A 54209-nucleotide genomic window follows, 5' to 3' on the forward strand; every position below is an offset into this window, starting at 1 on the left:
GGCAATATCTGTAGTTAAGCTGATATCTGGGGGCTGCTTCGCAGCCCATCGCGACACAAGGCCGCTCCTACAAGGGGCCGCGGCAGTCTGGGCTAGCGCCGGGCCTTGACCGGCACCGGCTGGGCCACCAGCACGATGCCGGAAAAGCCCAACACCAGGAAGCAGAACATCTGCCAGCGCTCGCCCACGGAAATACCGTAGCGCAAGGTGTAATACCCCACGCAGGCACCGAAGCCGAGCAACAGCATCTGGCCCCGGAACTGCCGCCACCAGGCCGTCAGGCCGTCCACCCTCGCCAGCACTGCCAGCTGGGTCAACAAACCAAGCAACGCCACGCCGATCAACCAGCGGTCGATCTGCCCGGCGATATCCTGCACCAGCAGCGGCGCCAGGCCACTGACCTTGAGCGCAGGCACCAGCCCCACGTGAAACACCCACAAGCCACCGACCCAGAAAACCTGGGCCAGCTGCCAGAGGATCCCCTCGAGGGATGGCGCCCGCAGGCGCCGGTCAGATGTGTTTGACTTCGACAATCTCGTACTCGACCGTACCGCTTGGCGTCTTCACCACCACGGTGTCACCTTCTTCCTTGCCAATGATGGCACGGGCGATCGGTGCTCCGCTCGAAAGCTTGCCCTGTTTCACGTCAGCTTCATCTTCGCCGACGATCTGGTAGGTCACTTCCTCATCGGTTTCGGTGTTGGCCAGCACCACGGTGGTGCCGAAAATCACCTTGCCGGTGTGGGCGATGGTGGTGACGTCGATCACCACCGAGTTCTGCAGACGGCCTTCGATATCGCGGATACGCGCCTCGACCATGCCCTGCTCCTCACGGGCGGCATGGTATTCGGCGTTTTCCTTGAGGTCACCCAGCTCACGCGCTTCACCGATCGCCTGGCTCAGGCGTGGGCGCTCGGTCTTGCTCAGGAACAGGTGCTCCTCTTCCAGGGCGCGGGCGCCCTGGACGGTCATCGGGTACTTGGTAATGCTCATGCTTTGAGTCCTGCATGCAGATCTTGCAAGCGACGAACGGTCTTTTCAGGACCAAACTTCAGCGCTTCGCAGATGGCTTCACCGGCCGCAATGGTAGTGGTGCAGTAAATCTTGTGCTGCAGCGCATTGCGACGAATCGAGTAGGAATCAGCGATCGACTGGCGGCCTTCGGTGGTGTTGATGATCAGCGACACTTCGTCGTTCTTGATCATGTCGACCACGTGTGGGCGACCTTCGGTCACTTTGTTCACACGGCGCACTTTCAGGCCAGCCGCTTCGATAACCTTGGCGGTGCCGGCAGTAGCAACCACTTCGAAGCCCAAGGCGATCAGGTCGCGAGCAACGCCAGCCACTTGTGGCTTGTCATCGTCACGCACGCTGATGAACGCGGTACCGCCGGTCGGCAGCACTTCGCTGGCACCCATCTGGGCCTTGGCGAAGGCTTCACCGAAGCTGTCACCGACACCCATGACCTCACCGGTCGATTTCATCTCAGGGCCGAGGATCGGGTCAACCCCTGGGAACTTGGCGAACGGGAAGACGGCTTCCTTGACGCTGTAGAAGTTCGGGATGATTTCCTGGGTGAAGCCCAGCTCTTTCAGAGTTTTGCCAGCCATGACGCGGGCCGCGATCATTGCCAGGGAAGTGCCGATGCACTTGGACACGAACGGCACGGTACGCGAAGCACGCGGGTTGACTTCGATCACGTAGATCTTGTCGCCTTGCAGGGCCAGCTGCACGTTCATCAGGCCGACCACGCCCAGCTCCAGGGCCATTTTCTTGACCTGAACGCGGACTTCGTCCTGCACTTCCTTGCTCAGCGAGTAAGGTGGCAGCGAGCACGCCGAGTCACCGGAGTGAACGCCGGCCTGCTCAATGTGCTGCATGATGGCGCCGATGACCACGTCGGTACCGTCGCACACCGCATCCACGTCCATTTCGATGGCGCAGTTGAGGAAGTGGTCGAGCAGCACCGGGCTGTCGTTGGAAACCTGTACCGCTTCACGCAGGTAGCGCTTGAGCTCGTCCAGCTCGTAGACGATTTCCATGGCACGGCCGCCCAGTACATAGGACGGGCGCACGACCAGCGGGTAACCGATGCCGCCAGCAGCGCGGATGGCTTCTTCTTCGCTGCGCACAGTAGCGTTTGGCGGCTGCAGCAGGTTCAGGCGCTGAACCATCTGCTGGAAGCGCTCACGGTCTTCGGCACGGTCGATGGCGTCCGGGCTGGTACCGATGATCGGTACGCCGGCCTCTTCCAGGGCGCGAGCCAGTTTCAGCGGGGTCTGGCCGCCGTAGTGCACGATGACGCCTTTCGGCTTCTCGACGCGGCACACTTCCAGCACGTCTTCCAGGGTCAGCGGCTCGAAGTACAGGCGGTCGGAGGTGTCGTAGTCGGTGGAGACGGTTTCCGGGTTGCAGTTGACCATGATGGTCTCGTAACCGTCTTCACGCAGTGCCAGGGCGGCGTGTACGCAGCAGTAGTCGAACTCAATACCTTGGCCGATACGGTTCGGGCCACCACCCAGGATCATGATCTTGTCGCGGGTGGACGGGTTGGCCTCGCACTCTTCCTCGTAGGTGGAGTACAGGTAGGCAGTGTCGGTGGCGAACTCGGCAGCGCAGGTGTCGACGCGCTTGTACACCGGGAACACTTCCAGCTTGTGGCGGTGACGGCGCAGGTTCTTGTCGGTGATGCCCAGCAGCTTGGCCAGGCGCTGGTCCGAGAAGCCCTTGCGCTTGAGGCGCAGCATGTAGTCCTTGTCGATCGCCGACAGGGCCAGGGTCTTGACCTTCTCTTCTTCCTTGATCAGGTCTTCCATCTGCACCAGGAACCACATGTCGATGCCGGTCAGATTGAAGATTTCTTCGCAGGTCATGCCCGAACGCATGGCGTCGGCGACGTACCAGATACGCTCGGCGCCCGGTACGGTCAGCTCACGCTTGAGGATGCTGGCGGCTTCCGGGCTGGCCAGGTCGACTTTCGGGTCGAGGCCGCAGGCACCCACTTCCAGGCCGCGCAGGGCCTTCTGCAGGGATTCCTGGAAGGTACGGCCGATGGCCATGACTTCACCCACGGATTTCATCTGGGTGGTCAGGCGGGCGTCGGCTTTCGGGAATTTCTCGAAGGCGAAGCGCGGCAGCTTGGTAACCACGTAGTCGATCGACGGCTCGAAGGACGCCGGGGTGCGGCCGCCGGTGATGTCGTTCTGCAGTTCGTCGAGGGTGTAACCAATGGCCAGCTTGGCGGCGATCTTGGCGATCGGGAAGCCGGTAGCCTTGGAAGCCAGGGCAGACGAACGCGAAACGCGCGGGTTCATCTCGATCACGACCATGCGACCGGTGTTCGGGCAGATACCGAACTGCACGTTGGAACCGCCGGTTTCCACACCGATTTCACGCAGCACCGCCAGCGAGGCGTTGCGCATGATCTGGTATTCCTTGTCGGTCAGGGTCTGCGCCGGAGCAACGGTGATCGAGTCACCAGTGTGCACGCCCATCGGGTCGAAGTTTTCGATCGAGCAGACGATGATGCAGTTGTCCTTTTTGTCGCGGACCACTTCCATCTCGTACTCTTTCCAGCCGATCAGCGATTCGTCGATCAGCAGCTCTTTGGTCGGCGACAGGTCCAGACCACGGGTGCAGATTTCTTCGAATTCTTCACGGTTGTAGGCAATACCGCCGCCAGTGCCGCCCATGGTGAAGGACGGGCGAATGATGCATGGGAAGCCGAGCTTCTCGAGGACCGCGTTGGCCTCCTCCATGCTGTGGGCGATACCGGAGCGTGGGCACTCCAGGCCGATGTCTTTCATGGCCTTGTCGAAGCGCGAACGGTCTTCGGCCTTGTCGATGGTGTCGGCGTTGGCACCGATCATCTCTACGCCGAACTTTTCCAGAACGCCGTGGCGCTCCAGGTCCAGTGCGCAGTTCAGTGCAGTTTGGCCACCCATGGTCGGCAGGACAGCGTCCGGGCGCTCTTTTTCGATGATCTTGGCCACCGACTGCCACTTGATCGGCTCGATGTAGGTGGCGTCGGCCATGGCCGGGTCGGTCATGATGGTGGCTGGGTTGGAGTTCACCAGGATGACGCGGAAACCTTCCTCGCGCAGGGCTTTACAGGCCTGGGCGCCGGAGTAGTCGAATTCGCAGGCCTGGCCGATCACGATCGGGCCAGCGCCGAGAATCAGGATGCTTTTGATGTCTGTACGTTTTGGCATGGTTGTCACTCAAATCCGGGGTCAGTCGGCAAGCCGCTTTGAACAATCTGGGTCAGGCGCTGCCGGGCGCGGCATGTGCCGGCCCGGGGCCTTGAAGCAGGATGCTCAGCGGCGCTTGGCCATGGCATCGGTGAAACGATCGAACAGTGGCGCGACGTCGGTCGGGCCTGGGCTCGCTTCAGGGTGGCCCTGGAAGCTGAACGCGCACTTGTCGGTACGCTCGATACCCTGCAGGGTGCCGTCGAACAGCGACTTGTGGATGGCGCGGACGTTGCCCGGCAGGGTGGCTTCGTCAACGGCAAAGCCGTGGTTCTGGCTGGTGATCATGACCACGCCGGTGTCCAGGTCCTGGACTGGGTGGTTGGCACCGTGGTGGCCGTGGCCCATTTTCACGGTCTTGGCGCCGGAAGCCAGGGCCAGCAGTTGGTGGCCGAGGCAGATGCCGAATACCGGAATCTCGGTTTCGAGGATTTCCTTGATCGCCTGGATGGCGTAGTCGCAAGGCTCGGGGTCACCAGGGCCGTTGGACAGGAACACGCCGTCCGGGTTGAGTGCCAGCACTTCGCTGGCCGGGGTCTGGGCCGGCACCACGGTCACGCGGCAGCCACGGGCTACCAGCATGCGCAGGATGTTCAGCTTGACGCCGTAGTCGAAGGCAACCACGTGGTACGGCAGGTCGGCGGCTTCGATGGTCGGGTGGCTGTCGGTTTTCAGCTCCCACACGCTGGAACGCCACTCGTAGCGTTCCTTGGTGGAAACGACCTTGGCCAGGTCCATGCCCTTCAGGCCCGGGAAACCGCGGGCAGCAGCGATGGCGGCTTCTTCGCTGATGTTGTCACCGGCGAGGATGCAACCGTTCTGGGCGCCCTTTTCACGCAGGATACGGGTCAGGCGACGGGTGTCGATGCCGGCGATGGCAACGACGTTGTTGGCCTTGAGGTACTCAGGCAGCGACTGGGTGTTACGCCAGTTGCTGGCCAGCAGCGGCAGGTCACGGATGACCAGGCCAGCGGACCAGACACGGTTCGACTCGGCATCTTCCGGGGTGGTACCGGTGTTGCCGATGTGCGGGTAGGTCAGGGTAACGATTTGCTGCGCGTAGGAAGGGTCTGTAAGGATTTCCTGGTAGCCGGTCATAGCGGTGTTGAATACCACCTCACCAACGGTCTGACCGTCGGCACCGATAGCTTCACCGCGGAAAATACTGCCGTCGGCAAGGGCGAGTATGGCTGGCTTTGTCAAGAAGACCTCCCGTAAATCAAGCATGAAAGGGCGATCGCAGGTTGCAAAAAAGCGGAGTGACGTATGGACACGTCACCCCGCTTTCATGTGCTGAATTCAATTCGCTGCGCGCTTTTAGTGGACACACTAAAGCTGTAGCTTACAGAAAAGTGCCTTTTCGGTCTACCGCAGATGTGTCTCTAAAACACATCAATGCGACAGACTGACATCTGCGCTGGCTTCCTCGCGGGCTCGCCCGCCCCCACAGGAGCCTCACATGCCCCGAGACCGGTGCGATACCTGTGGGAGCGGGCAAGCCCGCGAAGAAGCCAACACCGCTCTCACGGCTTAACGCAGTTCGAGCACATCCTGCATGTCGTACAGACCAGGCTCACGCCCATCCAGCCACAGCGCCGCACGCACGGCGCCCTTGGCGAAGGTCATGCGGCTGGAGGCCTTGTGAGTGATTTCCAGGCGCTCGCCTTCAGCAGCGAACAATACGGTGTGATCGCCCACCACATCACCGGCACGCACAGTTGCGAACCCGATGGTCTTGCGATCTCGCGCACCGGTTTGCCCTTCGCGGCCATACACGGCCACTTCCTGGAGGTCTCGGCCCAGCGCATTGGCAACCACTTCACCCATGCGCAGCGCAGTACCCGACGGCGCATCGACCTTGTGCCGGTGGTGCGCTTCGATGATCTCGATATCGACATCATCGCCCAACACCCGCGCAGCCATGTCCAGCAGCTTGAGGCTCAGGTTGACGCCAACACTGAAGTTGGCGGCAAACACGATTGGAATGTCCTTGCCCGCCTCGGCCAGTAACTGCTTTTCCTCGACGGTGAAACCGGTGGTGCCGATAACCATTGCCTTGCCGTGCTTGCGACAAAACGCCAGGTTCTTGAGGGTCACGGACGGGTGGGTAAAGTCGATCAACACATCGAACTCGTCAGCCACCTTGGCCAAGTCGTCGGACAGCAGCACGCCAATACGACCCAGGGCCGCCAGCTCACCTGCATCCGCACCGACCAGCGAGCTGTCCGGGCGATCGACCGCCGCCGTCAGCCCGGCACCCGGCTGTTGCTGCACAGCTTCGATAAGGGTCTTGCCCATCCGCCCTGCCGCGCCCATCACTGCAATACGTCGCATAGCCTTTTCCTTGTCAGAGATCGCCGAAGAAGCGCTTCACGCCATCGAACCAGCCACTGGCCTTGGGCGAGTGGGAGCTGTCGCCTTCCAGCGAACTGCGCAGCTCTTCGAGTAACTCGCGCTGGCGGCGGCTGAGGTTGACCGGGGTTTCCACCGCCACACGGCACAGCAGGTCACCCGCACCACCACCACGCACCGGCGCCACACCTTTGCCACGCAAGCGGAACTGCTTGCCGGTCTGGGTGCCTTCCGGAATTTTCAGCTTCACGCGACCATCAAGGGTCGGCACTTCCAGCTCGCCACCCAGGGCGGCATCGGTGTAGCTGATTGGTACTTCGCAGGACAGGTGCTTGCCATCGCGCTGGAAGATCTCGTGCTCACGCACATTGATCACCACGTACAGGTCGCCAGTCGGGCCACCATGGGTCCCGGCTTCGCCCTCGCCCGACAGGCGGATGCGGTCGCCGGTATCGACACCGGCCGGCACCTTGACCGACAGCGTCTTGTATTCTTCGACACGGCCTTCGCCATGGCAGGAGTTGCAAGGGTCGGTGATGATCTTGCCCTGGCCATGGCAGCGTGGGCAGGTCTGCTGCACCGAGAAGAAGCCTTGCTGCATGCGCACCTGGCCGATACCACCGCAGGTCGGGCAGGTCGACGGGGTAGAACCCTTCTTGGCGCCAGAGCCGTCGCAAGGCTGGCAGTTGACCAGGGTGGGCACGCGGATGCTGACCGTGGTGCCACGCACCGCTTCTTCCAGGTTCAGTTCCAGGGTGTAGCGCAAATCACTGCCACGCTGGGCACCGCCACGTCCGCCGCCGCGGCCACCACCAAAGAAGTCACTGAACACATCACCGAAGATGTCGGAGAAGTTGGCGCCGCCGAAGCCAGCACCACCGCCACCCATGCTCGGATCGACGCCGGCATGACCATACTGGTCGAACGCCGCGCGCTTGCTCGCGTCAGACAGCACTTCGTAGGCCTCGTTGGCCTCCTTGAACTTGTCTTCCGACTCTTTGTCGCCAGGGTTGCGGTCCGGGTGGAACTTCATCGCCAGGCGGCGGTAAGCCTTTTTGAGGTCTGCTTCGCTGGCGCCGCGCTCGACACCCAGTACCTCATAATAATCACGCTTGGACATAGGTCATTTGCACCTTGTTGGGCGTCTGGCATCTGCGCCACGCCATCAACACCTGCCTTTTGCCCACCAAGGGTCGCTGACAGATGCTGTAAAAATTCTCGAATTCCAGATACGCCAACGCGGGAGCAAGCCCCCGCGCGGCGACATCCTACCAGCTCACCGCCAAACGGCGGTGAACTGGCCGACAACATGCAGGGATTACTGCTTGTTGTTGTCTTTCACTTCTTCGAACTCGGCGTCAACCACGTCATCGTGCTTGGCTTCCGGCTCGGCCTGCTGCGCGCCACCCTGAGGCTGTTCGGCCGACTGCTCGGCGTACATCTTCTGGGCAACCGGGGCAGAGACCTTGGACAGCTCTTCGACCTTGGCGTCGATCGCGGCCTTGTCGTCGCCTTTGACAGCGGCTTCCAAAGCAACAACGGCGGCCTCGATGGCGGTTTTTTCTTCGGCGGTAACCTTGTCACCTGCGTCAACGACCATCTTGCGAGTCGAGTGAACCAGCGCGTCACCCTGGTTACGGGCAGCAGCCAGCTCTTCGAACTTGCGGTCTTCCTCGGCGTTGGCCTCGGCGTCACGCACCATGCGCTCGATTTCTTCGTCCGACAGGCCGGAGTTGGCCTTGATCACGATCGACTGCGACTTGCCAGTGGCCTTGTCTTTGGCGCTGACGTGCAGGATGCCGTTGGCGTCGATGTCGAAGGTTACTTCGATCTGTGGCACACCACGTGGCGCTGGCGGAATGTCAGCCAGGTCGAACTTGCCCAGCGACTTGTTCTGTGCAGCCTGCTTACGCTCACCCTGCAGCACGTGAATGGTCACGGCGCCCTGGTTGTCGTCGGCAGTCGAGAACACCTGCGACTTCTTGGTCGGGATGGTGGTGTTCTTTTCGATCAGCGCGGTCATCACGCCACCCATGGTTTCGATACCCAGGGTCAGCGGGCTGACGTCCAGCAGCAGTACGTCTTTGACATCACCGGCCAGAACGGCACCCTGGATAGCAGCACCCATGGCCACGGCTTCGTCCGGGTTGACGTCCTTGCGCGCTTCTTTACCGAAGAAGTCGGCAACGGTTTTCTGAACCAGCGGCATACGGGTCTGGCCACCGACCAGGATCACGTCGTCGATCTTGCTGGCGTCGATGCCGGCATCTTTCAGGGCGATGCGGCAAGGCTCGATGGTGCGCTGCACCAGCTCTTCAACCAGCGACTCCAGCTTGGCGCGGGAGATTTTCACGTTCAGGTGCTTAGGACCGGTAGCGTCTGCAGTGATGTACGGCAGGTTGACATCGGTCGACTGAGCGGACGACAGCTCGATCTTGGCTTTTTCAGCGGCTTCTTTCAGACGCTGCATGGCCAGAGGATCGCCCTTCAGGTTCATGCCGGTTTCTTTCTTGAACTCTTCGACCAGGTAGTCGATCAGCAGCATGTCGAAGTCTTCGCCACCCAGGAAGGTGTCGCCGTTGGTAGCCAGTACTTCGAACTGGTGCTCGCCGTCGACTTCGGCAATTTCGATGACCGACACGTCAAAGGTACCGCCACCCAGGTCATAAACGATGACAGTGTGGTCGCCCTTGGCCTTGTCCATGCCGTAGGCCAGCGCAGCAGCGGTCGGTTCGTTGATGATGCGTTTTACGTCCAGGCCAGCGATGCGACCGGCGTCCTTGGTAGCCTGGCGCTGGCTGTCGTTGAAGTACGCCGGTACGGTGATGACCGCTTCGGTAACCGGCTCGCCGAGGTAGTCTTCGGCGGTTTTCTTCATTTTTTTCAGGACTTCGGCGCTGATTTGCGGCGGAGCCATTTTCTGGCCGTTGACTTCGACCCAGGCGTCACCGTTGTCGGCCTTGGCGATCTTGTACGGAACCAGCTGGATGTCTTTCTGTACGACCTGCTCTTCGAAGCGGCGGCCGATCAGGCGCTTCACCGCGAACAGGGTGTTGTGCGGGTTGGTGACGGCCTGGCGCTTGGCCGACTGGCCAACCAGGATTTCGCCGTCGTTGGCGTAGGCCACGATCGAAGGGGTAGTACGCGCACCTTCGGCGTTTTCGATGACCTTGACGTTACCGTTTTCCAGAATGGAGACGCACGAGTTGGTGGTCCCCAGGTCGATACCGATGATTTTGCCCATGTTAACTCTCCCGAAACTTGAATTTGGTAGCAGCGACTACTTTGGCCAACTGCGGTAATACTTGAAGGCTTGACACCTAGATGGGGGTGCCCCGACGGATTTCAAGCCTTTTCATTAATCGAGGGTTGCGCCGCACTCGGCGCCTTGCTGACCACCACCATGGCGGGGCGCAGCAGACGGCCGTTCAGCAGGTAACCCTTCTGGAATACGTTCAGCACGCTGTTCGGTTCTACCTCAGCGTTCTCCTGCATGGCCATGGCCTGGTGGTGCTCAGGGTTGAACGGCTGGCCGTGCGGGTCGACGGCTTCAAGGTTGTAGCGCTTGAGGGTGTCCTGGAACATCTTCAGGGTCAGCTCTACGCCTTCGCGGATCTGCTTGACGTGCTGGTCTTCGGCGCTGGAGTGCGCCAGGGCCAGTTCCAGGCTGTCGATCACCGGCAGCAGGTCGCTGGAGAACTTCTCCAGGGCGAACTTGTGGGCTTTCTCGACATCCTGCTCGGCACGACGGCGCACGTTCTGCACGTCGGCAACGGCGCGCAGCGCCTGGTCCTTGGCAGCGGCCAGCTGTTCCTCGAGTTCCAGAACACGGGCGTCAGCAGCATTGCCTGCACCGGCTTCTTCAACGTTAAGGTCTTTTTCGTTCAGCTGTTCGTCAGCCATGGGGTCTCTCCTGCGCAATTTTGTGGACTGCGAGCCAGGCTCGCCTTGGATGTCGGCTATATGGGGCCGGAAAAACCAGCTTCAAGGGGCAAGGTGGTTTTCCAGACTGCAACAGAATCTGCCAAGGGGCATTGGCAGGCCTGAAAAAAGTACTGTATAAATAACCAGACATGACTTTCGGGAGCCGCCCCATGCTGGTGCACCTGTCCATTCACAACTACGCCATCGTCGAGCACCTCGACCTCGAAATCGCCCGCGGCATGTCCGTCATCACTGGTGAGACCGGTGCCGGCAAATCGATCATGCTCGACGCCCTCGGCCTGGCCCTGGGCGACCGGGCTGACAGTGGCGTGGTGCGTCCAGGCACCGACAAGGCAGACATCCTTGCCACCTTCGACCTGGTGGACATCCCCGAAGCGCATGCCTGGCTGGCCGAACGCGACCTGGACAACGATGGCCTGTGCCTCCTGCGCCGGGTGATCACCGCCGAAGGCCGCAGCCGCGGCTACATCAACGGCACGCCCTGCCCGCTTGGCGACCTCAAGGCGCTGGGCGAACTGCTGATCGATATCCACAGCCAGCACGAGCACCAGTCGCTACTCAAGACCGACACCCACCGCCGCCTGCTCGACGAATATGCCGGCGCCGTCGACCTGGCTCGCCAGGTACAGCTTGCAGCCAAACGCTGGAACCAGACCCGCCTGGAGCTGGAGCGCCTGTCCAACTCCGGCGACGAGCAGCGCGCCCGCCACCAATTGCTCAGCTATCAGCTGGAAGAACTGGACAACCTCGGCCTGGGCGAACACGAGCTGGAGCAGCTGGAACAGGAACACAAGAACCTGACCAGTGCCGAAGCGCTGTTCGGCATCTGCCGCCAGGTCATCGACCAGTGCAGCGAGAGCGATTCGGGCAATGTGCTCAGCGCCCTCACGTCCAGCCTCAACCGGCTGGGCGCCGCCACCAACTCACCCAAGGCCCTGGGCGAAGCGGCCAACCTGATCGCCAGCGCACAGATCCAGGTCGAAGAAGCCATGGGCGAGCTCAACCGCTTCCTCGACAATTTCGACGCCGACCCGATGCGCCTGCAGGCGCTGGAAGAACGCCTCGACACTATCTATACGCTGGCACGCAAACACCGCGTGCACCCGACCGAACTGCCCCACCTGCAGCAGCAGTTGATGGAAGAGCTGGAAGGCCTGAACGCTAGCGACGAATCGATCGAGAGGCTGGGCGAAGAGCTTGCCGCCTTCGCCCTGCACTATAAAGAAAAAGCCCGTGAACTCAGCGCCCTGCGCCAGCAAGCGGCGCATCAACTGGCGAGCGCTGTAGAGCAGGAAATCCAGCGCCTGGGCATGCCTGGCGGGCGCTTCTGCATCGAACTGACGCCCAACCAGGGCGCAGACCTGTCGCCGCATGGCCTGGAGCAGATCGAACTGCTGGTCAGCGCCAACCCTGGCCAACCGCTCAAGGGCCTAGCGAAGGTGGCTTCGGGCGGCGAACTGTCGCGAATCAGCCTGGCGATCCAGGTGATTACCGCACAGACCTCGCGCATCCCCACCCTGGTGTTCGACGAAGTCGACGTGGGCATCGGCGGGCCTACTGCCGAAATCGTCGGCCAACTGCTGCGCCGCCTGGGCGAGCGCGGCCAGGTACTGACCGTAACCCACCTGCCGCAAGTGGCTGCGCAAGGGCACCATCACCTGTTCGTGCACAAAGTGCGTAACAGCGACACCACCCACACCGCCGTGGCCAGCCTGGGCAAGCGTGAGCGGGTCGAGGAAGTGGCACGCATGCTCGGCGGCATCGACCTGACCAAGGAATCCCTGGCGCATGCGCGCAAGATGGTGGTAAGCGGCAAGGCCTGATCCCCAGTTTTTCAGGCCCATTCGCGGGCACAGACAACACCACCCTCAGCCCCCCCCAGAAATCACAAAGGCGACCCGAAGGTCGCCTTTGCTATTCATAACGATAAAAAATCGTTACTTCTTCTTACGCACGTACAGGACCAGATTGTGGTCCACCAGCTCGTAGCCATGCTCGGCCACGATTTCGCGCTGACGCCTTTCGATTTCGGCATCCATGAACTCGATGACTTCACTGGTATCCACGTTGACCATATGGTCGTGGTGACCGCCATCGGCCAGTTCGAACACCGCGTGGCCGCCATCAAAGTTGTGGCGAACCACCAGACCCGCAGCCTCGAACTGGGTCAGTACGCGATAGACGGTGGCCAGGCCAACGTCCTCTCCAGCTTCCATCAGCGCCTTGTAGACATCCTCGGCACTCATGTGACGCTGCTCGGTGGAGTCGAGCATCTGAAGGATCTTGACTCGAGGCAGGGTCACCTTGAGGCCGGCTTTGCGCAATTCGCTATTTTCAACCATGGTCAGCTTTCTCGCCGATGCTGCTTCGCAGCTTCTCTTAATACGGGTATGATCGGGGTTTACGTTGTCCAGCCAAGATAGTGGAAGTCGCCCACCGATGCAAAACACCAAGCTCTTGCTAAACAGCCTCGCCCTCGCGGGACTGCTCGCACTCGCCGGTTGCTCGTTTCCCGGGGTTTACAAAATCGACATCCAGCAGGGCAATGTCGTTACGCAAGACATGATAGACCAATTGCGCCCCGGAATGACCCGACGGCAAGTAAGGTTTATCATGGGCAACCCGCTGATTCAGGACACCTTCAACACCAATCGTTGGGATTACCTGTACAGCCTGCAGCCTGGTGGCGGCAAACGCCAACAAGAACGCATGAGCATTTTCTTCAATGAAAGTGATCAACTGGTTAGCCTGTCGGGCGACTTCATGCCAGGTGTCAGCCGCGACCAGGAAATCCTCGGCGGCAGCAGCGACACCACCGTAAGCCCGGCCACCGAACCAGGCCAGACCGAGCAGCCGGCCGCGCAACCAGAGGAAAAACCGGCCAAGCCTGGTTCGACCGAAGAGTCCATCCAGCGCGAGATCGACACCATCGAGACCACCCCGGTCCCGACTCCAGCACCGCTGGAAACCCGGTAATCGGCAAGCAGATACAAAAAAGCCCGGACATGGTCCGGGCTTTTTTTTGCCGCTTTATCGGTCACACATGCAGTTGCTTGGCGCGCTGGCAGAAGGCATCGACCAGTGTATTGGCCGCCTGGTTGAACAGCGGCCCCAACGTTGCGCGCACAATTGGCCCGGCATAGTCGAAGGACAGGTCCAGGCTGATCTTGCAGGCCTTTTCACCTAGCGGCTTGAACACCCATACACCATGCAGCTGAGTGAACGGCCCTTCTTCGAGGTTCATCTCGATGGACTGCCCAGGCACTAGCACGTTGCGCGTAACGAATTGCTGGCTCATGCCGCCCTTGGCCACTTCGAGCTTGGCGCGCATGTGCGTTTCGCTGGCTTCGATCACCGTCGAGGCCGAGCACCAAGGCAGAAACTCAGGGTAACTGGCCACATCGTTGACCAGATCGTAGAGCGCCTGGGCGGGGTATGGCAGCAGGGCGGAGCGTTGAATATGGGTAGTCATCCAGGCGTCACTTCCAAGGCTGGGTGGCGGCGCTTCGCAGCGTGCCGAAAACAGGTTCTGTCAGCAAGACAGGGGCTGTATTGTCCGGTATTCATTGCAGTGGCTCAAGCACACCGAAATCCCATAGCGGACGACGCGCCGAGTTGCCTATAATGCCGCCCCTATGGCTAAACAAAAGAAACATCCGACCGGGACCATCGCGCAGAACAAAAAGGCGCGACACGATTACTTCATCGAACACAAGTTCGAGGCCGGGCTGGTCCTGTCCGGCTGGGAAGTAAAAAGCCTGCGAGCCGGCAAGGCGCACCTTACCGACAGCTACGTGCTGCTCAAGGACGGTGAAGCCTGGCTGTTCGGCAGCCACATCACTCCGCTGACCACGGCCAGCACCCACGTCATCGCCGACCCCATCCGCACCCGCAAGCTGCTGCTGAACAAGCGCGAGCTCGAGCGCCTGGAAGCGGCCGTGGCGCAAAAGGGCTACACCTGCGTGGCCCTGGCGCTGTACTGGAGCAAGCACCTGATCAAGTGCGAAATCGCGCTGGGCAAGGGCAAGAAGGAATTCGACAAGCGCGACACCATGCGCGAGCGCGATTCCAACCGCGAGCTGCAGCGGGCCGTGCGGAACAAGGGCAAGGAAGACTAGATCTTCTTTAGCCTGTTCTGGCCTCTTCGCGGGCTCGCCCACTCCCACAGGACTGCACCTGCTTCAGGCCTGGCGCATATCCTGTGGGAGCGGGCGTACCCGCGAAGAATCCAGCACCGATCTTAGCGCCCGTTGCGCCGCTCTGCCCGCGCCACCCGCTGCGCTTCTTCGTGCGCCTCTTCCAGCACCTCCTGCACATACAGAATGTGCCGGCTGGATACCTCCCGCGCATCTTCCGCCCTGCCCTCGACAATCGCCAGGTACAGTTCCCGGTGCTGGCTGATCAGCATGTCCCGGGTCTCGCTGCGCTGCTGATACATGCCCCCGATGTTGGTCACCACGTTGCGCTTGAGCAGGTCGAACAAACCCCGAATGGTGTGCAGCAACACGGCATTGTGGCTAGCCTCGGCAATCGCCAGATGGAAGCGCGCATCGGCCGCGCCCTCTTCTGCCCGGGTCACTTCATCAACTCTGGAATAGCAGTCTTGCAGCGCATCGAACGCCGCCTTCAGCCGCGCGCGGTCCGGCTCGGTGGCGCGCTGGGCGGCATAGTAGGCACAGGACGCCTCCAGGGTATGGCGGAATTCGAGCAGGTCTCGCTGCGCCTCGGCACTGTGCTCGAGCAACTGCAACAACGGGTCGCTGAAAGTTGAACCCAGCGACTCGGCGACAAAATTACCCCCGCCCTGACGGCTGACCAGCAGCCCCTTGGCCACCAGCTTCTGGATCGCCTCACGCAGTGACGGGCGGGACACGCCAAACTGCTCGGCAAGAACGCGCTCGGCCGGCAGCCGCTGGCCCGAGGTCAGCGTGCCTTCCAGAATCATCGCTTCCAACCGATCGACAATGTCATCGGACAGGCGCCGTTGGCGGACCTGATCAAAAACCATCACATGCTCTCCACAAACCCCCGGCAAATTTCAGGGGGCGCCTATTCTCGCCGATTCACGCCACGCAAACACCCATCAGCACAGGATTTTCCCAGCCCATCAGGTGCCCGCTCATCGGCGCACGACCAAAGTTTTGCGCAGGACAAATTGACACACCCACGACAGCGCTTTTAACCTAGCGACCAGCCATTGTAAATTGGTATTACCAATTATCCAATGCCAGTGCCTGACCAACAACAATTAGGGGCCACCCCATATGCAAACCTGGCAACAACTCTATAGCCCGCTTGGTAGTCTTGGCCTGTCCGCACTGGCGGCGGTCATCCCCATCGTGTTCTTCTTCCTGGCCCTCGCCGTGTTCCGCCTCAAAGGCCACGTGGCGGGCAGCATCACCCTCGCACTGTCGATCCTGGTGGCGATCTTCGCCTTCCAGATGCCTGTCGACATGGCGTTCGCCGCTGCGGGTTACGGCTTCCTCTACGGCCTCTGGCCAATTGCCTGGATCATCGTTGCCGCGGTGTTCCTGTACAAACTCACGGTCAAGAGTGGCCAGTTCGAAGTGATCCGCAGCTCGGTGCTGTCGATTACCGACGACCAGCGCCTGCAAGTGCTGCTGATCGGCTTCTGCTTCGGTGCCTTCCTGGAAGGTGCGGCAGGCTTTGGTGCACCGGTGGCAATCACTGCCGCGCTGCTGGTGGGCCTGGGCTTCAACCCGCTGTACGCCGCCGGCCTGTGCCTGATCGCCAACACCGCACCCGTGGCCTTCGGCGCCCTGGGTATCCCGATCATCGTGGCCGGCCAGGTCACCGGCATCGACGCCTTCCACATCGGCGCCATGACCGGCCGCCAGCTGCCGCTGCTGTCGCTGTTCGTGCCGTTCTGGCTGGTGTTCATGATGGACGGCCTGCGTGGCGTGAAGGAAACCTGGCCTGCCGCCCTGGTCGCCGGCCTGAGCTTTGCCGTTACCCAGTACTTCACCTCGAACTTTATCGGCCCAGAGCTGCCCGACATCACCTCGGCGCTGGCCAGCCTGATCTGCCTCACCCTGTTCCTGAAAGTCTGGCAGCCCAAGCGTTCGTTCAGCGAAGCCAAAGGCAGCGTCGGCGCTGCCGTGGTGCAGCCAAGCGGCAGCCAGCCAACGCCCTATAGCTTCGGCGAGATCTTCAAGGCCTGGTCGCCGTTCCTGATCCTCACCGTGCTGGTCACCATCTGGACCCTGAAACCGTTCAAGGCAGCCTTCGCCCCAGGCGGCGCGATGTACAACTTCGTGTTCAACTTCGCCATCCCGCACCTTGACCAACTGGTGATCAAGACCGCACCGATCGTCGCCGCGCCAACCGCCATGCCAGCAGTGTTCAAGCTCGACCCGATCTCCGCCACCGGCACCGCGATCTTCCTCTCGGCGCTGATTTCCATGGCGGTACTGAAGATCAACTTCAAAACTGGTCTGACCACTTTCAAAGAGACCTTCTGGGAACTGCGCTGGCCGATCCTGTCGATCGGCATGGTGCTGGCTTTCGCCTTCGTCACCAACTACTCGGGCATGTCCTCGACCATGGCCCTGGTGCTGGCCGGTACCGGCGCCGCGTTCCCGTTCTTCTCGCCGTTCCTCGGCTGGCTGGGCGTGTTCCTGACCGGTTCCGACACCTCGTCCAACGCCCTGTTCAGCTCGCTGCAAGCCACCACCGCGCACCAGATCGGGGTCAACGACACCCTGCTGGTTGCGGCCAACACCAGCGGCGGCGTGACCGGCAAGATGATCTCGCCGCAGTCGATCGCCGTGGCCTGCGCCGCTACCGGCCTGGTCGGCAAGGAGTCCGACCTGTTCCGCTTCACCGTCAAGCACAGCTTGTTCTTCGCCACCATCGTCGGCCTGATCACCCTGATCCAGGCCTACTGGCTGACCGGCATGCTGGTTCATCACTAAAGTGAAAGGGGCCGGGCGCCAACGCGCGCCCGGCACTCCCCACAAGCAACGCTGCGAGAATCCATGATCATTTCTGCCTCTACCGACTATCGCGCCGCGGCCCAACGCAAGCTGCCTCCCTTCCTGTTCCACTACGCCGATGGCGGCGCCTATGCCGAGCACACCCTGCGCCACAACGTCTCCGACCTGGCCGGTATCGCCCTGCGCCAGCGCGTGCTGAACAACATGTCCGAGCTCAGCCTTGAGACCAAACTGTTCAACGAAACCCTGAGCATGCCGGTGGCCCTGGCCCCGGTCGGCCTCACCGGCATGTATGCCCGCCGTGGCGAAGTGCAGGCGGCGCGCGCAGCGGCGGCCCATGGCATCCCGTTCACCATGTCGACGGTGTCGGTGTGCCCGATCGAAGAAGTGGCGCCAGCCATCGACCGGCCGATGTGGTTCCAGCTGTATGTGCTCAAGGACCGCGGCTTCATGCGCAACGCCCTGGAGCGGGCCAAGGCTGCCGGGGTCAAGACCCTGGTGTTCACCGTCGACATGCCCGTGCCCGGCGCCCGCTACCGCGACGCCCACTCCGGCATGAGCGGCAAGAACGGCCCGCTGCGCCGCGTGCTGCAAGCCATGACCCACCCCGAGTGGGCGTGGGATGTAGGGGTGATGGGCCGCCCGCACGACCTGGGCAACATCTCCAAATACCGCGGCAACCCCACCGGCCTTGCCGACTACATCGGCTGGCTGGGCAACAACTTCGACCCGTCGATCTCGTGGAAGGACCTGGAGTGGATCCGCGAGTTCTGGGACGGCCCGATGATCATCAAAGGCATCCTCGATGCCGATGACGCCCGCGATGCGGTCAAGTTCGGCGCCGACGGTATCGTGGTGTCCAACCACGGCGGCCGCCAGCTCGACGGTGTGCTGTCCAGCGCCCGCGCCCTGCCGGCGATTGCCGACGCGGTCAAAGGCGATTTGAAGATTCTCGCCGACTCCGGCATCCGCAGCGGCCTCGATGTTGTGCGCATGATCGCCCTGGGCGCCGACACCGTGCTGATCGGCCGCGCCTTCCTCTACGCCCTTGCCGTGCATGGCCAGGCCGGGGTGAAGAACCTGCTGGAGCTGTTCGAGAAGGAAATGCGCGTGGCCATGGTGCTGACCGGCGCCAAGACCATCAGCGAAATCACCCGCGACTCGCTGGTACGCGAACTGGGCGCCTGACCGCCTGCACGAACGACCGCCTGATAGACCCGGGGCATGTGGCACGCAGATGCCACAGCCCCGCGAGGAGACTGCATGAGCCTGCCCGCCGCGTTCCTGCGTGATGCCGAGCGCCTGATCCCCGCCGAACGCCGGTTCGACGACCCCACCTCCACCCTGGCCTTCGGCACCGACGCCAGCTTCTACCGGCTGATCCCCAAGCTGGTGGTGCGCGTCGAGTCTGAAGACGAAGTGGTCGGCCTGATCAAACTGGCCCAGCGTGAGCGGGTGCCGGTCACCTTCCGCGCCGCCGGCACCAGCCTGTCTGGCCAAGCTATCAGTGACTCGGTGCTGATCGTGCTCGGCGACAACTGGAATGGCCGCGAAATTCGTGGCCAGGGCGAACAGATCCGCCTTCAGCCCGGCGTGATCGGCGCCCAGGCCAACGCCTGGCTGGCCCCCTTCGGGCGCAAGATCGGCCCCGACCCGGCCTCGATCAATGCCTGCAAGATCGGCGGCATCGTCGCCAACAACGCCAGCGGCATGTGCTGCGGCACCGCACAGAACACCTACCACACCCTGGCCGGCCTGCGCCTGGTGCTGGCCGACGGCACCCGCCTCGACAGCGAAGACCCAGCCAGCGTCGCCGCCTTTGAAAGCAGCCACGCCGACCTGCTGGAAGCCCTCGCCCGCCTGGGCCGCGAGACCCGCGCCAACACCGCATTGGCCGAGCGCATCCGGCACAAGTACCGGCTGAAGAACACCACCGGCCTGTCGCTGAACGCGCTGGTGGACTACGACCAGCCGCTGGATATCCTGCAGCACTTGCTGGTCGGTTCTGAGGGCACCCTGGGTTTCATCAGCGCGGTCACCTACGACACCGTGCCCGACCACCCGCACAAGGCCAGCGCCCTGCTGGTGTTCCCCAGCGTCGAAAGCTGCTGCCGCGCAGTGACCGTGCTCAAGCGCCAGCCGGTTTCCGCCGTAGAGTTGCTCGACCGCCGCAGCTTGCGCTCGGTGCAGAACATGCCCGGCATGCCGTTGTGGGTAAAAGGCCTGTCGGACAACGCCTGTGCCCTGCTCATCGAGTCCCGCGCCGCCAGCCAGAGCCTGTTGCACGAGCAACTGCAGCAAGTGATGGCCTCGATCGCCGACTTCCCGCTGGAACAGCAGGTGGATTTCAGCGAAGACCCGGCCGTGTACAACCAGCTGTGGAAAATCCGCAAAGACACCTTCCCCGCTGTCGGCGCCGTGCGCCAGACCGGCACAACGGTGATCATCGAAGACGTGACCTTCCCCATCGAGCAACTGGCCGAAGGCGTCAACCGCCTGATCCAGCTGTTCGACAAGCACCGCTACGACGAAGCGATCATTTTTGGCCACGCGCTGGAAGGCAACCTGCACTTCGTCTTCACCCAGGGCTTCAACAGCGCTGAGGAAGTCGCCCGTTACCAGGCGTTCATGGACGACGTGGCGCAGCTGGTGGCCGTGGAGTTCGGCGGTTCGCTCAAGGCCGAGCACGGTACCGGGCGCAACATGGCACCGTTCGTGGAGCTGGAATGGGGCCATGACGCCTACCAGCTGATGTGGAGCCTCAAGCGCCTGCTCGACCCCAACGGCATCCTCAACCCCGACGTGGTGCTGAGTGAAGACCCGGATATCCACCTGAAAAACCTCAAGCCGCTGCCGGCCGCCGACGAAATCGTCGACAAGTGCATAGAATGCGGCTTCTGCGAACCGGTGTGCCCATCCAAGGGCCTGACCCTCAGCCCGCGCCAGCGCATTGTCATGTGGCGTGATATCCAGGCCAAACAGCGCGCCGGCATCGACACCCGCGAACTGATGCAGACCTACCAGTACCAGGGCATCGACACCTGCGCCGCTACCGGCCTGTGCGCCCAGCGCTGCCCGGTCGGCATCAACACCGGCGAGCTGGTAAAGAAACTGCGCAGCCAGGCCGCCGACCACGGCAAGGCCGCCAACTGGCTGGCCGAACACTTCCACACCGCCCTGAGCGGCGCCCGCCTGACCCTGACCGCCGCCAACACCGCACGCAAGCTGCTCGGCGCCCCGCGCCTGGGCCGCCTGAGCGCCTCGTTGAGCAAAGCCAGCAACGGCCGCCTGCCGCAGTGGACCCCGGCCATGCCACAGCCGCTGCGTCCCCTGGCCTTAGGCCCGGCCAGCAACGACACCCGGCCCCGCGTGGTGTACCTGGCCGCCTGCGTATCGCGGGTGATGGGCCCAGCCTTTGCCGACCGCGAGCAAAGCTCGCTGCTGGACAAGACCCGCGCCCTGCTGGAAAAGGCCGGTTACCAGGTGGTGTTCCCCGACAACCCCGACAGCCTGTGCTGCGGCCAGCCATTCGCCTCCAAGGGCTACCCCGAGCAGGCTGAACACAAACGCCAGGAACTGATCAACGCCCTGCTGCACGCCAGCCGCGGCGGCCTTGACCCGATCTACTGCGACACCAGCCCCTGCACCCTGCGCCTGGTGCAAGAACTGGGCGACACCCGGCTGGACCTGTATGACCCGGTGCGCTTCATCCGCACATATCTTGTCGACCGCCTGGAGTTCACCCCCCAGGACGAGCCGGTGGCTGTACACGTGACCTGCAGCACCCAGCACCTGGGCGAGAGCCAGGCCTTGATCGACCTCGCGCGGCGTTGCAGCAAGCAGGTGGTGATCCCGGAAGGCATTCACTGCTGCGGCTTTGCCGGTGACAAAGGCTTCACCACCCCCGAGCTGAATGCCCACTCGCTGCGCAGCCTGAAAGACGCGGTGCAATATTGCAGCGAAGGCATCTCCACCAGCCGCACCTGCGAGATCGGCCTGTCGAGCCACAGCGGCATCGACTACCACGGCCTGGTCTACCTGGTAGACCGCGTCACCCGGCCACGCAGTATCTAACAAGCTGACGCGATCCCCCTGTAGGATCGGCCTTGCGTCGCGATCGGGCCGCAAAGCGGCCCCACGATTTTTGCATCGACGCTGATATCCCGGGGCTGCTGTGCAGCCCTTTCGCGACACAAGGCCGCTCCCACAGGCACAGCGTCAACTCGAAGCGAGCACAGTACCTGTGGAAACAGGCGACGCGATGGCTGGCACAGGCCTAGCGCATGCCCTGGGCCTGACACGCTCCCTGTAGGAGCGGGCTCACCCGCGAACACCGGCAAAGCCGGTGCCATCCCCCACTGGACTTCCTACGCTGCTCAAGGCGCGCGACCCAGCACCAACTCAGCCAACGCCCTGCTCATCTGCACGTTGTGCACCGAATTCACCAGCATGCCGATTCCCGGCTCACCGGCATTGCCACAAATGTATTCATCCAGGGTGTCTTCAATGCCGCGCATCAGCTGTATGGCATGCAACAACGCCTCATGCGAAGGCACTGCGCTATCGATGGTGTAGAACGGGCGAGGAGTGGTTTTGGCGGGTGGATCAGGAACAATTTTCTTCATGGTGATTCTCCGATATCAAAAAGCGGAGCTATCACCTTCTTCCTCTCACAGAAGGAGGCGGCAGCCGTAGGTGGGGTGAGAGACCGGCGATCATCGGAATTCCGGCCAGGCCGAAGCCTGCCCACATACGGCTGCCATAACAAAGGCACGATGAATTGCCGGGCTCTCACCCCCGGTCGCCAAACCAAGGCGACCCAAGGCAATTAGCCCCTGCACTCATCATCGACAACAGAGAAACGGCTGCGGCGGCGGTAGGATAATTCCTAATCCATTCCCACCCGAAGCATTTAGTTTCAGGTTCAGAATTTGCCTACAGCCGCAAAGATTGAACCCTCGCGAAATTGCCACAGTCCACCCTACAGGCCCACCTTCCAGAGGCCCAGAAGGAGACTTCCATGAAAGGTACCGCGCTTTCGGCCCTGTTCGCGGCCGCCACCCTGCTGGCTTCGCCGGTGTTTGCCGCCGAAGACCTGTGCACCACCAACCTGCAAAAGATCGACGACAGCATGGCCACCGCCGGCGCCACCTCCGAGGGCCTGGACAAGGCCATCACCGAGCACGTCGACAAAGCCAAGGCTGCCCAGGCCTCGGGCGACACCAAGGAATGCATCGCCATCACCAGCAAAGTGCTCGAACGCCTGGAAAAAACCGAGAAAGGCAGCGGCACCGGCAGCGGCGGTGCATGAGCCCATGCGCGGGCGACAGGACCGGCTGTCGACGTCGCCCGCACAATGGCGTATACTCCGCCTCACGTGCCGTAAGGTGCGTTAGCCAAGAGCTAGTGTGGGGCCGATTAGGATTCGACGCCGGTAGCGAAACTCTAGGTGCATGCCGAGTTGGTAACAGAACTCGTAAATCCACTGTTGCAACTTTTATAGTTGCCAATGACGAAAACTACGGCGTGGAGTACAAAATGGCCGCGTAAGCGGTCACTTTGACCCATTGCTTCTGGTAGCTTCGGCTCCAGCAATCACTAGGGGATGCCTGTAAACCCGAACTGATTGTCATATAGAACAGGATCGTCGCGTAGCACGTTGTGGGCGAAGTGACTAAAACTTACACAACTCATCCAAAGCACCCTGCCCGTCGGGCGGCTGCGGATTAAATCAGTAGACACGGCTAAGCATGTAGTACCGACAGCGGAGTACTGGCGGACGGGGGTTCAAATCCCCCCGGCTCCACCAAATCCAAAAAAGAAGACGCCCTCGGGCGTCTTTTTTGTGCCTGGAATTTGCGGTGGGTGGGTCTACCCTCTTCACTCCCTGGAAGACGCCATCATAAGGCCTGAAGGCGACGCTCAAGGTGTAGCCGCCAGGCTGCGGCTACAGGTCAGCGGCGCTTCATCAGAACCCTGGCGATGTTACCCGGGACCTGGGCCTGCTTAGGCTTGCCGTCCCAATTCAGCCAACACTCTATCAGCTGCAACTGGCGCACGACCGACTCAAACTGCCGCGCCGTAATGCGCTGGCCTGCCAGCGCATCATCGTAGCTGTCGATCAGTGTGCGCTCGGCAACGTCCCGCGAGCCCTCTGTGCCCCCGGCAACCCCGATCAGCCAGCGGGTCAATTGCACATCGGCCTTCATCACCGCATCGAAAACGCCGAACGATTGTTTGTAGCGGGCCTGTGCTTCGGCTTCGCAGCGAGCCAGGTCGGGGATTGAAGGCGACTCCTTAGGCACCATGATCTGCAGTTGAATCCGGTTGATCATCGCATAGGGATTCCAGTCGGGCGTCAGCTTGTCTTCACCCGCCGCATAAGCATCCATGGCGGCTTTAAGGCTTTGATTGATGACATTCTTCAATGCCTTGGACCTGGCCTGCTGACTCTGGAGCAGCACGATATACGCTTTACGCTTGAGGGCGCGCCCCCGCATCACCTGACGCCGCGCCAGCAATACGCCGGGCTCGGCTTCGCAGACCTTGCTCAACCCATCGGCACGTTTGATGGCCGCATCAATCAACTTGCGAGCCTTCTTGAAATCGGCAGCGTCGCCCACCTGGCTCGGGGCCGCCGCCAAACAGGCCTGACGAATCTCCACATCGATCAGTTTTTCCACTGCTGTCAGCGGCACACAACCGCGGCCATTGAAGCGGGCAAGTGCCTGCAGGAAGGATTCGTGCGCCACTTGCAATGCCTGGGCCTCGCTCCACTCGTTGTACAGTAGCCCCAACCCATACTGGACTTCGGCCTGGTTGATCCAGTTTTCCGGCAGCCCCTCAAGCCGCTTCTGTACCTGATCGAATACCTGCTGGAACCCTCCCCCCGCGCTTGCCGGGTCCGGGTTGGCTGCCTGCAGTCGCCTGCCCTCCAGCCAGTCGAGCAATTCCGGAGAGCCTCGCAGGCAGCGATTACTGCCGTCACCGGGAGGCAGCAGCCTGAGCTGGAACAACGGGTCACCGTAAGCCTGGTAAGCACCCCAGGTGTTGCAGCCGGGGAACTGTTCGAGGGTTTCCAGACGCGCACAGGCAATGGCTTCGGCGAAGTGATCGCCATTGATGGCCAGGCGGTTGAAGAAGGTTTCGCTAAAGCAGCAGGCGGCACTGTCATCGACCTCCCACCCGGCCGCCACCACACAGCGCACGCCCATGTTGATCAGCTCTTGCGCCAGGCTCGCCGCCAGCCGGTTGCCACCGGGTTCTGACACCCCGACCTTGCCCAGGTGGCAGCAGCTGAGGAACACCAGGTCCGGCACGGTTTCCATACGGTCGATCTCGGCGGCGGTCAGCAGCAAACCGTCGGACAACACCACCCCGCTACGCATCTGCCCGTAAATGTCTTCGCTGCGGAACACCCCATGGGCACAGATCACCAGCACCCGGTACGGCCTGGCAAAGAGCAGGTCGAACACCTCCACGGCGCTGGCGTCGTCGCCCAGGTTCCAGGTCGCGTAGCCCGCGCCATCGAGCACCCGGCCCACTGCTTGGCTTTCGCGTCGGGCGCCGGGCAGGCTCACCAAGCGGTCCGGCCAAGGCCCTTCCCCCTTGGGTTTGAACTGCTTGAAGTAGCCCTGGGTGTCAGGGTTGCCGATCACACAGGCATTCATCAGGTCGGTGCGCACCACTTCGCGCCGGTAGCTCTGAGTGATGAACTGGCGCACCAGGCGGGTACGCTTGATCAGCGGCTCGCCATCGGTCTCGAGCATCTCCCAGGGCAAGTTGGCGCTGCTGTCATCAAGCACCAGCATCAGGTTGTCCGCCTTGCGCACCGCACTTTTGAAGGCGAGCGGCAGCATCAGCTGGAACAGGCTATTACCGAAGAACGCTGCAGAGTCGTAGCGGGTGCTGGTGGGCCCGCGCACGGCGCTGTCGACCATTTTCTCCAGCAATCCTGGCTGACGCTGGTCGACCAGCGCCTCGACCCGGGCGCGCTGGCCCATGTACAGGTAGTTGAAACGCTGCGCCGGCCTGGCCTCCCCCGCCTCTGCCGGGCCATAGTTACCTTGCACACCATCGGCGCTGCTGACCTGCAGGCGCGGCCAGTAGTTGCCGGGCGGCGTAATACTAAGGCGCGGCCGTGCGCCTTCACCGAACTGCACGGCCCGGGCCGGTTCCAACCGGCTATTCAGGCGTTGCAGCTCGCCGGCCAGTTCGTGGTCCAGGGTGGCAACTGCGTAGCTGGCACAGATCGCCGCATCGACGAACATTTCCACAATGTCCAGGCGCGTCACCGCCGCCGGGCGGCCCTTGGGCCCGGCGCAGACCGCAGCATAGTCGCGGTTGGCCTGCAGCACGCCGAGGGTCACAGCGCGGATGGATTCCTCCACGGTCAACTGGGCACTGGAGTTGGTGCCCAGCAGCAGGCTGGCGATATGCAGCGGCAGCAAGTCCTCCGGCTTGTCGGGGTCGACGATGAGTTGGGTCTGGGTGTACTGGTCCACGGCGCTCAGCAGGTAACGCAACACGCCGTTACGCACCGCGCGGGTCACTACCTCGGCGGTAAGTTCACCCATTTCGCCAAGGCCGACCATCAAGGCGCCACGGCCCGTGCCACGGCGCACCTCCTCGGCCGTGCGCGGCACCAGCACTACCGTGGCATTGCCCAGTTCGCCAGAGTACAGGCCCAGGCGCTGGCGCTGGGACAACACGCCATTGACCAGGGTTCGGTCGATGACGGCTTCGGCACCAGAAATCGGATCGCCGCGGAAGTGGCCGCAAATCAGTGGCACCTGGGCACAGCTCAGGTCCATCGCCAGCACGTTGACCTGCAGGGTGAGCAACTCGGGCTTCGGCTCCAGGCTGTTCGTGCGGCCAAGCACCTGGCTGAGCAACTGGGCATCGGACGGGTAACCCGGCGGCCCACCACGGAAGCTCACCTGCGCGCTCGCCCGCTCTGCAGTCCGGCTTATGGGTAGCCGCTCCAGGCGTTTAGGCGTGCGCTTGAGCAGCAGGCTTTCGATGTCGGGGAAGTAGCGCTTGGTCGACGCCAGCTCACCATGCACCACCGGCATGTACCAGCAACGGCTGTCGGGCAGGTTGGCCAGCTTCCCGGAGCGCCAGGTCACCGTGCCGTCACCCTGGGGAGTACCGCGCAGCATCAGCTGCTTGCCACTGATGTCCAGGCCGCAGGGGGTGTTCTTGCCCTGGCCGTAGACATAGGCAACCCGCTGCGGGTCCTCGTCGATCCATGAGTTGTCGCCAAGCGCCAGCCAGGACTGCTTGACCTGTTCCAGTACTGTGGTCTCGGGACGCGCGCCCAATTCGTCGCCGAACCAGAAGTCATCGTTCTTCATCGCCAGCTGACTCCAGCTGGCATTGCCGAAGAAGTCCACCGGGCTGCGCCCGCCGACGTCCTCGAACTCGGGGGCTGGCAACAGGTGCAAGGCACCCGGGAACTTGCCGATGATGTCGAGGATCTGCGGCAGGCTGTTGTTCAGATCCACCCGCGCCAGCATGCGGATGGTGTCGGACTGCCCCAGCAGGGTTTCCACCATGGAATAGGCGCCGTGGTTCGGCGTGCCGAGCATCACCACCAGCCCGTCGGCTTGCTCGATCAGGTCCTTCCAGAGTTCAGGGTCATGCCTGAAGGCCGCGCGCACAACCAGCCCGCCCATGCTGTGGGCCAACAGGCGGATGCTCTTGCCCGGGTTATCCTTGAGTTGTTTGCGCAACGCCGCGGCCAACTGCCTACCCAGTTCCGGCAGGGGCTGACGCCAGTCGTAATGGTGGTCGAACACCTCGTGGGTGGCTCCAAGGTAGTTGTGCAAGTCCCCATAGGCTTGGTTGATCAGGCCCTGACTGACGACCTGCGGCACCTCCATGGCAATAAGCCCCAGGCCGCGCAAAGCAAGCTCCAGCGGGTCGAGCCAGACGGTGTTCTCGCCAACGCCCAGGCGGCTGCCGAGGATGCCCGGCAGGATGAACACCACCGCTTTGGCCGCCATCTGGCTCCTGACCAGCAAGGCTTCCTCTGCAGGCCGCTCCGGTTGCGCAGCAACGCCCCGCGAGGCCATGCCCCTGTCCAGCAACCAGTCACCCATGCTGCTGGGCAGCGGACGGTTGCGGTACCTGACTGTGTCGCGAAAGTAATGGAAGTGATTGACCTGCGGACCGTCGACCGCCATGGCAAGGGCTTCCTGGGCATGGTCGAACAAGCCGCCGTACATGGAGTCGGTGTTGACTACCAGGTCATTGCGGGCCAGGTCGAACAACGCCCAGTTGACGAACATGAAGCCGATACGCTGGAGGATGCTGCTGGCCGACTCGTCGGTATCGCCGGCGACGATTGCCATTTTCAGGTTCGGCAGTGGCCGGGCCCGAGCCAGCAACATGCCCATGGGTGCCTCGGGCAGCATGGCCTCGATACCGGGCACCACTTGTGGCTGCATACGTTTGTCGGCGATTTCCAGGACCACCCGTTCGAGCAACTTCAGGCTGCGGGCCGCGACCTGGGCGGCCGCACTGCCGGCGACCGGCGTGGCAATCGCGCCCACCGCAGCGCCGACGCCCCAAGTGGCGAACTTGCGCACCAGGCTCAGCAGGCAGGAGAGGAACACATCGAGGTTGTCGGACAGCAGCGCGGTGCCACGGGCCGGAGCGGCCACGCGTACGTAGTGGGTGATATTCAGTTGCTTTTGTTGAAGCAAGTTGACGAGCGCGTGAAGCTTGGCCTGTTCGGTTTCAGCAAAGGCCAGGCGCTCCTGGGCTCGTGCCGGGTCTTGCTTTTCCTGCTCGATTTCATCGGGCCTGGGATCACGGCGGTAATACTCGATCCATTTCGACAACTGCGCATCGTTGGGGTCCATGCACAGCAAATCGGCAACCAGCCCGCCGCGCGAGTGGCTGACCACTTGCAACTGGGCACCTTTGGGCAGCCGCTCGACCGCCTGCAGCGCATTGTCGATCGGGCTTTGTGAGAAGGTGCGATGCTCCAAGGCAACAATCTGCGTACCGAACTTCAGTTGCAGGTCTTTCCAGGCCTGGGTGCTCGGCAGCTCGCCAAAACTGCCCATCGTGTGCGAGCCCGTGCCGTGGATGAACAACAGGATCGGCTTGTCGGCATCCAATACGCTGGCGTTGGCAATCGTGTCCAGGGGGCTCAACACGCCACCGTTCCATCGGTACAGCCCGGGCGGACCGGCAAGCTGGCTTTCGATGGCGGTCATCAGGGCCGTGGCCCCCTTTTGCGCTGCCCAGTCCACGGCAAGGCCGGTGGCCCTGTCGATGACCAGCGCCTTGGCGGCTTCAGTGATGGCGTCATCTTCCAGCACCAACTGCCGGACCTGGCGCCAAACCCAATCCACGGCACCGCGATTGCGGCCCTGACTGTCAGTGAAGCGAGCGAAGTCGATGGCACCATCGCTGTCGACCACGTCCGGGCGGGTGCGGCGCAACTGTTCGACCAGCGCATCGGCGCGGATATAGATGGTCGAGCCATCGGCGGCGTCCAGCGCCAACAGAGCATGGGGGTCATTCAAGGTTTCGCTGCGGGGGGCATCACTGGCGCGCGCGGCGGGTGCCAGTTGCCAGCTTTGCACCACGCGGAGGTTGTCCAGAGTGCTGACCGGTCCGCCACTGGCGCTGCGACTGGTCGAGGATGCCGGTTGCGCCAGCGTGCCATCTGCGGATTGTTGCAGGGGCAGCCTGATCAGTGGAGGGGCGTCAGTTGGCTTCATGGTCAAACCCTCAGTATTCTTCCCCTCACTAAAGTTCACGCCAAGTTATATTTCAAGACAACTTTATACATAAGAATTTCGGTGTTTCAAAAAGATAACAGCTCCAACTTAGTTAATAGCAAAAGTTTCGATGATATCGATTTTTTATAGCGAGCCTAGTAAACACTGAAACTTCTTTACTAAGTGTGCAGCCGCTGTCGCCAGGCTGCGACCGGCTGCCTGCAGGAGCAGATTGCCCCGCGATTAAACGTTGCGAGAAAGTAGGCCGTGAGCCGGATATAGTTGGGAGAGATCCCGGCCCGTTGTAGATCTCTTCGAACGTACCGTCGCGGTTCATGCGGATGCCCAGGTAATGATCAGGCACAGGGTGCACCAGGAAAGTCAGGCTCGTGCCAAACGTTGTATTGATCCTTCGTTAAGCGTCAACTTATAGGCCAGGCTTGCAACCACCTCGCCTATATCACCCACTAGACGGCCATCCAGGGTGAACGGTTTGCCTGGGTAAGCCGCCTGCAACTGGGAGACGGCTGCGAACAACCCTGGCTCCTTGAACGACTCCATTTCGAGTTCTAGCAGGAACTGTTCATGCTCCATGCAGGCTACCTTGCGGGTAGTGTCGAATGGCCATACCCTAAGCAAAATGGCAGGTAACGTCCACGTTGGCTGTTCATACAGGAAAACAATCGGCGCAGGTACAAGCGCCTGGCTCAGGCTGGTTCACCCCCTTGCTGCCAACCGCTCATATACCTGTAAAGTTTTCAGACACACGCTATCACTTTACGGACCGTTCACGACCTCAAGGATTGGCACTTCATGGACCATCAAGCACTCAAGACCCGTCACCGCCAGGAACGTGAGAGCCATCACCCCAACCTCACCTTGCGCGTTCATCGCGCATTGAGCTGGCTGAACCGCGCCGAGCAGACGGATGATGTTGATGGTCGCTTCGTATTTCTGTGGATCGCGTTCAATTCGGCCTATGCGACGGACATCGACGAAGCGTTTCGCCTTTCCGAGCAGTCCACCTTCAAGGCATTTCTCGACAAGCTCTGCGCACTGGACAAAGAGAACCTGATCGAGAACCTGGTGTGGTCCGAGTTCTCGGGCAGTATCCGGGTATTGTTGAACAACCCCTATGTATTCCAGAGCTTCTGGGACCACCAGAACGGCAAGATCACCGAGCAGCAGTGGACAGAGCGTTTTGCCAGCGGCCAGCGCACCGCACAGCAAGCGCTGGCCAACCGCAACACTGCCACCGTACTGGGGGTGCTGTTCAATCGCATCTATACCCTGCGCAACCAGATCATGCATGGCGGCGCCACCTGGAACAGCAGCGTCAACCGGGACCAGCTGCGTGACTGTGCCAACCTGCTCGGCAAGCTGGTGCCGGTGATCATCATGTTGATGCTGGATAACCCAGATACGCTGTGGGGTGATGCTTGCTATCCGGTTGTTGCGTGATCAACGCAGTGGATGGCACCGGCCGCGCCGGCGTTCGCGGCTGAAGCCGCTCCTACAGGTATCGCATGAGCCCAAACCTGCGCAGTACCTGTAGGAGCGACTTTAGCCGCGAACACGGGCGCAGCCCGTGCCATCCACAACCCGCTTTACCAGCTGTAGCTCAACTTGGCCGTAACCTCGCGCCCCGGGTTGTAGTAGTTCGCCGTACCCGACCCCACCACATGCTGCTCGTCAAACAGGTTGCTGACATTCAGCGCAAGGTCGGTGCCCTTGGCAATCTTGTAGTTCAGCGCCGCGTCAAACAGCGTGGTTCCGTCGCTTTTCTTGGTGTTGGCAGCATCCATGTAATAGCCCCCTACGTACCGAGCACCCAGACCAACGCTCACGTCAGTGTCGGCAATGTCGTAATAGCTCCACAGCGAAGCCGTATGTTTCGGCGCCACGGTGAACTCCTTGCCCTTGAGCGAACTGCCGTCATATAGCGCACCCCGCAGCACCTCAGTCTCCATGTAGGAATAGGCACCGATCAGGCTGAGGTTTTGCGTGACTTGCGCCTTGGCTTCCAGGTCCAGGCCACGTGCACGTGACTCGCCCACCGTCTGCTGCTCGATAATGCCGCTCGGCAGCACTACGGCGATGGTGACGTTTTCCTGGGTCAGGTCATAAACGGCGGCAGAGAACAACGCGTCCATGCCCAGCGGCGAATACTTAACGCCCACTTCGTACTGCCTGCCGGTCTGCGGGGTTACGCCAACCTGCGGAGGCGAAACCGATTCCACCATGCTTACGTATGTGGAAACCTCATCGTTGACGATGTAGGTCAGCGCGCCACGGTACGAAGTTTCAGAGAAGTTGTCGCTTTGCTTGTTCACCCCGCCGACGTATTCCGTGCTGGACAGGTCCATGGAGTCATTACGCACACCCGCCGTCGCGATCAGGCGGTCATAGAAGGACAGGTTCTGCTGCAGGAACACGGCCTTGGTGGTTGCGTCGTTCTTCTTGCGGGTATACGGCGTAACGCCACCGGGAACGCCAGTGAACACCGGGTTGGCGATGTCGATGGAAGGTGCAAGGCTGTACACCGAACTTTGCCTGGTGGTCGAGTCGAGGTATTCCACACCCACCAGGGTGCTGCTATCGATGTGCTCGAACTGGGCATCGTACTGCAGCATCAGGTTGCCGTTGAGTTGGTCGGCATCGCTGTCAGTGCCGAATACGTAGCGCGGTATGGTGGTGCCAACCCGCGAAGCGCTGTCGCTCAGGTAGACATAACCAAAGTCATCGCTCAATTCGCTGTAGCGCAGGTTGCTGCGCAGGGTGAAGCCATTGTCGAAGTCGTGGGTGATGTTGCCGCTGAGGCTGGTGCGCTCGACATCGTGGAAGTTATAGCCGGGCTCACCAAAGAAATCGCTGCGGTCGTATTCCTTGTCCAACGGGTAGCCACCGCTGTTCGGCGAGCTGTTGGTCTTCAGGTAATCGAGGATCACCGTGGCCGAGGTGAAGTCCGTGGGTGCCCAGGTCAGGCCGCCCATCACGAAGCGGTTGTCGTCCTGCGAGTGGTCGTACTCGCGGTCGCTGTTCTGCATCTTGGCCGTGAAGCGGCCGGCCAGCGTTTGCTCGTCGTTGAGGGCATCGCCCACATCGATACCGGTCTCGGCATGGTTGTACGAGCCGTAGGTCACGTAACCTTGGCCAAACTGCTCGAAGCGCGGCTGTTTGGTCACGAAGTTCACCGAGCCGCCCGGGTCTGCCGGGCCAAACAGTGTGGAGTTGGCGCCGCGCAAAATCTCGATGCGCTCATAGGCATACGGGTCTTCGCGCACACCACGCATCGAGCTCAGGGTCAGGCCGTCACGGTAGGTGGTGGCCTGAAAGCCGCGGATCTGGAAGTAGTCGTTGCGATCGTCCGAGCCGTAGAAGTCACTGACCACACCCGGGGTGTATTGCAGGGCCTCTTCCGTGGTGCTGACACTGCGCTGCTCCATCTCCTTGCGGGTTACTACCGACACCGAGGCAGGCGTATTGAGGATGCTGGTCGCCACCTTGCCGCCAACCCAGAGTTCCTTGGCTACCACCGAATTGATGTCATCGTCGGCACTGGCCTTGACCTTGGCATTGATGATGACTGGCGCCAGCCGATAGTCCTCGGTCGCGCCAAGCTCCAGCGGGCCGGCAGGCTTGGTTTGCGGAATCACCAGGTAGGCATTCGGGCCCTGCTGCTCGACCTGTAACTCGGTCCCTTGCAACAACAACGACAGCGCTGCCGACGTTTCCAGGTTGCCCTGTACGCCTTGGGTGTTGCGGTTGGCTATGTGCTGCGCATCGAAAGAAAGGCTGATACCCGCCTGGCGCGCAAAGCTGTCAAGCGCCGGCGCCAGTGGCCCGCCAGGAATGTTCCACTGCTGAAGCTGGTTGTTGTGATCAGCAGTCAAGGGTTGCGCCAGTGACGGTAGCGCGTAGCTACTGACAAGCAAACCCAACAACGCACCATACAAGGCTCGATTCAATGGATGGCGCAGTGGAACCGGGGTCAAACTCATTTTCTCGCTCCGTAGAGAGGTCGGCGGACTGGCCTGTATTTCGGCCTTCTCAATAAGCCGAACGAGAATGAGAAATCACCTCATTTATTTTGCAGATAAGTTTGCAGTGGCAAACGCCATGGCTGTTTGCACACCCGCTTCAGGATTGTGGTTGCGTCAGCAGCGTCTCCTGCATAGCTGGCAGCGGCCGGCTCAACAACACGCCAACCAACAGCGCAAACAGCAGCGCGGTAACCCCCGCAACCTGCAACACGGCCTCGAAACCACCCATGAACGCCTGACGGGCCAACGGACCTACCGCTGCCCGCAGGCCGGGGTCGAGCATGGCTAGCGCCGCCTGCAAGTCACCCGCGGCAACCCGAGGGGTCATCGCGGCAACCTGGCTCAATTGCGCGGGGGCCACGGCGGCCATGGCCTCGTAGAGGAGTTGCCCGCTGCGGGCGGCCAATACGCCACCCAGCGCACCAATGGCCAGCACAATTGCCCCGAAGCGCGTGGTGGTACTTAGCCCCGACGCCATGCCGGTACGCTCACGCGGCACGCAGGCCATGATGTTCTTCTGCGTATCGCCATTCAGCAGCCCGGCGCCAGCGCCCAGCACCAGGCTGGCCAGGGCGAATGCGCTATAGCCGCCGTACCCTGCGGCCCAGGCACACAACAGGTTGCCCGCCCCTACCAGCACCAGGCCCAGCGCAAACACCTGCGCCGGGCTCAAGTGTGCGGCCAGGCGCATGCCCAGGCGCGGCGTTAGCAGCATGGCTATGGCGAACGGCAACATACCGGCACCAGCGGCCAGCGGCGATAGCTGAAGGCCGGCCTGCAGGTACAGCGGCAGCAGGGTCATCATCACCTGGGCACACGCAGCGTAGGCGAACATGCCCAGCAAGGCCCCCACAAAGCGCCCACTGCGCATCAACCGCAGGTCGATCATCGGCCGCTCCTGGCTGCGCTCGACCATGACGAAAAGGCCGAACAGGAAGGCGCTGATCACCAGCCGCCCGAGGGTTTGCGCGCTACCCCAGCCCACCTGGTTGGCATCGATCATTGCCCAGATCAGGTAGCCCAGGCTGCCGGCGAAGGTCAGGCTGCCCCACGGGTCGAGCCGGGCTGCAGCGCTGTCGCGGGACTCCTCGATGCTGCCCATGACCATGAATGCGAGCAGTGCAACCAGCGGCAGGTTGATGTAGAAGATCCAGCGCCAGCCCAGGGTGCTGGCGATCACCCCGCCCAGCAGCGGCGCAAAGGTGATGGTGGCACCCATGCAGGCGCCCCAGAAGGCCCAGGCGCGCATGCGCTCCTGCGGCTGGTGAAAGCGGTTGCCGATCGCGGCCAGGGCTGCGGTCAGCAGCAATGCCGCGCCAACGCCCTTGGCGGCCCTGGCCAGGTCGAGGAACACCAGGCTGGGCGCCGCACCGCAGGCCAGCGAGGCGAGGCCGAACAGGGCCAGGCCGATCAACAGCATGCGCCGCCGGCCAAAGCGGTCGGCCAGGCTGCCGGCGGGCAGCAGGCAGGCGGCAAAGGCCAGCAAGTAGGCGCTGACGACCCATTCGATATCGGCGAACGAACCGGACAGGTCGCGGGCGATGCTCGGCAGGCTGACCGCGACAATGTTGGTATCGAGGATGATCAGCGCACAGACCAGGGAAGCGGTGAGCAGGGTGAAACGCGCAGAGGGCATGATGGGGCTCCAGATGCAGAGCTGGTTGGCTTGGGTACTTTTCTACTGCAAGATCGCCGGGGGCTGCTTTGCGGTCCCTGCAATGCCACCGGCAGACTTTGCCCCCAAGCCACCAGCCTTGTAGTGTTGGCCTCACCATAACGCCGCCAGCACCCAGCCTTGTTAGCCCCGGCGGCCTGCGTCATTACCCTGTAGGTAACACCCATGGAAATCCGCCATTTCCGTTACTTCCTCTGCGTCGCCCGCCACGGCCATTTCACCCGGGCAGCCGAGCAATTGGGCATCGCCCCGCCCACCCTCAGCCGGCAGATCCAGGACATGGAGCGCGAACTGGGTGTGCGCCTTTTCGAGCGCAATCAACGTGAGGTCAACCTCACTGCCGCCGGCCAGGCCCTGCTGATCGAGGCCGAACATGCCGTGCGCCAGTTCGACGCTGCGCAACTGGGCGCACAACGGGCAGCCCGTGGCGAAAGCGGGCGGATCGAACTGGGCTACGTGGCCTCGGCCGCCTACTCAGGCATGCTCCAGCAGCAAGTGGCTCACTACAGCGAAACCTGCCCCGGCGTGCGCCTGAACATTCGCGAACTGCCCATGGCCGAACTGCCCGGCATGGTCCGCGATGGCCTGCTTGACCTTGCCTATGTGCGCTCGCCCATGGAACTGCCGGAAGAACTCGAAGCCGTCGCGCTGCACCAGGAGGGTTTCGTCCTCGCCCTGCCTGCCAGCTCGCGGATCAATGAAGTGCCACAGATCCCGGCCTCGCGCCTGGCCAATGAAACCTTCATCCTTCCCGAGCAGATTTCCGGCACGCTGGAGGTGGCCGCGCAAGGTGGTTTCGTTCCTCGTCTTGGTCCGCAGCCTGGCAGCCTGGTGGCGGTGATCACCCTGGTGTCACTCGGCCAAGGCATTGCAGTGGTGCCAGAATCGGTAGTGCAACGCATCAGCCTGCCGCAGGTGAATTACCGACGGATCGTCGACTGCCAGGCCAGCTCGTGGCTGAGCCTGATCCACCGTCGCTTCGAGAAAGCGCCGGCAGTGATGAGGTACATCGAGATGATGAAGGGTTGAGCGGTCACATTAGTCGCGCGACTTTTCAGCCGCCCTGAAAAAACAAAGGGCACCCATCCACTGGTGCCCTTTGCCCTACCGCCAGGTGAACTCAATCACCCCATCGAACGCGCCCCCACAGGTTGCGCATGGCCACGCGAGGTCACGATCCCCAGGAAGGAAATCACGATCGCCAGGCCCAATGTCGCACTCACTTCCGCCCGGTGCTCAGGCGTATACATCATCACCGCCAGTGCCCCGCCAATGAAGATGATCACCGCCCAGGTCAGGTACGGGAACAGCCACATGCGGAACTTGAGCTCGGTGTTTTCCCGCTCCAGGCGGCGGCGCATGCGCAGCTGTGAGATGGCGATGACCATGTACACCAGCAGGGCGATGGCGCCAGAACTGGCCAGCAGGAACTCGAACACACCTTTCGGCGCAAAGTAGTTGAGGATGGCAATGGCTGCACCGATCAGGGTGCTGCCGAACACCGCCGCACGTGGCACGCCAACCTTTGAGGTCTTGTTGAGGAAGGCCGGAGCGTCACCGCGCTTGGCCAGCGAGTACATCATCCGCGAGGCGATGTAGATCGACGAGTTCATGCAACTGGTCACCGCCACCAACACCACCAGGTCGACCATGAACGCCGCGTTGGGGATGTTCATGATTTCCAGCGCGCGCTGGTAGGAGCCCACCACCGCCAGCTGCGGGTCATTCCACGGCACCACCGAGATGATCACGAAGATCGACAGGATGTAGAAGGTGCTGATACGCCAGATCACCGAACGGGTGGCCTTGGCGATGTTGCGCGACGGGTCGCTGGATTCGGACGCGGCGATGGTCACCGCCTCGGTGCCGATGAAGCTGAACATCACGGTGATGAACGCGCCGACCACCGCCGACCAGCCCTTCGGTGCAAAGCCGCCGTGCTCGGCCATCAGCCCGCTCAGGCCGCTGACCTCGCGGTTGGGCAACCAGCCCATCAGCGCGGCAAAGCCCAGGCCGATGAAACCGAGAATCGCCGTGACCTTGAGGATGGCGAACCAGAACTCGAACTCGCCGTACTTGGCCACGCTGAACAGGTTGGTACCGGCCAGCAGCAGCACCGAAGCCAGGGCGAAGATCCAGCTGTCCACCTGCGGGAACCAGGCGTTCAGCACATGCCCGGCAGCCAATGCTTCGATAGGGATCACCAGTACCCAGAACCACCAGTACAACCAGCCGATGGTGTAACCGGCCCAACGGCCGATGGCCTGGTCGGCATAGGTGGAAAACGATCCGGTGTCAGGGTGTGCCACGGCCATTTCGCCGAGCATGCGCATGACCAGTACCACCAGGGTGCCGGCCACGAAATAGGAGATTATGGTTGCTGGCCCGGCTGCCGCGATGGCATGGCCAGAACCTACGAAAAGTCCGGCGCCGATGATGCCGGCGATGGACAGCATCGTTACATGACGTGGCTTGAAACCTTGTGCAAGGTTGCCATCAGATCCCACGGTGTTCATTGATGTTGTTCTCTTTTTGCTGACACAAGGATGGACGGGCAGGTGTAGGCGAAAATATCTCCTTTGAATTCAATAAGTCGACACGTTACTCGCGCGCTGTTGTTGATCTTTGGCACGCGTCACAGAGCAAGGCGTCAGTGCGGTTCGGGCTTCATTTAAGCCGCGCGGGGCTGTGGGTAATTACACGAGAACGCCCCGGAACTGTTCGATCACGACAGGGCATTTCCGTTAGCGCCAGATGTCGCGAATGGCATGCCCGAACGCGTCACCGGGCCGTTTGGCGCTTTTGTTTTTCATTTGGATGTGTGTTGCCTGCACCACTGGCAGCCACCCACAAAAAAGCCCCGGTCTCCCGGGGCCTCTGTTGCCAAGGCGTCTGCCTACGCCTGCCCGGTACGCTCGAAGCGCCGGGCCAGCAACAGGTAAGCGAGGATCCCCAGCACGCCATGGGCGGCCACGAACCAGAGTGCGTTGTGGAACGAGCCGGTGCTGGCCACCACATAACCAATCACCAGCGGGGTGACGATGCCGGCGATGTTGCCGATGCCGTTGAACACGCCACCGCACAGGCCAACCATGTTCTTCGGCGCCACATCCGACAGTACTGCCCAGCCCACCGCCGCCAGGCCCTTGCCGAAGAACGCCAGGGTCATCAGGGCGATCACCGCCGCATTGCCGTCCACATAGTTGGCCAGCACCAGGCTGGTAGACAGCGCCATGCCGATGATGAAAGGTGTCTTGCGCGCCCTGGACGGGTGCACCCCGCGACGGATCAGCCAGTCGGATACGAAACCGCCAAGGATGCCACCGGTGAAGCCGCAAATCGCTGGCAACGCGGCCACCCAGCCAGCCTCCATGATGGTCAAGCCACGGCCCTTGATCAGGTAGATCGGGAACCAGGTGATGAAGAAGTAGGTCAGCGCGGTAATGCAGTACTGGCCCAGGTACACCGCCCACAGGTTGCGGCTGGTGAACAGCTGCGCCAACTCCGCCCGGGTCAGTTTGCTCTTGGCAGTCTTGCGTTCTTTTTCCAGGTCGACCAAGGCGCCACCTTCGCGCATGTAGTCCAGCTCTTCGCGGCTCAGCCCTGGCGCACTGTGCGGCTCATGGTAAAGGCGGAACCACGCCACGCTCAGCAGCAGGCCCAGCACGCCCATCCAGACGAACACCTGTTCCCAGCTCAGCGCATGGGTCATCCACGCCATCAACGGTGCGAACACCACCACAGCCATGTACTGCGCCGAATTGAACAGTGCCGAGGCGGTGCCACGCTCACGGGTGGGGAACCAGCAGCTGACAATGCGCGAGTTGGCCGGGAAGGCCGGCGATTCCACCAGGCCGAGCATGAAGCGCATGGAAAACAGCGCCACCGCCGCCGACGCACCGGCCAGCCCCATCCAGCCGACGGTTCCTTGCAGCAGGGTGAACAGCGACCAGAGGATCAGGCTGATGCCGTAGACACGGCGGGCACCGAAGCGGTCGAGCAGCCAGCCACCGGGCACCTGGCCCAGGGCGTAGGCCCAGGCGAACGCGGAGAAGATCATGCCCAGCATGACCGGGTCCAGGCCGAGGTCCTTGAGCACCTCGGTGCCGGTAATCGACAGGGTGGCGCGGTCTGCATAGTTGATGACGGTGATGACAAAGATCAGCGCCAGGACCAGGAAGCGATGGCGACCGATCCCGGCCACGGCCTGCGGTGCGGCAACGGCGGATTTGCTGTTCATGTGGACCCTCTTGCTTCTCGGTGGAAGCGATTGTTCTTGTGCGCAGAAGGGGGTGGCTCTTGGAGCCTTGTGTTGCCTGTGCCGGCCTCTTCGCGGGCATGCCCGCGAAAGGGCCCTAAAGGTGAACCACCCGATTCGGCGGCAGCTCACCGCGGAAACAGGCTTCAAGGTTGAGCAAAACCATGCGTCCCATCTCCAACCGGGTCTGTAGCGTGGCGCTGCCCCGGTGCGGTTGCAGGCTGACCTGGTTGAGGTCACGCAAGGCCGGCGGCACATGCGGCTCATCGACGAACACATCCAGCCCGGCCCCAGCGATGCGCTGCTCACGCAATGCCTCGACCAGTGCCTCTTCATCCACCAACTTGCCGCGCGCAACGTTGATCAGGTAACCCTGTGGCCCCAGCGCCTCCAGCACCTCGGCCGTCACCAACACCTGCCCACCATCGGCGGCAGCGGCGACCACCAGCACATCCACAGAGCGCGCCAGCGCAACCAGGTCCGCCTCGTAGCGGTAGCCCGTATCCGGCTGTTCACGGCGCCCGTTGTAGGCAATACGCATGTCGAATGCCGCCGCACGCCGGGCAATCGCCTTGCCCACCTGGCCGAGGCCGACTATGCCCAGTTCGGCGCCACTGACCCGGCGCGCCAGCGCCAGGTCAACCTTGCCCCACAAGCCGTCACGTACCAGCCGTTCGCCTTCGCCCAGGCGGCGCAGGGTGTTGATGATCAGGCCCATGGCCAGGTCGGCCACATCGGCGGTGAGCACGCCCGGCGTGGTGGTGACATGGATGCCGCGGCTGGCCGCATGGCGCAGGTCCACCGCGTCGGTGCCTATACCGCTGATGGCGATGATCTCGAGTGCGGGCAGCTGGTCCATCAGCACATTGGCCAGGCCCTTGGCACCACCGGTGACCACGCCGCGTATGCGCGGGCCCACTTCGTCAAGCAGCCGTTGCGGGCTGTGCTGCTGATACAAGCGGTGCACCTGATAGGCGCTGACCAGTTGGGCATCGATGGCCTCGGGTACTGGCTGGGTCAACAGCACTTCGATGGGGTTGTTGTTCATCGTGATCATCCGGCAGTTCGAAGACATGACTCGATGCTAGGCCGCCGTTTGATACAGGTCTAATATAGATGCTGGATCGAATAATTCAGGAATTGAATCGTGGAGTTGCACCAGTTGCGCTGTTTCGTGGCCGTTGCCGAAGAGCTGCATTTCGGCCGCGCCGCTACCCGTCTGCACATGACCCAACCGCCCCTGAGCCGGCAGATCCAGCTACTGGAACATGCCCTTGGCGTATTGCTGCTCGAACGCAACAACCGCCAGGCGCGGCTGACCCTGGCGGGCCAGGGTTTCCTCGAAGACGCCCGGCGTATCCTGCAAATCGCCGAGTCGGCCAGCCAATCGGCGCGGCGCATCGCCCATGGCGAAGCGGGCCGGCTGACCTTGGGGTTCACGGCGGTGGGCGCATACAGCATGATCCCGCGCTTGCTGGTGCATGCCGGGCAGACGCTGCCGGATATCGAACTGGTGCTCAGCGAGCGCGTCTCCAGCACCCAGGTGCACGACCTGGAAGCGGGGTTGATCGATGTCGGCCTGGTGCGCCAGGTGTTGCCCAGCGCGCGCGTGGAATACCTGCCGATCCACCGCGAACCCTTCGTCGCCGCCCTGCCCGCCGGGCATGCGTTGGCGGCGCGCGAACGGCTCAGGCCGAACGACTTCGATGAACAGCCATTCGTGATGTACAGCGCCAACGAAGGGCGCTATTTCCATGACCGCATCGCCAACCTGTTTGCCCGGCATGAAGTGCAGCCACGGTATCTGCACCAGTTGGGGCAAACTCATTCGATCCTGGGGTTGGTCAATGTGGGGTTGGGGTGTGCGGTGGTGCCGGCTTCGGCGCAGGCGTTGCGCCTGGAGCAGGTGGTGTTCAGGCCGCTGGTGGGGATGGAGCAGCAGGCAGAGATTTTCCTGGCGTTCTGCCGGGATAACCCCAACCCGGTGCTGGGGGCATTCGTCGAGATGGCGCGGGCGTTTTTCGAAGCAGGATAATTGGTGTCGGCCTCTTCGCGGGCTTGCCCGCGAAGAGGCCAGCAGCCTTAACGCACCAGGCAAGGCCGCTTGTTATCGAAGCTCCACCCCGGAATCAGGAACTGCATCGCCATGCTGTCATCCCGCGCGCCCAGCCCCATGTTGCGGTAGCACTCATGGGCCTTGGCCAGCTGGTCTTCATCCAGTTCCACCCCCAGCCCTGGCCGTGCCGGCACGTGCACATGCCCGTCGACAATGCGCAGCGGCTCGCGGGTCAGGCGCTGGCCGTCCTGCCAGATCCAGTGGGTATCGATCGCCGTGATCTCACCCGGCGCCGCAGCCGCCACCTGGGTGAACATCGCCAGCGAAATGTCGAAGTGGTTGTTCGAATGCGAACCCCAGGTCAGCCCCCAGTCGTTGCACATCTGCGCCACTCGCACCGAGCCCTGCAAGGTCCAGAAGTGCGGGTCGGCCAGCGGAATGTCCACCGACTGCAACTGGATCGCATGGCCCATCTGCCGCCAGTCGGTGGCAATCATGTTGGTGGCGGTGCGCAGGCCCGTGGCGCGGCGGAACTCGGCCATCACTTCACGGCCCGAGTAACCGTTCTCGGCACCACATGGGTCTTCGGCGTAGGCCAGCACATCGTGTTTGTCGCGGCACAGGGCAATGGCTTCTTTCAATGACCAGGCGCCGTTCGGGTCGAGGGTAATGCGCGCTTCGGGGAAGCGTTCGGCCAGCGCTGTCACTGCCTCCATCTCCTCCTCGCCACGCAGTACGCCGCCCTTGAGTTTGAAGTCGCTGAAGCCATAGCGCGCCTTGGCGGCTTCGGCCAGGCGCACCACTGCCTCCGGGGTCAGGGCCTTTTCGTGGCGCAGGCGGAACCAGTCGTCATCGGCATCGGCTTCGTTGCGGTAGGCCAGGTCGGTCTGCTGGCGGTCGCCGATATAGAACAGGTAACCGAGCATCTTCACCGCTTCGCGCTGCTGCCCTTCACCCAGCAGTGCCGCCATCGGCACGTTCAGGTGTTGGCCAAGCAGGTCGAGCAGCGCCGACTCGATGGCCGTCACCGCATGCACGGTAATGCGCAGGTCAAAAGTCTGCAGGCCACGGCCGGCGGAATCGCGGTTGGCGAAGGTCTGGCGCATGGCATTGAGCACGCGCTGGTAATGGCCGATCGGCTGGCCAACCACCAGGCTGCGGGCGTCCTCCAGGGTCTGGCGAATTTTTTCGCCGCCTGGCACTTCACCCAGGCCGGTGTTGCCCGCACTGTCACGCAGTACCACCACGTTGCGGGTGAAGAACGGGCCATGGGCGCCACTGAGGTTGAGCAGCATGCTGTCGTGGCCGGCCACGGGGATCACACGCAGGTCGGTGACCACAGGGGTGCTGCTGTGAACGGCGGGAGTTGTCTGCATATTCATGGTTGTTGTCTCGCAGTCATCAGTGGGTCTGGCCCAAGGCCGAAGGGGCCTTGAGGTCATCAGTAGGGGCGCCCTTTGGGCGAATGCGTACAAAGAAGATGGCAATGGCCGCCAGTACCGAGGTCACCGCCAGGCCATACAGGCCGCCCTGGATCGAGCCGGTCTGCTGCTCCAGCAGGCCGAAGGTGGTGGGGGCGACGAAGCCGCCGAGGTTGCCGACCGAGTTGATCAGCGCGATCACGGCTGCGGCGATACGGGCATCCAGGTAACCCTGAGGGATCGGCCAGAACAGCGACGACGCCGACTTGAAACCGATGGCCGCGAAGCACACCGCGACAAAGGCGAACACCGGCCCACCAGTGGTGGACATGAACATGCCGATGGCGGCAATCACCAGGGCACCCGCAACCCAGGCCTGCTGGAACTTCCAGCGTGCAGAGCCGGCAGCGAAGGCATACATGGCCAGGATCGAGATCAGCCATGGGATCGAGTTGAAGAAGCCAACCTGCAGGTCGCTGAGGTCGCCCATGCGCTTGATGATGCTCGGCAGCCAGAAGGTGGCGGCGTAGATAGTCAGCTGGATGCAGAAGTAGATCAGGCAGAACAGCACGATCTGGCGGTCCTTGAGCAGGCTCCAGGCCGAAGGCTTGACCGCACCGATGGCCTCGCGCTCACGCTGCTCGCGGTCGATGGTGGCCACCAGCGCGTCCTGCTCGGCCTGGCTCAGCCACTTGGCATCCTGCGGTTTGGAGTCGAGCCAGAAGAACACGAAGAAGCACAGGGTGACCGAGGCCATGCCTTCGATGAACAGCATCCATTGCCAGCCATGCAGGCCCAGGCCCTGGATCTGCATCAGCGCCCCGGCCAGCGGCCCGGAAATCAGCGAGGCCAGCGCCGAGCCGCTGAGGAAGATGGCAATTGCCTTGCCCCGTTCGGCAGCCGGCAACCAGCGAGTGAAGTAGTAGATCACCCCCGGGAAGAAGCCCGCTTCGGCAACGCCGAGCAGAAAGCGCAGCACATAGAACTGGGTTTCGCTCTGCACGAAGGCCATGGCCGTGGCCACCAGCCCCCAGGTGAACATGATGCGGGTCAACCACAGGCGTGCACCAACCTTCTGCAGCAGCATGTTCGAAGGCACTTCGAACAGCGCGTAGCCGATGAAGAACAGGCCCGCGCCAAGGCCAAAGGCGGCAGCGCTGATACCCAGGTCGCTTTCCAGGTGCGGGCGGACGAAGCCGATGTTGACGCGGTCGAGGTAGTTGACGATGAACATGATGACGAACAGCGGCAGGACGTGGCGCTTTACCTTGGCCACGGCGCTGGCCAAGGCGTCGCCTTCATTCCGGGTAGACGGAGCGAGGGTGTCGTTCACTTGCGGATCTCCCACTAATTGTTTTTGTGCGGGTCGAGGTTGTCTGACATGGCAGTGGGGATGAGCATATGCGCAGCGCAGTTGTACGACAAGATGATCAATGTCGGCAAAAGTGCAAAATACAAGCTGTCATAATGGTAATTTGCTGCGATCTTTCAAAATCAGAGGAGCTATTCGCTGATTTGTCGACTGGAAAAAACGGCAAAAAAAATTTTTATGGTTTAACTTGTCGTACAAGCACAACAAGAAACGGATCACACCATGGAAACCGAACACGCCCATAAACGTGGCCATAGCCGCGCCCATGACCTGGTCTCCAGCCTGACCCAGCAGATTTTGCTAGGCACCTTCAAACCAGGCGACAAGCTGCCCTCCGAGAACACCCTGGTGCGCGAACACGGGGTCAGCCGCACGGTGGTTCGCGAAGCCTTGTCGAAGTTGCAGGCATCGGGGCTGGTGGAACCTCGCCACGGTATCGGTACCTTCGTGATGGAGCGCCAGGCCCAGGCTGGCCTGCGCATCGCTGCGGAAAGCGCGGCCAATGTGCGCGATTTGCTGGAGCTGCGCATTGGCCTGGAAGGCCAGGCCGCCGCACTGGCCGCGCTACGCCGTGATGAAGGGCACCTGGCGCGCATGCGCCAGGCACTGGATGACTACCAGGACCTGGCTGCCGCGGGTGACAGCTGCATCGAAGCTGACCGGCGCTTTCACCTGTTGATAGCCGAAGCCACCGGCAACCTGTATTTCACCGAGATGCTGCTGCAGTTGGGCAACGGCCTGATCCCGCGCAACCGCATGGCCGTGGCCGAGCGCAGCGGGGCCAAGCTGGCACGGCAGGCGTACCTGGCCAACCTGGAGCATGAGGCGATCCTCAATGCCATCCGTCGGCAAGACCCGGACGCGGCGCGGGCGGCGGTGTGCCTGCACCTGTCCAATAGCCGGGATCGACTACTGCCCGAGCAAGCGTGACACGCCCCTACAAAGAGAACCGCATCAGCTTTGATTACCAGGTCAGGCAGATCTTGCCGAAATGCCGGTTGCTTTCCTGGTAACGGAACGCCTCGACGATCTGCTCCAGTTCGAAGTGCTTGTCCACCACCGGCCGCAAGCCATTGGCATCGATCGCCCGCACCATCGCCTGCTGCTGCGCGCGGCTGCCCACCAGCACGCCTTGCAGGCGAATCTGTCGCACCAGCGCCTGAACCAGCGGCAACTGCCCGGCAACGCCGGTGAGGATGCCGATCAGCGAGACATGCCCACCAATACGCGCGGCAATCATCGATTGCTCCAACGTCGCCGGGCCACCCACCTCGATCACGTGATCAACGCCACGGTTGCCCGTCAGCTCGCGTGCTTTTTCACCCCAGGCCGGGGTGCTCTTGTAGTTGATCAGGTGGTCGGCGCCCAGGGCCTTCAGGCGCTCCAGCTTGGCGTCGCTGGACGAGGTGGCGATCACCGTGGCGCCAGCCAGCTTGGCGAATTGCAGGGCGAATATCGACACCCCGCCGGTGCCCTGCACCAGTACCGTGTCGCCGGGCTTGAGGTGGTCGTCGCTCATCAGCGCACGCCAGGCGGTGAGGCCGGCAGTGGTCAGGGTGGCGGCTTCAGCGTGGCTGAAGCCCTTGGGTGCCAGGGTGAAGGCAGTGGCGCGTGCGGTGACCTGTTCACGGGCGTAGCCATCAATGCCGTCACCGGGCACCCTGGCAAAGCCTTCGACATTGGCCTGGCCATCGAGCCAGTCGGGGAAGAAGGTGCTGACCACGTTATCGCCAACCTGGAACTCAGTGACGCCACTACCTACTGCGACCACTTCGCCCGCACCATCGGCCATGGGGATACGCCGCTCGCTCGGGCCCCACATGCCGCTGACCACGGCGAAGTCATGGTAGTTGAGGGAGCTGGCATGCAGGCGCACGGTGATCTCGCCGGCCTGGGGTACAGGGGCTTCGCAGGTGCCGACCTCGACCTTGTCGTAGCCGCCGCCGGGTTGTACGTAGATGGCCTTGCTGGTCATGGGTAGGTCTCCGTTCAGGGAAAAGATTGGGGTTCAGCATAGACAGGTCCGGCCCTTTCGCGGGTGAACCCGCTCCCACAGAGACCCCACTGCCCTTGAGGGCGGTGCAGATCCAGTGGGAGCGGGTTCACCCGCGAAGAGGCCCGCACAGGCAGCACAAAAACTCAGCCCAGCATCACCTTCAACGCCCGGCAATCGGCCGCATGCCAATCCACCAGCTCCGGCCATGGGTTGTCCGGCAAATTCACCAGCACCGTCCGCGCCCCTGCCGCTCGCCCGCAGTCCAGGTCAAACCGGTAGTCGCCCACCATCACCAGCTCACCCGGCGCCACGCCCCAGGCACGGGCAATTTTCAACAAGCCATCGGGGCTCGGCTTGGGCGCCGCCTCGTCACGCCCAAGAATGTGCTCCACAGGGAAGCAATCCGCCAGGCCAATGGCCTCCAGCGTTACATGCGCCAGCTCGCGCGCATTGCGGGTCAGAATGCCCAGCCGGCAACCGCGTTCAGCCAGCTCGCGCACCAGCTCCACCGCCCCCGTGGCCGCCGTGGAGGCAATCGCCAAATCGCGCTCGTGTTCCAGCAACCAGGCATGCTTGGCTGCCGCCTCATCCGCCGGCAAGGCCGCCAGGTGGGTGAGAATGTCGTGCTCGGCGGGGATGTCCAGCGCCACACGAATGGCGGCGAAATCATGCACGGCCACGGTCAGGGTGCCGTCCATATCGAACACCCAGTTGCGCACCTCGCCCAGGCTCATGCCCAGTCCTTGCGATGGCGAATCAGGCCTTCCTGGCACGACGACGCCACCAGTTGCCCGGCCTGATTGAAGATGCTGCCGCGGCAGAAACCGCGGGAGTTACCGGCCCAGGGGCTGTCGGTGGTGTACAACAGCCACTCGTCGGCACGCAGGTTGCCATGGAACCACAGCGAATGGTCGAGGCTGGCAATCTGCATGTCACGCTGCCACACCGATTTGCCATGTGGCAGCAACGCAGTGGTCAACAGGCCGAAGTCCGAGGCGTAGGCCAGCATGTACTTGTGCAAGGCCGGCACGTCGGGCAGGTTGCCATCGGCGCGGAACCAGGCGTACTTCACCGGGTCGCCGGGCTTGGGGTTGAACGGGTCGCGCTCGGTGACCGGGCGAATCTCGATCGGCTTGGCGCACAGCACCTTGTCGCGAATGCGCTCAGGCAACTGGTCGGCCATGGCACGGGCCAACTCGACCTCGGTGGGCAGGTTCTCCGGGCCAACCACGTCAGGCATCTGCGCCTGGTGCTCGAAACCTTCCTCGTCGTACTGGAACGACGCGCTGCAGGTGAAGATGGTCTGGCCCTTCTGGATCGCCGTCACTCGCCGGGTGCTGAAGCTGCCGCCATCACGCACGCGGTCCACCGAGTACACCACCGGCAGGCTGGCATCCCCAGGGCGCAGGAAGTAGCCGTGCAACGAATGTACATGGCGTGCGTCCTCGACCGTCTGGCTGGCTGCCGACAACGACTGGCCCAGCACTTGCCCACCGTACAGCTGGCGGAAGCCCAGGTCCTGGCTACGTCCACGGAACAGGTTCTCCTCGATGGACTCGAGGCTCAACAGGTCGACCAGGTCGTCCAACACATGACTCATCGGGGGTTCTCCTAGCAAGGCAACACGTCTCTACAGCGCTCTTTATGAAGGCAAATAATACAGGGTTTGTCATTCGCGCCGGGCATGCCCGTGCATTCAGGCGCGCAGGGTGCGCTCCCAGTGCGCGCGGTCGATGCGGTACAGCACATGCGGGCGCAGCGGATGGCCCACAGGCAGGCGGGGGTGTTCGAAGCTGCCGGCCGGGTCCTGCTGCATGCCAATGGCCTGCATGACCTTCTGCGACGGCAGGTTGCTCTCGCTAGTGAACGACACCACCTCTTCCAGGCGCAATTGGGCGAAAGCACAACGCAGGCAAGTCCACGCCGCTTCGCTGGCAAAACCGAGGCCCCAATGCCGGCGGGCCAGGCGCCAGCCGATCTCCACCGCTGGCGTGAAGCCGGCCTCGAAACCAACGTGCAGCAACCCGGTCATGCCGATGAACGCGCCACTGTCCTTGCGTTCCAGGGCCCATAGACCAAAACCGTATTCGTTGAAGTGCCCGCGCACGCGGCCGATCAGCGCAGCCGCCTCCAGGCGCGTCAGCGGCGCCGGGAAGTAGCGCATCACCTGTGGGTCAGCGCACAGCGCGGCGAACTCGCGCAGGTCGTCGTCGTGCCATTGGCGCAGCACCAGCCGTGCGCTTTCCAGTTGAAGGATGGGGGTCATCGGGCCTGCTCCGGTTTTGCCGTCTTGCAGTTTACAGCGTAGGCGCGGGCGCGGGTTTCACCCAGCTGGCAGCAGCCGAATGCAATTTTCACACGCCCTTCACCGGCCCCCGACAGGCCCCTTTGCAAAATGCCGCCATCTCTGCCGTGCCAGCCACGGCCATGCCAATGGAGCAACGCATGCCATCAAGCAATACCCTGGGGCACCCTGCCATCCACGCCCGGCGCAAGCGCCGCCTGAGCCGCAAAGCCCTCGGCGCAACCCTTGGCCTGTGCATGGTCGTGGCGGCGTTGACCACCTGGCTGGCGACGAGGACGCATATCGTGGACCTTGGCAACGAACAACGACTGAGTGACAGTGGCCTGCTGCAGGACTGGGCCGACGGTGCGGTGATCGTGATGATCCGCCACGCCGAACGCTGCGACAGCGCTCCCGGCCCCTGCCTGGACGACCCCACCGGCATCACCGTGGCCGGCAGCCAGGCTGCCAGCCGCGTTGGCCAAGGGCTGCAGCAACTGGGCCTGAACAATGCCGATCTGCTCAGCAGCCCGAAACTGCGCACCCGGCAAACCGCGCACTTCATCCTTGGCCAGGCGGTGGCCAGTGAAGACTGGCTGGAAGGCTGCGACAACCAGTTCGCCAGTGAAGCGCTGGCGCACAAACGGCCGGGGCATAACCTGGTGCTGGTGACCCACAACGGCTGCATCGACCACTTCGCCCGTCAGCAGCACGTGGCCGGTGGGGAGCGTGAAAGCGGCTATGCCAGCGCACTGTTCGTTTCGGTGGATGGCAATGGCAAGGCGCGCATCCTCGGCCGCCTGAACGAAACCGACTGGCAGCGGGTGCTGGCCAGCACCGCGAAGTAGAATTGACCTGCCTTGCCGGCGATTGGGCAGCAAAGCTGCCCCGGCCATGGCAAGATCAGCACTGGCCCTGATTGCGACCCCACCCATGCCGTTGCCGCTGATCTACCACGAAGACTACAGCCCGGAGTTCCCCGCCGAACACCGCTTCCCGATGGACAAGTTCCGCCTGCTGCGCGACCACCTGGTCGACAGCGGGCTGACCACCGACCAGGCCCTGCTGCGCCCGGAGATCTGCCCCAACGATATCCTCGCCCTGGCGCACGACCGTGGCTACATCGAGCGTTACATGAACGGCGACCTGTCCCGCGAAGACCAGCGCCGCCTCGGCCTGCCCTGGAGCGAAGCCCTGGCCCGGCGCACCGTGCGTGCAGTGGGTGGCTCACTGCTGACCGCCGAGATGGCGCTGCAGCACGGCATCGCCTGCCACCTCGCCGGCGGCACCCACCACGCCCATTACGATCACCCTGCCGGCTTCTGCATCTTCAACGACCTGGCAGTTATCAGCCGCTACATGCTGGAGGCCGGCCGGGTGCACCGGGTACTGATATTCGACTGCGACGTGCACCAGGGCGACGGCACCGCGCGCATCCTGCACGACACCCCAGAGGCCATCACCGTGTCGCTGCACTGCGAGCAGAACTTCCCGGCGCGCAAGGCGCAAAGCGATTGGGACATCCCCCTGCCCCGCGGCATGGGTGACGCGGCCTACCTGAAAGTGGTGGACGATGCGCTCAACTACCTGCTGCCGCTGTATCAGCCCGACCTGGTGCTGTATGACGCCGGCGTCGATGTGCACAAGGACGACGCCCTGGGCTACCTGCAACTCTCCGATGCCGGCGTTGCTGCTCGTGACGAGGCGGTGCTGCGCCACTGCCTGGGCCGAGATATCCCGGTGGTGGGCGTGATCGGCGGTGGCTACAGCAAGGACCGCGAAGCCTTGGCCAAGCGCCATGGCATTCTTCATCACAGTGCGGCACGCGTCATCAGTTGTTCACAATGACTGTGGAGCCGCTTGTGGATAACCTGCGGGAAAGGCGCTGTAGCCCTTTGTATGCAAGGCCTGCAGAGTACTGATCGTTTTTTGACCAGTGCTTCCTTGGGCAGCGCTGCGCTAGAATGCGCATCTTTTCCACAGCCTGCTGCCCACCATGCCCGATCTCAACCCCGCCTCTCCTCCTCTCGCTGTCGTCATCGGTGGCGGCCCAGCCGGCCTGATGGCCGCTGAAGCACTGGCCCAGGCGGGCCTGGCAGTAGAGGTGTTCGATGCCATGCCCTCGGTAGGCCGCAAGTTCCTGCTGGCGGGTGTCGGCGGCATGAACATCACCCACTCCGAACCTTACCCGGCGTTCGTGGGCCGCTATGCCGAACGCCAGGGCGAAATCGATGCCCTGCTGCGCGACTTCGACGCCGACGCCTTGCGCCAGTGGATTCACGGCCTAGGCATCGCAACCTTCGTCGGCACCTCGGGCCGGGTGTTCCCTACCGACATGAAAGCCGCACCACTGCTGCGCGCCTGGCTCAAGCGCCTGCGCGACAGCGGGGTAGTTATCCACACCCGCCATCGTTGGTTGGGCTGGAATGCCGAGGGCGCCTTGCGGATTGCTTATCCACAGGGGGAACGCCTGGTTAACGCTGCAGTAGTGGTACTGGCGTTGGGTGGTGGCAGCTGGGCGCGGCTAGGTTCCGATGGCAGTTGGCAGCCACTGCTGGCCGAACGGGCTGTGGATATCTCACCTATGCAACCGAGCAACTGCGGTTTTGAAGTGGCAGGCTGGAGCGCGCTGCTCACAGACAAGTTCGCCGGTGCGCCGCTGAAGAACATTGCCCTGAGCGTACCTGGCAGCGCGCCGCGCAAGGGCGAATTCATTCTCACCGCGCAGGGCGTGGAAGGCAGCCTGGTGTATGCCTGGTCGGCGCCAGTGCGCGAGGCAATCAACCGCGAGGGCCGTGGGCTGCTGTTGCTCGACCTGCTGCCGGACAAGCCTGTGGACAAGATTGCCCAGGCCTTGGCCAAGCCACGGGGCTCGCGCTCCATGGCCAAGCACCTGCACAGCCAGCTGGGGATCGATGGGGTCAAGGCCGCACTGCTGCGCGAGCTGACCGATCAGGCGACCTTTGCCGAGCCAGGCGCATTGGCGCGGGCGATCAAGGCATTACCGATCACGCTGGTGCGTACGCGGCCGCTGGATGAGGCGATCAGCAGCGCGGGGGGGGTGCGTTTCGAGGGGCTGGATGAAGGGCTTATGGTCAAGGGCATGCCGGGGGTGTTCTGTGCCGGCGAGATGCTGGACTGGGAGGCGCCGACCGGGGGGTATCTGCTGACGGCGTGTTTTGCCAGTGGGTTGCGCGCCGGGCGAGCGGCGGCAAGCTGGCTCAAATCCCAAGGCTGACACCGCTCCCCTGTGGGAGCGGGTTCACCCGCGAACACCGGCACAGCCGGTGCCATCCACCGCGTCGTATTCTTCGCGGGTAAACCCGCTCCCACAGGGTCCGCGTAGGCCGCGAATCTACGGCTTACGCTTGCGCGGCCCACCATTGAAGCTAGGCACCTTGCGCACCGCCTTCACCGCCGGCTCTGCATTGCCTGCTTCAGTGCTGTCCATCCAACGCCCCAACCCACGCTTGGCGCTGTTCTCTTTCGGCTTCTTGGGCTTCTTCGGCTTCTTGATCACCTGGCCACTGGCATCGGTCATCGGCACCCGGTGGTCAGGGATGAAATCCGGCTCTTCATGGCGCGGCAGGGTCTGCCGGGTCAGTACTTCAATCGCCGACAGCAACTGCACTTCATCCGCGCACACCAGCGAAATCGCCTCGCCCTTGTTGCCCGCCCGCCCGGTACGGCCGATACGGTGCACGTAGTCCTCGGCAACGATCGGCAGGTCGAGGTTGACCACCAGCGGCAGGTCGTCGATGTCCAGGCCACGAGCGGCCACGTCGGTCGCCACCAGCACCTGGATCTCGCGGGCCTTGAAGCTCTCCAGCGCGCGCTGGCGGGTGGCTTGCGGGCGGTCGCCGTGAATGCCGTCGGCATTCACACCTTCGGCCAGCAAGCGCTCCACCAACTGGTCGACGCCATTGCGGGTCTTGGCGAACACCAGCACCTGCTTCCAGCGCTGCTTGCGCATCAGGTGGCAGAACAGGTCTTCCTTGCGCTTCTTGTCCACAGGCACCAGCCACTGCTTGACGCTGCTGGCGGTAGCATTGCGCGGGCTGACTTCAATACTCAGCGGGTCATTCAGCGCCAGCCCCGCCAGCATGCGGATCTGCTCGGAGAAAGTGGCGGAGAACAGCAACGTCTGGCGCTTGCGTGGCAGCGCGGCGTACACCGACTGCAGCTCTTCGGCAAAGCCCAGGTCGAGCATGCGGTCGGCTTCGTCCAGCACCAGGGTCTGCACCTGGTTGAACTTCACCGCGTTCTGCCGGAACAGGTCGAGCAAGCGGCCTGGGGTGGCCACGAGCAGGTCGACGCCACGGCGCAGGCGCATCATCTGCGGGTTGATGCTGACCCCGCCATACACCGCATAGGTGCTCAGCGGCAGGTTCTCGGCATACTCGCGCACGTTGTTGTGCACCTGCTCGGCCAGCTCACGGGTAGGCACCAGCACCAAGGCACGGATCGAGTTGCTGGCCACCTTCTCGCCTTCCAGCGCCAGGCGCTGCAGCACGGGCAAGGCAAAGCCTGCGGTCTTGCCGGTGCCGGTCTGGGCTGCGGCCATCAGGTCGCGGCCGGCCAGCACGGCAGGGATAGCCTTGGCCTGCACCGGGGTCGGGGTGGTGTAGTCCAGTTGCTGCAGGGTGCGCAGCAGCGGTTCGATCAGGCCGAGTTTGGCGAAATTCATGGCAATACCGTCAGGGGGTTCAGCGAAGGCGGCAAGTTTACCGCATCGCCCCCGCCTACTTGCAGATTTCGCCTTTCATCGGCTGCGCGGGCTCGGCTGCCCTGCGCCACTGCGGCAGGCCGATCAACACCACTGCACCGATGATCACCGCCATCGCCACGCACTCTTCGGCACCAATCTGCTCACCGGCGAAGACGATACCCAACAGCACCGCCACCGCCGGGTTGACGTAGGCATAGCTGGTGGCGGCTGCCGGGCGCACATGCTTGAGCAGGTACATGTAGGCACTGAAGGCCAGGATCGAGCCGAAGAACACCAGGTAGGCCAATGCGCCCCAGCCGGCAGCGGTCGGCATCTGCGTCATGTGTTCGCCCGACAGCACGCTGCCCAGCAACAGCACCGCACCACCCACCAGCATCTCCGCGGCACTGGCCATCGGCCCCTGTGGCAGCGGCAAGGTCTTGCTCCACACCGAGCCGAACGCCCACGACGCCGCCGCAAAGATGATCAGCGCTGCCCCAATCGGGCTGGCCTGCAGGTTGGAGCCCAGGTTCAGCAGGCCGATACCCACCAGCCCAAGGGCAATCCCCGCCCACTCCAGCTTCGAGTTGCGGTGCCCGAACAGCAGGCCGAACAGCAGGGTGAACAATGGCACCGTCGCCACCGCCAGCGCCGCCACGCCCGAGGCCACGCCGGCATGCTCGGCCACGGTCACGCCACCGTTGCCGCAGCTAAGCAGCAAAAAGCCGATCGCCCCGGCCGCTCGCCACTGTGGCCAGGTGGGTGCCGGCACACCGCGCCAGCGCAGGAAGCCGTACAGCAGGCCGCCGGCAATCAGGAAGCGCACCCCGGCCATGAGCATCGGTGGCCAGCTCTCGACGCCAATGCGAATGAACAGGTAGGTGGAGCCCCAGACCAGGTAAAGGGCCAGAAAGGCGCCGATCAGCAACAAGGGGAAGCGACGGGAGGCAGGCATGGGGAAAACTCGAAATCCGTTTACGGTTGATTCAGTTTAAGGGCCTGCCTGGGGAAACATAAGTTACAAAATCGTGCGAAATGAGCGGCACACTTTTGGTGCGTTCGGCTTTGGGCTGTGTTGGGGGGAGAGGGCGCTTAGAGGGGGTTTACCCCCCCTAGGGCGGGGGGGGACCAACAACCACCAAAACAAAACCAGGA

General features: G+C 62.7%; 41 protein-coding genes and 1 other RNA gene. 15 read left to right on the plus strand and 27 right to left on the minus strand.

Features of this window, described 5'->3' with window-relative positions; genetic code table 11:
- Positions 1-92: 92 nt before the first annotated feature.
- From ABE456_RS16730 to grpE, 8 genes are all read right to left on the minus strand, one after another.
- On the minus strand, positions 93-533 hold the full coding sequence (locus ABE456_RS16730) for an MFS transporter (protein WP_346644901.1): 441 nt from the start codon (positions 531-533) through the stop codon (positions 93-95).
- A complete protein-coding gene (gene greA / locus ABE456_RS16735) occupies positions 511-993 on the minus strand; it encodes a transcription elongation factor GreA (protein ID WP_011532131.1) in 483 nt (160 codons plus the stop codon). The genes ABE456_RS16730 and greA overlap by 23 nt, the downstream gene beginning before the upstream one ends.
- Positions 990-4211: a carbamoyl-phosphate synthase large subunit gene (gene carB, locus ABE456_RS16740; protein WP_346644902.1), complete on the minus strand. Its 3222-nt coding sequence runs from the start codon at positions 4209-4211 to the stop codon at positions 990-992. The genes greA and carB overlap by 4 nt, the downstream gene beginning before the upstream one ends.
- 105 nt (positions 4212-4316) lie before the next feature.
- Positions 4317-5453: a glutamine-hydrolyzing carbamoyl-phosphate synthase small subunit gene (gene carA / locus ABE456_RS16745; RefSeq protein WP_346644903.1), complete on the minus strand. Its 1137-nt coding sequence runs from the start codon at positions 5451-5453 to the stop codon at positions 4317-4319.
- Positions 5454-5780: 327 nt separating this feature from the next.
- Positions 5781-6584, minus strand: a complete 804-nt coding sequence (dapB, locus tag ABE456_RS16750) for a 4-hydroxy-tetrahydrodipicolinate reductase (RefSeq protein WP_346644904.1) — start codon at positions 6582-6584, stop codon at positions 5781-5783.
- A 13-nt stretch (positions 6585-6597) separates the two neighbouring features.
- Entirely contained in the window at positions 6598-7722 is a 1125-nt protein-coding gene (gene dnaJ, locus ABE456_RS16755) for a molecular chaperone DnaJ (RefSeq protein WP_346644905.1), read from the minus strand.
- Positions 7723-7920: 198 nt separating this feature from the next.
- Positions 7921-9846 (minus strand): molecular chaperone DnaK, encoded by a 1926-nt coding sequence (gene dnaK, locus ABE456_RS16760; protein ID WP_346644906.1) that lies wholly within the window; start codon positions 9844-9846, stop codon positions 7921-7923.
- Positions 9847-9947: 101 nt separating this feature from the next.
- On the minus strand, positions 9948-10505 hold the full coding sequence (gene grpE / locus ABE456_RS16765; RefSeq protein ID WP_346644907.1) for a nucleotide exchange factor GrpE: 558 nt from the start codon (positions 10503-10505) through the stop codon (positions 9948-9950).
- Positions 10506-10696: 191 nt separating this feature from the next.
- On the opposite strand from grpE, the gene recN reads away from it, so the two are divergent.
- A complete protein-coding gene (recN, locus tag ABE456_RS16770) occupies positions 10697-12370 on the plus strand; it encodes a DNA repair protein RecN (RefSeq protein WP_346644908.1) in 1674 nt (557 codons plus the stop codon).
- Positions 12371-12484: 114 nt separating this feature from the next.
- Here the strand turns inward: recN and fur are convergent, their stop codons facing one another.
- Positions 12485-12889 (minus strand): ferric iron uptake transcriptional regulator, encoded by a 405-nt coding sequence (gene fur / locus ABE456_RS16775; protein ID WP_275636900.1) that lies wholly within the window; start codon positions 12887-12889, stop codon positions 12485-12487.
- A gap of 97 nt (positions 12890-12986) precedes the next feature.
- On the opposite strand from fur, the gene bamE reads away from it, so the two are divergent.
- The gene (gene bamE / locus ABE456_RS16780) at positions 12987-13523 is read left to right on the plus strand and encodes an outer membrane protein assembly factor BamE (RefSeq protein WP_346644909.1); all 537 of its coding nucleotides are present in this window, start codon (positions 12987-12989) and stop codon (positions 13521-13523) included.
- A gap of 61 nt (positions 13524-13584) precedes the next feature.
- Here bamE and ABE456_RS16785 read toward each other — a convergent pair whose 3' ends face one another.
- The gene (locus ABE456_RS16785; RefSeq protein ID WP_346644910.1) at positions 13585-14019 is read right to left on the minus strand and encodes a type II toxin-antitoxin system RatA family toxin; all 435 of its coding nucleotides are present in this window, start codon (positions 14017-14019) and stop codon (positions 13585-13587) included.
- A gap of 163 nt (positions 14020-14182) precedes the next feature.
- On the opposite strand from ABE456_RS16785, the gene smpB reads away from it, so the two are divergent.
- Positions 14183-14665: an SsrA-binding protein SmpB gene (gene smpB / locus ABE456_RS16790; protein WP_012274261.1), complete on the plus strand. Its 483-nt coding sequence runs from the start codon at positions 14183-14185 to the stop codon at positions 14663-14665.
- A gap of 122 nt (positions 14666-14787) precedes the next feature.
- Here the strand turns inward: smpB and ABE456_RS16795 are convergent, their stop codons facing one another.
- Positions 14788-15555, minus strand: a complete 768-nt coding sequence (locus ABE456_RS16795) for an FCD domain-containing protein (protein WP_346644911.1) — start codon at positions 15553-15555, stop codon at positions 14788-14790.
- Between the two features lie 256 nt (positions 15556-15811).
- Here ABE456_RS16795 and ABE456_RS16800 point away from each other — a divergent pair, with 256 nt between their 5' ends.
- The 3 genes from ABE456_RS16800 to ABE456_RS16810 all read left to right on the plus strand — a co-directional run bounded on the left by ABE456_RS16800 (position 15812) and on the right by ABE456_RS16810 (position 21577).
- A complete protein-coding gene (locus ABE456_RS16800) occupies positions 15812-17482 on the plus strand; it encodes a lactate permease LctP family transporter (RefSeq protein ID WP_346644912.1) in 1671 nt (556 codons plus the stop codon).
- Positions 17483-17545: 63 nt separating this feature from the next.
- Positions 17546-18691, plus strand: a complete 1146-nt coding sequence (gene lldD, locus ABE456_RS16805; protein WP_346644913.1) for an FMN-dependent L-lactate dehydrogenase LldD — start codon at positions 17546-17548, stop codon at positions 18689-18691.
- 75 nt (positions 18692-18766) lie between these two features.
- On the plus strand, positions 18767-21577 hold the full coding sequence (locus ABE456_RS16810) for an FAD-binding and (Fe-S)-binding domain-containing protein (RefSeq protein ID WP_346644914.1): 2811 nt from the start codon (positions 18767-18769) through the stop codon (positions 21575-21577).
- Between the two features lie 302 nt (positions 21578-21879).
- Here ABE456_RS16810 and ABE456_RS16815 read toward each other — a convergent pair whose 3' ends face one another.
- A complete protein-coding gene (locus tag ABE456_RS16815; protein WP_346644915.1) occupies positions 21880-22128 on the minus strand; it encodes a hypothetical protein in 249 nt (82 codons plus the stop codon).
- Between the two features lie 395 nt (positions 22129-22523).
- On the opposite strand from ABE456_RS16815, the gene ABE456_RS16820 reads away from it, so the two are divergent.
- Positions 22524-22814 carry a hypothetical protein gene (locus tag ABE456_RS16820; RefSeq protein ID WP_012274266.1) on the plus strand — a complete coding sequence of 97 codons (291 nt, stop codon included), beginning with the start codon at positions 22524-22526 and terminating at the stop codon, positions 22812-22814.
- A 99-nt stretch (positions 22815-22913) separates the two neighbouring features.
- Positions 22914-23312, plus strand: a transfer-messenger RNA (tmRNA) gene (gene ssrA / locus ABE456_RS16825).
- A gap of 145 nt (positions 23313-23457) precedes the next feature.
- Here the strand turns inward: ssrA and ABE456_RS16830 are convergent.
- A complete protein-coding gene (locus ABE456_RS16830; RefSeq protein ID WP_346644916.1) occupies positions 23458-29241 on the minus strand; it encodes a CHAT domain-containing protein in 5784 nt (1927 codons plus the stop codon).
- Between the two features lie 381 nt (positions 29242-29622).
- The gene (locus ABE456_RS16835; protein WP_346644917.1) at positions 29623-29835 is read right to left on the minus strand and encodes a hypothetical protein; all 213 of its coding nucleotides are present in this window, start codon (positions 29833-29835) and stop codon (positions 29623-29625) included.
- Positions 29836-30054: 219 nt separating this feature from the next.
- Between ABE456_RS16835 and ABE456_RS16840 the strand changes: the two genes are divergently transcribed.
- Positions 30055-30702, plus strand: a complete 648-nt coding sequence (locus tag ABE456_RS16840) for a hypothetical protein (RefSeq protein ID WP_346644918.1) — start codon at positions 30055-30057, stop codon at positions 30700-30702.
- Between the two features lie 146 nt (positions 30703-30848).
- On the opposite strand, the gene ABE456_RS16845 is transcribed toward ABE456_RS16840, so the two are convergent.
- Together ABE456_RS16845 and ABE456_RS16850 are read right to left on the minus strand one after the other, a co-directional pair.
- The gene (locus ABE456_RS16845) at positions 30849-33242 is read right to left on the minus strand and encodes a TonB-dependent siderophore receptor (protein ID WP_346644919.1); all 2394 of its coding nucleotides are present in this window, start codon (positions 33240-33242) and stop codon (positions 30849-30851) included.
- Between the two features lie 139 nt (positions 33243-33381).
- Complete coding sequence (locus ABE456_RS16850) at positions 33382-34920, minus strand: MFS transporter (RefSeq protein ID WP_346644920.1); 1539 nt, start codon at positions 34918-34920, stop codon at positions 33382-33384.
- 204 nt (positions 34921-35124) lie between these two features.
- Between ABE456_RS16850 and ABE456_RS16855 the strand changes: the two genes are divergently transcribed.
- A complete protein-coding gene (locus tag ABE456_RS16855; protein ID WP_346644921.1) occupies positions 35125-35988 on the plus strand; it encodes a LysR family transcriptional regulator in 864 nt (287 codons plus the stop codon).
- 95 nt (positions 35989-36083) lie between these two features.
- Here ABE456_RS16855 and gabP read toward each other — a convergent pair whose 3' ends face one another.
- The 3 genes from gabP to ABE456_RS16870 form a co-directional block, all read right to left on the minus strand.
- Positions 36084-37475 carry a GABA permease gene (gene gabP / locus ABE456_RS16860; protein WP_346644922.1) on the minus strand — a complete coding sequence of 464 codons (1392 nt, stop codon included), beginning with the start codon at positions 37473-37475 and terminating at the stop codon, positions 36084-36086.
- A gap of 380 nt (positions 37476-37855) precedes the next feature.
- The gene (locus tag ABE456_RS16865; RefSeq protein ID WP_346644923.1) at positions 37856-39199 is read right to left on the minus strand and encodes an MFS transporter; all 1344 of its coding nucleotides are present in this window, start codon (positions 39197-39199) and stop codon (positions 37856-37858) included.
- A gap of 115 nt (positions 39200-39314) precedes the next feature.
- Positions 39315-40265, minus strand: a complete 951-nt coding sequence (locus ABE456_RS16870) for a 2-hydroxyacid dehydrogenase (RefSeq protein WP_346644924.1) — start codon at positions 40263-40265, stop codon at positions 39315-39317.
- Positions 40266-40364: 99 nt separating this feature from the next.
- Between ABE456_RS16870 and ABE456_RS16875 the strand changes: the two genes are divergently transcribed.
- The gene (locus tag ABE456_RS16875; RefSeq protein ID WP_346644925.1) at positions 40365-41252 is read left to right on the plus strand and encodes a LysR substrate-binding domain-containing protein; all 888 of its coding nucleotides are present in this window, start codon (positions 40365-40367) and stop codon (positions 41250-41252) included.
- Positions 41253-41299: 47 nt separating this feature from the next.
- On the opposite strand, the gene gudD is transcribed toward ABE456_RS16875, so the two are convergent.
- Entirely contained in the window at positions 41300-42655 is a 1356-nt protein-coding gene (gene gudD, locus ABE456_RS16880) for a glucarate dehydratase (protein ID WP_346644926.1), read from the minus strand.
- 19 nt (positions 42656-42674) lie between these two features.
- Positions 42675-44027: an MFS transporter gene (locus ABE456_RS16885; protein ID WP_346644927.1), complete on the minus strand. Its 1353-nt coding sequence runs from the start codon at positions 44025-44027 to the stop codon at positions 42675-42677.
- A gap of 261 nt (positions 44028-44288) precedes the next feature.
- Between ABE456_RS16885 and ABE456_RS16890 the strand changes: the two genes are divergently transcribed.
- Complete coding sequence (locus tag ABE456_RS16890; protein ID WP_346644928.1) at positions 44289-44996, plus strand: FadR/GntR family transcriptional regulator; 708 nt, start codon at positions 44289-44291, stop codon at positions 44994-44996.
- A 34-nt stretch (positions 44997-45030) separates the two neighbouring features.
- On the opposite strand, the gene ABE456_RS16895 is transcribed toward ABE456_RS16890, so the two are convergent.
- The 4 genes from ABE456_RS16895 to ABE456_RS16910 all read right to left on the minus strand — a co-directional run bounded on the left by ABE456_RS16895 (position 45031) and on the right by ABE456_RS16910 (position 48328).
- Positions 45031-46041 (minus strand): NAD(P)-dependent alcohol dehydrogenase, encoded by a 1011-nt coding sequence (locus tag ABE456_RS16895; protein WP_346644929.1) that lies wholly within the window; start codon positions 46039-46041, stop codon positions 45031-45033.
- Positions 46042-46205: 164 nt separating this feature from the next.
- Positions 46206-46796, minus strand: coding sequence for an HAD family hydrolase (locus ABE456_RS16900; RefSeq protein WP_346644930.1), 591 nt, complete (start codon positions 46794-46796; stop codon positions 46206-46208).
- Positions 46793-47662, minus strand: coding sequence for an acyl-CoA thioesterase II (gene tesB, locus ABE456_RS16905; protein ID WP_346644931.1), 870 nt, complete (start codon positions 47660-47662; stop codon positions 46793-46795). Before tesB ends, ABE456_RS16900 begins: the two co-directional genes overlap by 4 nt.
- Before the next feature lie 96 nt (positions 47663-47758).
- Positions 47759-48328 carry a GNAT family N-acetyltransferase gene (locus ABE456_RS16910; protein ID WP_346644932.1) on the minus strand — a complete coding sequence of 190 codons (570 nt, stop codon included), beginning with the start codon at positions 48326-48328 and terminating at the stop codon, positions 47759-47761.
- A gap of 179 nt (positions 48329-48507) precedes the next feature.
- Here ABE456_RS16910 and ABE456_RS16915 point away from each other — a divergent pair, with 179 nt between their 5' ends.
- From ABE456_RS16915 to ABE456_RS16925, 3 genes are all read left to right on the plus strand, one after another.
- Positions 48508-49194 (plus strand): histidine phosphatase family protein, encoded by a 687-nt coding sequence (locus ABE456_RS16915; RefSeq protein WP_346644933.1) that lies wholly within the window; start codon positions 48508-48510, stop codon positions 49192-49194.
- A gap of 85 nt (positions 49195-49279) precedes the next feature.
- On the plus strand, positions 49280-50194 hold the full coding sequence (locus ABE456_RS16920; protein WP_346644937.1) for a histone deacetylase: 915 nt from the start codon (positions 49280-49282) through the stop codon (positions 50192-50194).
- A gap of 148 nt (positions 50195-50342) precedes the next feature.
- Positions 50343-51584, plus strand: coding sequence for a TIGR03862 family flavoprotein (locus ABE456_RS16925; RefSeq protein WP_346644934.1), 1242 nt, complete (start codon positions 50343-50345; stop codon positions 51582-51584).
- Between the two features lie 117 nt (positions 51585-51701).
- On the opposite strand, the gene ABE456_RS16930 is transcribed toward ABE456_RS16925, so the two are convergent.
- Positions 51702-53033, minus strand: a complete 1332-nt coding sequence (locus ABE456_RS16930; protein WP_346644935.1) for a DEAD/DEAH box helicase — start codon at positions 53031-53033, stop codon at positions 51702-51704.
- Between the two features lie 55 nt (positions 53034-53088).
- The gene (yedA, locus tag ABE456_RS16935; protein WP_346644936.1) at positions 53089-54009 is read right to left on the minus strand and encodes a drug/metabolite exporter YedA; all 921 of its coding nucleotides are present in this window, start codon (positions 54007-54009) and stop codon (positions 53089-53091) included.
- Between the last annotated feature and the right edge of the window lie 200 nt (positions 54010-54209).

Source organism: Pseudomonas sp. TWI929 (genome assembly GCF_039673335.1).
Taxonomy (GTDB): domain Bacteria; phylum Pseudomonadota; class Gammaproteobacteria; order Pseudomonadales; family Pseudomonadaceae; genus Aquipseudomonas.

What these genes read in the sequence shown, in the direction of transcription:
- greA (WP_011532131.1), bottom strand. Translation starts at nt 993, where the DNA reads ATGAGCATTACCAAGTACCCGATGACCGTCCAGGGCGCCCGCGCCCTG.
- carB (WP_346644902.1), bottom strand. Translation starts at nt 4,211, where the DNA reads ATGCCAAAACGTACAGACATCAAAAGCATCCTGATTCTCGGCGCTGGC.
- dapB (WP_346644904.1), bottom strand. Translation starts at nt 6,584, where the DNA reads ATGCGACGTATTGCAGTGATGGGCGCGGCAGGGCGGATGGGCAAGACC.
- dnaJ (WP_346644905.1), bottom strand. Translation starts at nt 7,722, where the DNA reads ATGTCCAAGCGTGATTATTATGAGGTACTGGGTGTCGAGCGCGGCGCC.
- dnaK (WP_346644906.1), bottom strand. Translation starts at nt 9,846, where the DNA reads ATGGGCAAAATCATCGGTATCGACCTGGGGACCACCAACTCGTGCGTC.
- grpE (WP_346644907.1), bottom strand. Translation starts at nt 10,505, where the DNA reads ATGGCTGACGAACAGCTGAACGAAAAAGACCTTAACGTTGAAGAAGCC.
- recN (WP_346644908.1), top strand. Translation starts at nt 10,697, where the DNA reads ATGCTGGTGCACCTGTCCATTCACAACTACGCCATCGTCGAGCACCTC.
- fur (WP_275636900.1), bottom strand. Translation starts at nt 12,889, where the DNA reads ATGGTTGAAAATAGCGAATTGCGCAAAGCCGGCCTCAAGGTGACCCTG.
- bamE (WP_346644909.1), top strand. Translation starts at nt 12,987, where the DNA reads ATGCAAAACACCAAGCTCTTGCTAAACAGCCTCGCCCTCGCGGGACTG.
- ABE456_RS16785 (WP_346644910.1), bottom strand. Translation starts at nt 14,019, where the DNA reads ATGACTACCCATATTCAACGCTCCGCCCTGCTGCCATACCCCGCCCAG.
- smpB (WP_012274261.1), top strand. Translation starts at nt 14,183, where the DNA reads ATGGCTAAACAAAAGAAACATCCGACCGGGACCATCGCGCAGAACAAA.
- ABE456_RS16795 (WP_346644911.1), bottom strand. Translation starts at nt 15,555, where the DNA reads ATGGTTTTTGATCAGGTCCGCCAACGGCGCCTGTCCGATGACATTGTC.
- ABE456_RS16800 (WP_346644912.1), top strand. Translation starts at nt 15,812, where the DNA reads ATGCAAACCTGGCAACAACTCTATAGCCCGCTTGGTAGTCTTGGCCTG.
- lldD (WP_346644913.1), top strand. Translation starts at nt 17,546, where the DNA reads ATGATCATTTCTGCCTCTACCGACTATCGCGCCGCGGCCCAACGCAAG.
- ABE456_RS16810 (WP_346644914.1), top strand. Translation starts at nt 18,767, where the DNA reads ATGAGCCTGCCCGCCGCGTTCCTGCGTGATGCCGAGCGCCTGATCCCC.
- ABE456_RS16815 (WP_346644915.1), bottom strand. Translation starts at nt 22,128, where the DNA reads ATGAAGAAAATTGTTCCTGATCCACCCGCCAAAACCACTCCTCGCCCG.
- ABE456_RS16820 (WP_012274266.1), top strand. Translation starts at nt 22,524, where the DNA reads ATGAAAGGTACCGCGCTTTCGGCCCTGTTCGCGGCCGCCACCCTGCTG.
- ABE456_RS16830 (WP_346644916.1), bottom strand. Translation starts at nt 29,241, where the DNA reads ATGAAGCCAACTGACGCCCCTCCACTGATCAGGCTGCCCCTGCAACAA.
- ABE456_RS16835 (WP_346644917.1), bottom strand. Translation starts at nt 29,835, where the DNA reads ATGGAGCATGAACAGTTCCTGCTAGAACTCGAAATGGAGTCGTTCAAG.
- ABE456_RS16840 (WP_346644918.1), top strand. Translation starts at nt 30,055, where the DNA reads ATGGACCATCAAGCACTCAAGACCCGTCACCGCCAGGAACGTGAGAGC.
- ABE456_RS16845 (WP_346644919.1), bottom strand. Translation starts at nt 33,242, where the DNA reads ATGAGTTTGACCCCGGTTCCACTGCGCCATCCATTGAATCGAGCCTTG.
- ABE456_RS16850 (WP_346644920.1), bottom strand. Translation starts at nt 34,920, where the DNA reads ATGCCCTCTGCGCGTTTCACCCTGCTCACCGCTTCCCTGGTCTGTGCG.
- ABE456_RS16855 (WP_346644921.1), top strand. Translation starts at nt 35,125, where the DNA reads ATGGAAATCCGCCATTTCCGTTACTTCCTCTGCGTCGCCCGCCACGGC.
- gabP (WP_346644922.1), bottom strand. Translation starts at nt 37,475, where the DNA reads ATGAACACCGTGGGATCTGATGGCAACCTTGCACAAGGTTTCAAGCCA.
- ABE456_RS16865 (WP_346644923.1), bottom strand. Translation starts at nt 39,199, where the DNA reads ATGAACAGCAAATCCGCCGTTGCCGCACCGCAGGCCGTGGCCGGGATC.
- ABE456_RS16870 (WP_346644924.1), bottom strand. Translation starts at nt 40,265, where the DNA reads ATGAACAACAACCCCATCGAAGTGCTGTTGACCCAGCCAGTACCCGAG.
- gudD (WP_346644926.1), bottom strand. Translation starts at nt 42,655, where the DNA reads ATGAATATGCAGACAACTCCCGCCGTTCACAGCAGCACCCCTGTGGTC.
- ABE456_RS16890 (WP_346644928.1), top strand. Translation starts at nt 44,289, where the DNA reads ATGGAAACCGAACACGCCCATAAACGTGGCCATAGCCGCGCCCATGAC.
- ABE456_RS16895 (WP_346644929.1), bottom strand. Translation starts at nt 46,041, where the DNA reads ATGACCAGCAAGGCCATCTACGTACAACCCGGCGGCGGCTACGACAAG.
- ABE456_RS16900 (WP_346644930.1), bottom strand. Translation starts at nt 46,796, where the DNA reads ATGAGCCTGGGCGAGGTGCGCAACTGGGTGTTCGATATGGACGGCACC.
- tesB (WP_346644931.1), bottom strand. Translation starts at nt 47,662, where the DNA reads ATGAGTCATGTGTTGGACGACCTGGTCGACCTGTTGAGCCTCGAGTCC.
- ABE456_RS16910 (WP_346644932.1), bottom strand. Translation starts at nt 48,328, where the DNA reads ATGACCCCCATCCTTCAACTGGAAAGCGCACGGCTGGTGCTGCGCCAA.
- ABE456_RS16915 (WP_346644933.1), top strand. Translation starts at nt 48,508, where the DNA reads ATGCCATCAAGCAATACCCTGGGGCACCCTGCCATCCACGCCCGGCGC.
- ABE456_RS16920 (WP_346644937.1), top strand. Translation starts at nt 49,280, where the DNA reads ATGCCGTTGCCGCTGATCTACCACGAAGACTACAGCCCGGAGTTCCCC.
- ABE456_RS16925 (WP_346644934.1), top strand. Translation starts at nt 50,343, where the DNA reads ATGCCCGATCTCAACCCCGCCTCTCCTCCTCTCGCTGTCGTCATCGGT.
- ABE456_RS16930 (WP_346644935.1), bottom strand. Translation starts at nt 53,033, where the DNA reads ATGAATTTCGCCAAACTCGGCCTGATCGAACCGCTGCTGCGCACCCTG.
- yedA (WP_346644936.1), bottom strand. Translation starts at nt 54,009, where the DNA reads ATGCCTGCCTCCCGTCGCTTCCCCTTGTTGCTGATCGGCGCCTTTCTG.